Below are 54,997 nucleotides of genomic sequence, written 5' to 3' on the forward strand. Positions count from 1 at the left end.
GCTGACTACTCACATCATCGGGTTGCCCCTAGTGAGCGATATGCTACGGTCCGCGTCGATCTCGACCAAACCGCCCGCATATCTCTTCAGATATCTATCAATTTCAAAGAGCACGGAAATAAAATCAACCAGTTGCGCCCCATCTTCGTGGCGCCGCTAGCCAACCCATCTCCAAATTTCGTCTTGCTTTCCAGTGCCTTGCGGCGCCTTCCGGCGACCGGCGCGGTGTGTTCCGCTTCGGTGAGGCGCTGTTTACGGATCACCGACAAACTCCGCAAGAGACTTTTTCACAAAAAACACATCTCCCGCCAAAAAATCACTCAAGTCATTGTTATTGAATGTTTTTCTTTTCTAGAAATCGGCGGCCCAGGGCGCACTTTCGGCATCAAGCAAGAATGTTTCGCAAATCACCCGATTCAACGAAATCATTCGCCGACCCGGGCCCGGCAGGGGGCGTGGACCATCGAACGGCTCCCCAGAGAATAGGAATAAACGCGCGCGCACGTGTACGAGAGCCGGGCGCCGTAGCTGTTGCCGCGCTCCCGCCGGGCGCGTAAACAGGAACCAGATTTCGCAGGAGGCTCCGATGACCCGTCCGAAACCCGTTGTGCTGTGCATTCTGGATGGCTGGGGCGAACGCCCCGAGACCGAGGGCAACGCGCCTGCGCTCGCCAACACCCCGAACCTCGACAAGGTCTGGGCGACCTGCCCGAAGTCGACGCTGATCACCTTCGGCCCCGATGTCGGCCTGCCGACCGGGCAGATGGGCAACTCGGAGGTCGGGCACACCAACATCGGTGCCGGCCGCGTGGTGGCGATGGACCTCGGCCAGATCGACCTCGCCATCGAGGATGGCAGCTTCTTCAGGAACGAGGCGATCCTCGCCTTCATCGCCAAGGTGAAGGCGGCCGGGGGCCGGGCCCATCTGATGGGCGTCGTCTCGGACGGCGGCGTGCACGGCCATATCGAGCACCTGCTTGCCGCCTGCCGGATGATTGCCGGGGCAGGGGTGCCGGTCGTCGTGCATGCGATCACCGACGGCCGCGACGTCGCCCCCGACAGCGCCGCGCGCTTCATTGATGAGCTGGTGGCGCGCCTGCCCGAAGGCTGCACCGTCGCCACGGTGATCGGCCGCTACTGGGCGATGGACCGCGACAACCGCTGGGAGCGGGTGGGCCTTGCCTATGACGCGATGGTCAAGGCCGAGGGGCTGCAGGCCGCGACGCCCGCCGAGGCGGTGGCGCAAAGCTATGCCAAGAAGGAGATGGACGAATTCATCAAGCCCACGGTGATCGGCGAGTATGCCGGCACCAGGGATGGCGACGGCTTCTTCTGCCTGAACTTCCGTGCCGACCGCGCCCGCGAGATCCTGCGCGCGCTGGCCGAGCCGGGCTTTGCCGAGATCGACGTCTCGGCCCGGCCGGTGTGGTCGGCGCTGCTCGGCATGGTCGAGTATTCGGCGTCCCACAACGCCTACATGGCCACCGCCTATCCGAAGCGCGACCTGGTCAACACGCTCGGCGAATGGGTGTCGAAGCAGGGGATGACGCAGTTCCACTGCGCCGAGACCGAGAAATATCCGCATGTCACCTTCTTCCTGAACGGCGGCAAGGAATCGCCCTGGCAGGGCGAGGACCGCTTCATGCCGAAGTCGCCGAAGGTCGCCACCTATGACCTGCAGCCGGAAATGAGCGCCCCCGAAGTGACCGAGCATTTCATCGGCGCGATCGAGAAGGGCTATGACCTGATCGTGGTGAACTATGCCAACCCCGACATGGTCGGCCATACCGGCAGCCTGCCCGCGGCGATCAAGGCCTGCGAGGAAATCGACCGCGACATGGGCAAGGTGATCGCGGCGCTGAAGAAGGCGGGCGGGGCGATGATCGTCACCGCCGACCACGGCAATTGCGAGACGATGATCGACCCGGTGACCGGCAAGCCGCACACGGCGCATACCACGAACCCGGTGCCGGTCGCGCTGATCGGCGGGCCCGAAGGGGTGAAGCTGCGCGACGGTGGCCGGCTTGCCGACCTCGCGCCGACGCTGCTCGAGCTGATGCAGCTGCCGGTGCCGCCCGAGATGACCGGCAAGACGCTGATCGTCCGTTGATGCGGGCTGCGATCGTTGCGCTGTTGCTGGGCGCCGGGGCGGCTTCGGCCAGCACCGCGACCGATTCTGCGCTGAAGGCGGCGGACGATCTGCGCGCCTCGATCGGCGCGCTCGATGCGGCGCAGACCAAGGCCGACCGGGTCGCCGCGCTGACCGCGACGATCACCGCCTATGAGCAGGGACTTGGCGCGCTGCGCGACGGGTTGCGCCGCGCCGCGGTGCGCGAGCGCGAGATCAGGCAGGGGTTCGATGCGAAGCGCGAGAACATCGGCCGGCTTCTGGGCGTGATGAGCACGATGGAACGCTCGGAAGGGCCGCTGCTTTTGCTGCACCCGGCCGGACCGCTCGGCTCGGCGCGCTCGGGCATGGTGCTGGGCGCGGTCACCCCGGCGCTGCAGGCCGAGGCCGAGAAGATGCGCAGCGACCTCGAGGAGATCAAGGCGCTGCGGGCGGTGCAAGGCAATGCCGAGAAGGTGCTCGAGGGCGGGCTCGCCTCGGTCCAGGCCGCGCGCACCGCGCTGAGCGAGGCGGTGTCGGAACGCACCAAGCTGCCGAAGCGCTATCTCGAGGAGCCGGAGGAGCTGCGCCAGCTGGTCGAAAGCGCCGACACGCTCGAGGGGTTTGCCACCGGCGTTGCCGATCTCGACAGCGACATCGGTGCACCGATGGAGGATTTCGCCTCGGCCAAGGGCAGCCTGCCGATGCCGGTGATCGGCTCGGTGCTGCGCCGCTTCAACGAGGCGGATGCCGCCGGCATCCGCCGGCCCGGTCTGGTCGTGGCGACGGCGCCGGCCTCGCTGGTCACCGCGCCCTGGCCGGCGACGATCCGCTATCGCGGACCGCTGCTCGACTACGGAAATGTGATGATTCTCGAACCGGCCAAGGGCTATCTTCTGGTTCTGGCCGGGCTGGGCACCGTCTATGGTGAAACCGGCGATGTGCTGGCCGCCGGGGCGCCGGTGGGGCTGATGGGCGGCACGGAACCGGGCGCAGAGGAATTCGGTGCCGATTTCGTGCAGGCCGCGCAGAAGGGCGGCAGTGCGGGCCGCTCCGAAACGCTGTATTTGGAATTGAGGAAGGGCAAGACGCCCGTGGACCCCGCCGCGTGGTTCACCCAGACGAAAGACCAGGGGTAGAGTATGAAGAAGTTCGTCATGGCCGCACTCGGCGGCACGGTTGCCGGGGTGCTGATCTCGACGCAGGTTGCCCCGCTGCTGGCACAGGAGGCCGGCAAGCCCGCCTCGGTCTATGAACAGCTTGACCTGTTCGGCGACATCTTCGAGCGGATCCGGTCGGATTACGTCGAACCCGTCGACGACAAGAAGCTGATCGAAGCGGCGATCAACGGCATGCTCAGCTCGCTCGACCCGCATTCGAGCTATCTGCCGCCCGATGATTACGCCGACATGAAGGTGCAGACCCGCGGCTCCTTCGGCGGCCTCGGCATCGAGGTGACGCAGGAGGACGGCTTCGTGAAGGTCGTCTCGCCGATGGACGGCACGCCGGCCGCCGAGGCCGGCATCCAGTCGGGCGATTACATCACCCATGTGAACGGCGAGAGCCTGATGGGCCTGACCCTCGATCAGGCGGTGGACAAGATGCGCGGCCCGGTCGGCAGCGAGATCACCATCACCGTCGCGCGCCAGGGCCAGGCCGATCCGTTCGATGTGACGATGACCCGCGACACGATCAAGCTGACCGCGGTCAAGGGCCGGCTCGAGGGCAATACCGTCGTGCTGCGGATCACCACCTTCAACGATCAGACTTTCCCGAACCTTCAGGAAAGTCTGAAAAAGGCGGTCGAGGATGCCGGCGGCATGGACAAGGTCGACGGTATCGTGATCGACCTGCGCAACAACCCGGGCGGATTGCTGACCCAGGCGATCTCGGTTTCCGACGCCTTCCTCGACAAGGGCGAGATCGTCTCGACCCGCGGCCGCAAGCCCGAGGACAGCGAACGCTGGAACGCGACGCCCGGCGATCTTGCGCAGGGCAAGCCGGTCGTGGTGCTGATCAACGGCGGCTCGGCCTCGGCCTCGGAGATCGTCACCGGCGCATTGCAGGACCATCACCGCGCGATCGTCGTCGGCACCAAGAGCTTCGGCAAGGGCTCGGTGCAGACGGTGATGCCGATCCGCGGCGAGGGCGCGATGCGGCTGACCACGGCGCGCTATTACACACCCTCGGGCCGCTCGATCCAGGCGCTCGGCATTCAGCCCGACATCGTCGTGCCGCAGCCCGACGCCGTTCCGGCCGACGATCAGGCAAGCGAGGACAAACCGGCGGCGAAGACCCGGTCGGAGGCGGATCTGCAGGGGATCCTGTCGAACGACTCGATGACCGAGGACGAGAAGAAGCAGGCCGAGGAAGAACGCGCCAAGGCCGAGGAGGCCGCAAAGCTGCGCCTGCAGGACTTCCAGCTCGCCTATGCCATCGACATCATCAAGGGCATGAAGGTGATGGCGCAGGACACCGACGCCGATCCTTCGACGCCCGCGGCGGCACCCGCGGCTCCGGCCGGGGCCGCGCCGGAAAAGGCGCCGGAGAAGGCGCCGGTGAAACCCGCGCCGAAGCCCGCGAACTGAGATCCCGGGGGGCCGATCGGCCCCCCTTTTTCGCCAGGAAGAAGACCATGACCCCCGAAGAAATCGCCGCCCTCCCGTATCGCCGCAATGTCGGCGTGGTGCTGATGAACCCGCAGGGCCTGGTCTTCACCGGCCAGCGCATCGACAGCCCGGTTCCCGCCTGGCAGATGCCGCAAGGCGGCATCGACGAGGGCGAGAAGCCGAAGGAAGCGGCGCTGCGCGAGCTGTGGGAGGAAACCGGCGTGCGCCCGGATCTGGTCGAGAAGATCGCCAAGACGCGCGACTGGATCACCTATGACCTGCCCTCGGATCTTGTCGGCAACATCTGGAAGGGCCGCTACCGCGGGCAGAAGCAGAAATGGTTCCTGCTGCGCTTCCTCGGCCACGACAGCGACGTGAACATCGCGACCGAGCATCCCGAATTCTCGGTCTGGGCCTGGAAGCCCCATACCGAGGTGCTTGAGGGCATCGTGCCCTTCAAGCGCGCGGTCTACGAGGCGGTCTTTGCCGAATTCCGCGACTATTTCGCCTGAGCCTCAGAAATCGAGACCAAGGTCGAGCGTGCGCGCCGAATGGGTGAGCGCGCCCGACGAGATATAGTCGACACCCGTCGCCGCAACCTCGGCGATGCGGGAAAGCTGCATGTTTCCAGAGGCTTCCAGAACCACACGGCCGGCGGCAATGGCCACGGCGCGGCGCAGGGTCGGGGTGTCCATGTTGTCGAGAAGGATCACATCGGCACCGCCCACGGCCAGCGCTTCTTCCAGCTGATCGAGGCGGTCGACCTCCAGCTCGACGCGCATCATGTGGCTGCGCGCGGCCTTCGCCGCCTCGAGCACGGCACGGATGCCACCCGCCGCGGCAACGTGATTGTCCTTGATGAGAATCGCGTCCGACAGACCGAAGCGATGGTTCGAGCCGCCGCCATGCGCGACCGCCATCTTCTCCACCACCCGCAGGCCCGGGGTGGTCTTGCGGGTGCAGGTGATGCGGGTTTTCGTGCCGCGGGTCTCGGCGACAAAGGCCGATGTCAGGGTGGCGATGCCGCTCAGCCGGCCGGCGAAATTCAGCGCGACCCGCTCGCCCATCAGGATCGAGGCGGCCTCGCCCTCGATCTGCATCAGCGTGTCGCCGGGCGCGATCGGGCTGCCGTCGGTGACCTGTGTTTCCACGGTCAGCGTCGGGTCGACCAGACGGAAGGCGAGGGCGGCGATCTGCATCCCCGAGACCACGCCCGCCTCGCGCGCATTCAGCCGCGCGGCATAGCGGACGCCCGCCGGCACCACGGCGCGGGTGGTGACATCGCCCATCGGCGACAGGTCTTCGGTCAGCGCCGCGCGCACCAGCGGTTCAAGCAGGAAATCGGGCAGGGGAGCGGTCATGGTTCCTCCGTCGCGCGGGCGCGGATCGCGCGCGCCTCGTCAAGCGTGATGCGGGTGCGGCAGGCCCGGGCCGGGTCCGCCTGCGGAAAATCGGCGCGGAAATGGCCGCCGCGGCTTTCCTCGCGCGCCAGCGCCGCCGCGGCGATCAGCGTTGCCGTGGCGGTCATGTTGCGCAGCGAGTCGCCGGTGGCCGCGGCCTCGATCCCGGCGATGGTGCGCAGCGCGGCTTTCAACCCGGCAGCGGTGCGCACCACGCCGACGCCATTGGTCATCGCCGCGCGCAGCCGGGTGACCGCGGCCTCGTCGGTGACCTCATCCCCCTCGGGGATTTCAAGAGGCACCTCGGGCGCAGGCGCCATCGGCACGGCTTCGGAAATCCCCTCGGCACAGATCCGGGCAAAGACCAGCGCCTCGAGCAGCCCGTTCGAGGCAAGCCGGTTCGCCCCGTGCAGCCCGGTCGACGAGGCCTCGCCGCAAACCCACAGATGGTCAAGCGAGGCGCGGCCATCCTCGGTCACGTCGATGCCGCCCATATGGTAATGCGCGGCGGCGGCAACCGGGATCGGCTGCGACACCGGGTCTATGCCGGCCCGTTTGCAGGCCTGTGCCACGGCCGGGAATCGGGTCAGAATCTCGGCCCCCAGACAGGCGCGGGTATCAAGCGCCGGGGCACGGCCGGCCTGACGCTCGAGATAGACGGCGCGGGCGACGATGTCGCGCGGCGCAAGTTCGGCATCCTTGTGAACGGGCAACATGAAGCGCTCGCCCCGCGAATTCACCAAAACCGCGCCTTCTCCGCGCAATGCCTCGGTCGCAAGCGGGGCAGGGTCCTCGCCACTCGCAATCGCGGTCGGGTGAAACTGCACGAATTCCGGATCGGCGATGCGGGCGCCGGCGCGCGCCGCCATGCCGATCACCTGCCCCCGGATCCGCGGCGGGTTGGTGGTGACGGCAAAAAGCCCGCCCGAACCGCCCCCCGCCAGCAGCACCGCCGGCGTCCGGATCAGGAGCTTGCCCGAAGGCGTGTGCGCCTTCTTCACCCAGACCCCGGTGACCACGCCTTGCGTGACCTCGAGCGAGGTTGCCAGAATCCCTTCGACCACCTGGATCGAGGGGGTGGCACGCACGGCGGCAATCAGCGTCTGCATGATCTCGTGCCCGGCCTGATCTCCCTTCACCCGCACCACGCGGGCGGTGGAATGCGCGGCCTCGCGCGACATCACATAGCCGCCTTCGGGGCTGCGGTCGAAGGGCGTGCCAAGCGCGGTGAGGTCGAGAATGCGGCGCGGCGCCTCGCCGGTCACCAGCCGGGCGATGGCCGGGTCGACGATGCCTGCACCTGCGGTCTCGGTATCGCGGGCATGGGCCGCGGGGCTGTCACTCGACGCCATCGCCGCGGCAACACCGCCCTGCGCCCAGGCGGAGGAGGCGCCTTCGCCCAGAACCTCGGGCGAGATCACCAGAACCGGATGCGGGGAAAGCTTCAGCGCGGCATAAAGCGCGCCGAGCCCGGCCCCGACGATCACGATGCGGGAGGTTTCGATCACTTCGCGATCTTCCGCGACAGCTCGATCATCCGCTCGACCGCGACCCGCGCCTTCGCGGCGATGGCGGGATCGACCGTGACCTCCTCGGTCCCGGTATGCAGCGACCACAGGATTTTCTCGAGTGTGATCTTTTTCATGTAGGGGCACATGTTGCAGGGCCCGACGAAATCCACATCCGGCAGCGCGTCGGCAATGTTCGACGCCATCGAGCATTCGGTGACCAGCATCGCGTGGCTCGGATGCTCGCGGGTGACGTAGTCGATGATTCCCGAGGTCGAGCCGGAGAAATCCGATTCGGCCACCACGTCGGGCGGGCATTCCGGATGGGCGATGATTCGCGTCTCGGGATGCAGCGCGCGGAACTCGCGCAGGTCCTGCGCCGTGTATTGTTCGTGCACGATGCACGAACCCGCCCACCAGACCACACGCTTTGACGGAACCTGTTTCGCCACGTTCTGTGCAAGGTATTGATCTGGCGTCATAATTACCGTGTCTTCCGGCATTGCCGCGACAATTTGCGCTGCGTTGGCAGAGGTGCAGCAAATGTCGGAGGCGGCCTTCACAGCGGCTGTCGTGTTGACATAACTCACGACCGGAGCACCGGGATATTGGGCCCGCATCTGGGCGATTCCCTCCGGCGTGATCGATTCGGCCAGCGAGCAGCCGGCCTCGACATCGGGAATCAGCACCGTCTTCGCCGGGTTCAGGATCTTCGAGGTCTCGGCCATGAAATGCACACCGCATTGCACGATCACCTGCGCCTCGACCTTCGTCGCCTCGATCGCCAGCTGCAGGCTGTCGCCCACGACATCGGCAACGCCGTGATAGATCTCCGGCGTCATGTAGTTATGCGCGAGGATGACGGCGTTCCTCTCGCGCTTCAGCCGGTTGATGGCGCGGATATAGGGCGCGTGGCGGGCGAAGTCGGGCAGGGGGACGACGCGGTCCATCCGGGCGTGGATGTCGCGCATCTCCTCGGCCAGTGTCAGCGACGGCGCAAGGTCATAGGCCTCGGCCAGGGTGGCGCGCATCACGGCAAGGTCCAGCATGTTTCCTCCCGACACATGAGAACGAGCCAGCATGTAAGGGCTCGGACCTCCGGGGGAAACAGCAAAGTTGCCGGAAGTGATGAATTTATGAAACTTTTATCGGATGGTCCGGATCAGCGGTTCCAGATCGCCTTCTCGCCCAGCTTGGTGACGAAGGCGGCATGCGCCTCGGCCTCTTCCGGGGTGATGCACGAGGGCAGGGGGACCGGGCGCGGGCGCGGCCGCCAGTCATCCTCGGCGCTCGCATTTTTCGCGCGCGAGGTGTCCACCGTCAGGCCGAAGACCGGCTGCCGGCCTCCGATCAGCTCGAGATAGACGTCGGCGAGGATTTCCGAGTCGAGCAGCGCCCCGTGCAGGGTGCGCGAGGAGTTGTCGATGTTGAACCGCCGGCACAGCGCATCGAGCGAGGCGGGCGAGCCCGGAAAGCGGCGGCGCGCCATCATCAGCGTGTCGAGCGCGCGGTCATTCGCGATCAGCGGCTTCTTCGCCCAGCCCAGTTCCGCGTTCAGGAATTTCATGTCGAAGGCGGCGTTGTGGATGACGAGCTTTGCTTCCTCGCCGATGAAATCGAGAAAATCCTGAGCGATGGCGGTAAAGACCGGCTTGTCGCGCAGGAAGTCATTCCCCAGCCCATGCACCTCGAAGGCCTCGGTCGGCATGTCGCGCTCGGGATTGATATACTGGTGATAGGTGCGGCCGGTCGGCACGTGGTTGAACAGCTCGATCGCGCCGATCTCGACGATGCGGTGGCCTTCGGTCGGCTCAAAGCCGGTGGTTTCGGTATCGAGGACGATTTCACGCATGGCGGGCCCGGATCTCGGCAATCAACTGGCGCACGGCGGCACGGGTGCCCTCGATCGTGTGGGTCTCGATCACATGATGGGCGCGGGCGCGCTTGTGCGCATCGGGAAGCTGGCGCGCGAGGATCAGATCGAGCTGTGCCTCGGTCATCGTGCCGCGGGCCAGGACCCGGGCACGCTGATGCTCGGCCGGGACCGAGACCACAAGCACCGCATCGCAGATCGTATCGGCGCCGGTTTCGAACAGCAGCGGGATGTCCAGCAAGATCAGATCGGCCTCGGAATGGGCCGTGATGAACTCCATCCGCGACGCGGTGGTCAGCGGATGAACGATCGATTCCAGCCGGGACAGAGCCTGTTTGTCGCCATGCAGCACCTCGCGCAGGCGCGCGCGGTCAACGGCACCGTCGACGACAACGCCCGGAAAGGCCTCGGCGATCGCCGGCACGGCGGCACCGCCCCGGGCGTAAAGCGCATGCACCGTCGCGTCGGCATCCCAGACCGGCACGCCTTCCTCGGCGAACATCTTCGCCGTGGTCGACTTGCCCATGCCGATCGAGCCGGTCAGGCCAAGAAGAAAGGGTCTGTTCATGCCGAAAGCACCGCTTCGCGCAGCTCGGCCGTCACCTCGGGGCGATGGCCGAACCAGCGCTCGAAACCGGGAACAGCCTGATGCAGCAGCATGCCCAGCCCGTCGACCGTGGTGCAGCCCATGGCCGCCGCCTCTTCCAGAAGTTTCGTGCGCAGCGGAGTATAGACGCAATCCGTCACCACGGCGCGGGCATCGAGCGCATCCAGCGGCACGCGGAACTCGGCCTTGCCCTCCATGCCAAGCGAGGAGGTGTTCACCACGGTGCGGGCGTCCTCCATCATGTTGCCGGCCTGAACCCAGTCATAGACGACGACACGGGCGCCGAATTCGGTGCGCAGCACATCGGCCCGCGCCCGGGTGCGGTTCGAGATCCGGATCTCGGGCACGCCGACCTCGAGCAGCGAGGCGACGATGGCACGCGCCGCCCCACCGGCGCCGATCACCGCCGCCGGCCCCTCGGCCGGCGCCCAGCCCGGCGCGCCCTCGCGCAGGTTGGCGATGAAGCCGTAGCCGTCGGTGTTGTCGGCATGGATGCGGCCGTCGGGGCGGAAGATCAGCGTGTTCGCTGCCCCGATCAGCGCGGCGCGGTCCGACACCACATCGGCCAGCGCCAGCACCGTTTCCTTGTGCGGGATGGTGACGTTGCAGCCGACGAAACCCGCCTTCGGCAATGCGCGCAGCACCGTCTCCAGGTCTTCGGCTGCCACATCCATCGGGATGTAATGGCCGCGGATGCCATATTGCTTCAGCCAATAGCCATGCAGCGCCGGCGAACGCGAATGCGCGATCGGCGAGCCGATGACACCGGCCAGCGGAATCCGGGGATGGTCGTTCATGTCGTCAGATCTCCGCGCACATGCAGCCAGTTCAGGAACTCGATCAGCGGGAGCCCCAGAACGGCAAAGTAGTCGCCTTCGACGGCAGAGAAAAGCCGCACGCCCTCTTCCTCGAGCTTGTAGCAGCCGACGGCAGTGCGAATGCTGTCCCAATTGCGCGCGACATACTCCTCGATGAAGGCGTCGGAGAGCGGATGCATCCGCAGCCGGACCTCGGCGACATGGCGCCAGAGCGGGGCCCCGTCGCGCAGCGCCACCAGCGCCGACAGCAGCCGGTGCGTCTGGCCCGAGAGCGCGCGCAGATGCGCAATCGCCTCTTCGGGCGTCTCTGGCTTGGCGAAGATCCGGCCTTTCAGCTCCAGCACCTGATCGGCACCGAGGACCAGGTGCCCCGGCCGCCGCGCCGAGATTTTCGCCGCCTTCATCTCGGCCAGCGCATCGGCGATGTCGCGCGGCGTCGCGCCGTCGGCCTCGAGCGCGGCGCGGATCGCCTCTTCGTCGATGCGGCCGGGCAGGACCTCGACCTCGATGCCGGCGGCGCGCAACAGGCGCGCGCGGATTTCAGAGGAAGAGGCGAGGGTGAGGGCGAAGGTCATGTGGACAACATCCGGGAGAACTGCCGGGGCAAAGCTGTGGAGCCACCGGGGTGTGGAATTTCCTCCACCGTTCTGGCGTGTTTCGGCCTGGAACGAAAGCAGACTCTGCACCTGTGACTCCGCGCCGCGGGCAAATGTGAGCGACTCATGATTCGAAGCGAGTCGCCCCGGGTTTTCCACAGATTCGCCCCGCCCGATGATTTCGTGAATCTCATTGAATATGAAAGAAAATTTCCCCATATCCAGAATCCGAAACGGCGATGCGGCGACTCTTGTCCACCCTGGGGAAAACTGCCCTGAAACCGAGTAATCCCCACTATCCACAGGGCAATCATCATCATCATCTTTTCTTTAAATCTTTTTTTTCTTTATGAAGTGATGCGAACGGAGGGACCGATGACCGACTTTCTGCTGACCGCCTACCCCTGGGTCAAAAGCCTGCACGTCATGTCCGTGCTCGCTTGGATGGCCGGGCTGTTCTACCTGCCACGGCTCTACGTCTATCACGTCGAGGGCCTTCAAAAGCAGGGCGTCACCCGCGGATCGGACATGGAGCTGCTCTTCCGCCATCAGGAACGTCTGTTGATGAAGGCAATCATGGCGCCGGCGATGATCTCGAGCTGGCTGTTCGGGCTGCTCCTCGTCTTCACCCCGGCGGTGATCGACTGGTCCGCCGCCTGGCCCTGGGCCAAGGGCGCCGCGGTGATCGCGATGACCGGCTATCATTTCTTCCTCGAGGTCGCGCGCAAGCGCTTCGTCGCCGGCGAAAACCGGATGACCGGCCGGCAGTGGCGGATGATGAACGAGGTCCCGACGCTTCTGATGATCGTCATCGTGATCGCGGTGATCGTGAAATTCTGAGCATTCGTTGACTCGCAGCGTTTCAGGGCTTATCTGCGGGATCAGCCCCGGCCGTCCGGCCGACAGGTTCTTCTGAAGACGATGATGGACACGCGCTGCCGGGACGCCGGCCGGCGCCCTTTGCGGATGAAATGTCGATGAACACCGAAACCGAACGGCTCAATCTTGCGGATCTGAAGGCGAAAAGCCCGAAGGACCTGCTGGCGATGGCCGAGGACTGGGAAATCGAGAACGCCTCGACCATGCGCAAGGGCGAGATGATGTTCTCGATCCTGAAAGAGCATGCCGAGGAAGGCGTCGAGATCGGCGGTGACGGTGTGCTCGAGGTGCTGCAGGACGGTTTCGGCTTCCTGCGCTCGCCCGAGGCGAACTATCTGCCCGGCCCGGACGACATCTACGTCTCGCCCGACATGATCCGGCAATACAGCCTGCGCACCGGCGACACGGTCGAGGGGATCATCCGCGCACCCGGCGAAAACGAGCGCTATTTCGCGCTGACCTCGGTCGAGCGGATCAACTTCGAGGACCCGGACAAGGCCCGCCACAAGGTCGCCTTCGACAACCTCACGCCGCTCTACCCCGACGAGCGGCTGAAGATGGAAATCGAGGATCCGACGATCAAGGATCGCTCGGCGCGGATCATCGACCTCGTGGCGCCGATCGGGAAGGGGCAGCGCGGCCTGATCGTCGCGCCGCCGCGCACTGGTAAGACGGTTCTGCTGCAGAACATCGCGCATTCGATCGCCACCAATCATCCGGAATGCTACCTGATCGTGCTGCTGATCGACGAGCGGCCGGAAGAAGTGACCGACATGCAGCGCTCGGTGAAGGGCGAGGTGATCTCCTCGACCTTCGACGAGCCGGCGACGCGGCACGTTGCGGTCGCCGAAATGGTGATCGAAAAGGCGAAGCGCCTGGTCGAGCACAAGCGTGACGTGGTGATCCTGCTCGACTCGATCACCCGCCTTGGCCGCGCCTACAACACCGTGGTGCCGAGCTCGGGCAAGGTGCTGACCGGCGGTGTCGATGCGAACGCGCTGCAGCGGCCGAAGCGCTTCTTCGGTGCCGCGCGCAACATCGAGGAGGGCGGCTCGCTGACGATCATCGCGACGGCGCTGATCGACACCGGCTCGCGCATGGACGAGGTGATCTTCGAAGAGTTCAAGGGCACCGGCAACTCGGAAATCGTGCTCGACCGCAAGGTGGCGGACAAGCGCGTCTTCCCGGCGATGGATATCCTGAAGTCGGGCACCCGCAAGGAAGACCTGCTGGTCGACCAGAAGGACCTGCAGAAGACCTATCTGCTGCGCCGCATCCTGAACCCGATGGGCACCACCGATGCGATCGAGTTCCTGATTTCCAAGCTGAAACAGACGAAGTCGAACGCCGAGTTCTTCGATTCGATGAACGGCTGAGGTCGTTCGGCCGATGGACACCATCTTCGCCCTGGCGACAGCCCGCGGAAAGGCGGGCGTCGCGGTCGTCCGCATTTCCGGCCCGCGGGCATGGGCGGCGGCCGAGGTGCTGGCCGGGTCCTTGCCCGCGCCGCGCCAGGCCGGGCTGCGCCGGCTGCGGCTGGAGGGCGAGGAACTCGACGAGGCGGTGGTGCTGTGCTTTGCCGCGGGGGCGAGTTTCACCGGCGAAGAGGTGGCCGAGCTGCATGTGCATGGCGCGGTGGCGACGGTTGCCGCGATTCTGCGGGCGCTTTCCGGCATTGAGGGGCTGCGGCTCGCCGAGCCCGGCGAATTCACCCGCCGTGCGCTGGAGAATGGCCGGCTCGACCTTGCCCAGGTCGAGGGCCTGTCGGACCTGATCGAGGCGGAGACCGAAGCGCAGCGCAAGCAGGCGCTGGCGGTTCTGTCCGGCGCTGTCGGGCTGGTGGTCGAGGACTGGCGCGCACGGCTGATCCGGGCGGCGGCGCTGCTCGAGGCGACGATCGACTTTGCCGACGAGGAGGTGCCCGTCGATGTGCGCCCCGAGGTGACGGCGCTGCTCGATGGCGTCATTGCCGCGCTGCGTGACCAGATCGCGCGGGTGGGGGCGGCCGAGCGCGTGCGCGAGGGGTTCGAGGTGGCGATCGTCGGCCGGCCGAATGCCGGCAAGTCGACGCTGCTGAATGCGCTGGCCGGGCGCGAGGCGGCGATCACCTCGGAAATCGCCGGCACGACGCGCGACGTGATCGAGGTGCGGATGGACCTTGGCGGGCTGGCCGTCACCTTGCTGGACACGGCCGGGCTGCGCGAGACCGGCGACGTGGTCGAGGCGATTGGCGTCGAGCGTGCGCTCGCGCGTGCGGCGCAGGCGGATCTGCGGATCTTCCTGCTGGATGGCGCGGAAGTGCCGCTGCTGGCCCCGGTGCCGGGCGACCTTGTGGTGCAGGGCAAGGCCGATCTTCAGCCGGGCGCGGGGTTTGCGGTTTCCGGCAAGACCGGCGCCGGGCTCGACCGGCTGATCGCGGAGGTCACCGCACGGCTGCAGGATCGGGCCGCGGGAGCCGGGGTGATGACGCGCGAGCGGCATCGGGTGGTGATGGAGCGCGCATTTCAGGCTTTGGAATCGGCGAGAAATGAGGTATTGCGCGGCTCCGACCGGGTCGAGCTTGCTTCCGAAGGGCTGCGCCAGGCAGCACGGGCGCTTGAATCCATGGTCGGGCGGGTGGATGTGGAGCATCTTCTCGACGAGATTTTCGCGAGCTTCTGCATCGGCAAGTGAGGAGTGTTTCACGTGAAACATCTTGACGTCATCGTCGTCGGCGGCGGTCATGCCGGCACCGAGGCAGCCCATGCGGCGGCCCGGGCAGGGGCGCGCACGGCGCTGGTCACGCTGCGGCGCGAGGCGATCGGCGTGATGTCGTGCAACCCGGCGATCGGCGGGCTTGGCAAGGGCCATCTGGTGCGCGAGATCGACGCGCTCGACGGTGTGATGGGCCGTGCGGCCGATTTCGCTGGCATCCAGTTCCGCCTGCTGAACCGGCGCAAGGGGCCGGCCGTGCAGGGCCCGCGAGCGCAGGCTGACCGCAAGCTCTATCGTCTGGCGATGGCGCGGCTGACCGCGGCGCAGGAGAACCTCGAGGTGATCGAGGGCGAGGCCGCCGATCTGATCGTGACCGAAGGCCGCGTCGCCGGGGTGCGGCTGGCCGATGGCAGCGAGATTGGCGCGGCTGCCGTGGTGCTGACCATCGGCACCTTCCTGCACGGCGTCATCCACATCGGCGATCAGCGCCAGCCCGGCGGCCGCATCGGCGACAAGCCGTCGATCGCGCTGGCCGACCGGCTGCGCGATCTGTCCTTGCCGCTTGGCCGGCTGAAGACCGGCACGCCGCCGCGGCTCGACGGGCGCAGCATCGACTGGTCCGTCCTTGACAGCCAGCCGGGTGACGACGATCCGGCGATGTTCAGCTTCCTGCACAAGGCGCCCTTCGTGCGGCAGATCTCCTGCGGCATCACCCATACGAACGAGCGCACGCATGAGGTGATCCGCGAGAACCTTGGCCGCTCAGCGATGTATGGCGGTCATATCGAGGGGGTCGGGCCGCGCTATTGCCCCTCGATCGAGGACAAGGTCGTGCGCTTTGCCGACAAGACCTCGCATCAGGTGTTCCTGGAGCCTGAGGGGCTGGATGACGACACGATCTATCCGAACGGCATTTCCACCTCGCTGCCGGTCGATGTGCAGGAGGTCTATGTCCGCTCGATCCGCGGGCTGGAGGAAGTGCGCATCCTGCAGCCGGGCTATGCGATCGAATACGATTTCGTCGATCCGCGCGCGCTGACCCCGACGCTCGAGCTGCGCGAACAGCCGGGGCTTTATCTTGCCGGGCAGATCAACGGCACCACTGGCTATGAAGAGGCGGCGGCGCAGGGGCTGGTGGCCGGGCTGAACGCGGCGCGTGCCGCGCAGGGGCAGGGGGCCGCCGTCTTCAGCCGCACGAACAGCTATATCGGCGTGATGATCGACGATCTGGTGACGCGCGGTGTGGCCGAGCCCTATCGCATGTTCACCTCGCGCGCCGAGTTCCGCCTGTCGCTGCGCGCCGATAATGCCGACCAGCGGCTGACGCCGATGGGCATCGCGCTTGGCTGTGTGGGGGCGGAACGGCAGGCGGCCTTTGCGCAGAAGATGGAGGCGCTGGAGACCGGCCGGGCACTGCTCGATTCGCTGGTGCTGACGCCGAAGCAGGCGGTTTCCGCCGGGCTGAAGGTGAACCAGGACGGCAGCAAGCGCTCGGCTTTCGAGCTTCTGTCCTTCCCGGACATCGGCCTGACCGAGCTGTCGGGTGTGTTCCCGCAGATTGCCGAACTGCCCGCCGAGATCGCCGATCAGCTTGCCAAGGACGCGCTCTATGCCAGCTATATCGAGCGACAGGAGCGTGACGTGGCCGCAATGAAACGCGACGAGAACTGGGAAATTCCGGCCGATTTCGACTATGCGGCGCTCTCCGGCCTGTCGAACGAGCTGAAGCTGAAACTTGGCCGGGCGCGGCCGCAGACGCTTGCCCAGGCCAGCCGGGTGGACGGTGTGACGCCGGCCGCACTGGCGCTCATCCTTGCCAGCCTGCGTCAGGCCAGCCGGGCGGCCACGGCATGAGCGTCGAAGCCTTTTCCGCCGCCGTCGATGTTTCACGTGAAACACTCGACCGGCTGACCGCCTACGAGGCGCTGCTGCGCAAGTGGAATGCGGCAATCAACCTGGTCTCGCCGCAGACGCTTTCCCAGGTCTGGACGCGGCACTTCCTCGATTCGGCACAGATCTTTGCGCTTGGCCCGGATACGGCGCGGACCTGGGCCGATCTGGGTAGTGGCGGCGGCTTTCCCGGGCTGGTGATCGCGGTTCTGGCGGCGGAAAAGCGCCCCGATCTGGCGGTGACACTGGTCGAGAGCGACCGGCGCAAATCGGCCTTCTTGATCACCGCGGCGCGCGAACTCGGCCTTTCCGTTGCGGTGAAAAGCGAGCGGATCGAGGCGCTTGCGCCTCTTCAGGCCGATATTCTCAGCGCCCGGGCGCTGGCTCCGCTCACCGATCTTCTGGGCTTTGCCGAGCGGCATCTTGCCCCCGGCGGTATCTGCCTGTTCCCGAAAGGGGCCCGCTGGCGTGAAGAGCTTGCGCCGGCGCGCGAAAGGTGGTCCTTTCAGCTCGATCCGCATCCCAGCGAAACCGAGTCCGAAGCCGTCATCCTGCAGATCGATGGAGTGAAACGTGTCTGATCCGACGCGGCCGCCCGGGCCCAGAATCATCGCCGTCGCCAACCAGAAGGGCGGGGTGGGCAAGACCACCACCGCCATCAATCTTGCCGCGGCGCTGGTCGAGGCCGGGCAGCGCGTGCTGCTGGTCGATCTCGACCCGCAGGGCAACGCCTCGACCGGGCTCGGCCTCGAGACCGAGGACCGGAAATCGAGCACCTACGAGCTGATCCTCGAAGATGCGCCGCTTTCCGCGGTGGTGCAGGAAACCCGTATTGCCGGTCTCTGGATCTGCCCGGCGACCACCGATCTGTCCTCGGCCGACATGGAGCTCGTGTCGAACGAAAAGCGCAGCTTCCTGCTGCATGACGCGCTGCGCCAGCCCGATATCGACGTCTTTGCGCTTGATTACGTGCTGATCGACTGCCCGCCGTCGCTCAATCAGCTGACGGTGAACGCGATGGTCGCGGCGCATTCCGTTCTGGTGCCGCTGCAGGCGGAATTTTTCGCGCTCGAAGGCCTGTCGCAGCTGATGCTGACGATCCGCGAGGTGCGGCAGAGCGCCAATCGCGACCTGCGCATCGAGGGCGTGGTGCTGACCATGTATGACGTGCGCAACAACCTGTCGCAGCTGGTCGAGGCGGATGCGCGCAACACGCTGGGCGAGCTCGTGTTCCGCACGATGATTCCGCGCAACGTGCGGGTGTCCGAGGCGCCGTCCTATGCGATGCCGGTGACCAGCTATGATTCCGGCTCGCGCGGGGCGAGTGCCTATCGCGCGCTGGCGAGCGAACTTCTTGCGCGGCATGCCGCGGCGAAAACCAGGGGATAAGGGATGGCGGAAAAGAAACCCGAGCGGCGTGGTCTGGGGCGGGGCCTGTCGGCGCTGATGGCGGATGTCCATCTGGCACCCGCGGCCGAAGCCGCGGCGACGCCGCGCCGGGCGGAAATGTTCGTCCCGATCGAGAATATCGAGCCTAATCCGGACCAGCCGCGCCGCGATTTCGAGCCCGAGGCGCTTGATGAACTTGCCGCCTCGATCCGCGAGAAGGGCGTCATCCAGCCGCTGATCGTGCGTCGCCATCCGCGCAAGGAGGGGCAATACGAGATCGTCGCCGGCGAACGCCGCTGGCGTGCCTCGCAGCTTGCCCAGCTGCACGAGCTGCCGGTGATTCTGCGCGAGTTCACCGATAACGAGGTGCTCGAGGTCGCGATCATCGAAAACATCCAGCGCGCCGATCTGAACCCGCTGGAAGAGGCGCTCAGCTATCGGTCGTTGATGGATCGTTTCGGCCATACCCAGGAAAAGGTGGCCGAGGCGCTGTCGAAAAGCCGCAGCCATATCGCGAACCTGCTGCGTCTGCTGAACCTGCCCGACGAGGTGCAGGGGATGCTGCGCGCCGGCAAGCTGAGCGCAGGCCATGCGCGCGCGATGATCACCGCGCCCGATCCGGTCAAGCTGGCACGCGATACCGTGGCCAAGGGGCTCTCGGTGCGCGATGTCGAACGACTGGCGAAAAAGTCGGTGACGCCGCCGGGCGAGGGGGCACCGAAGCCGCGCCGCCCGTCCGAGAAGGATGCCGATACCCGGGCGCTGGAAGGCGATCTGAGCGCTAGCGTTGGTATGAAGGTGGTAATCGACCACAAGGGGTCGGAAGGTGGCCTCGTCACCATCGCCTATCGCGACCTCGACGAGCTCGACCGGATCTGCTCGCTGCTCAGCGCCGGGCGCTGAGGCTCAGGGCATCAATTCGCGGATCACGCCATTGAGCACCGCGCGGCCCTCACGGGTGGCGCGGATCCGGCCATCGACGGTTTCCACCAGACCCAGCTCGCCCAGATCGGCGAGCTTTTCGGCGGGAAGGTCGGTGCCCGACAGCGCGCGATAGCGCGCCGGATCGATCCCCTCGTTCAGCCGCAGCCCGAACAGCAGGAATTCGACCGCCTGATCCTCGAGCGGCAACGGCTCGCGCGGGAGTTCCCCCGAGCCACGCTGTTCCACGGCTTGCAGCCACAGGGCAGGGGCCTTGGGCGTCACCGTCGCTTGGCGGCTGCCGCCAAGGGTCAGCCGGCCATGCGCGCCGGGGCCGATGCCGGCGTAATCGCCATAGCGCCAATAGATCAGATTGTGCCGGCTTTCCGCGCCCTCTCGGGCGTGGTTCGACACTTCATAGGCCGGAAGCCCCGCCGCCTCGCAGATTTCCTGCGTGCGCAGATACATGTCGGCGGCCAGTTCCTCGTCGGGCAGGCCGGTCAGCTTGCCGGCCGCGGCGCGGCGGCCAAAGGCGGTGCCTTCCTCGATCGTCAGCTGATAAAGCGAAAAGTGATCCACGGCCATCGCCAGCGCCTCGCGCAGCTCGGCCTCCCAGGCGGTCAGGTCCTGATCCTGGCGGGCATAGATCAGATCGAAGCTGACGCGGTCGAAATGGCTGCGGGCGATGTCGAAGGCGACGCGGCCCTCGGCGGCGCTGTGCATCCGGCCAAGCCGCGCCAGATCGGTGTCGTTCAGTGCCTGCATCCCCATCGAGACGCGGTTCACCCCGCCTTCGGAATAGGCTCTGAACCGGCTGGATTCGATGCTGGTGGGGTTCGCCTCGAGGGTGATCTCGATGTCATTTGCCTGCCGCCAGGTGCGCCGCACCCGCTCGAGGATCGCCGCCACAAGGTCGGGGTCCATCAGCGAGGGGGTGCCGCCGCCGAAGAAGACCGAGTTCAGCACCCGGTCCTGCGTTTCGGCGCCCAGACGGTCGATCTCGGCAAGATAGGCGCGCTGCCAGCGCGCCTGATCGATGTCCGCCGCCACATGGCTGTTGAAATCGCAATAGGGGCATTTGGCGGCACAGAAGGGCCAGTGCAGGTAAAGGCCGAACCCGCCGTGCCGCCAGTCGTCGCTCATCCCTTGAACGCCGTCACTTCGATCTCGATCTTCATCGCCGGGTTCACCAGCCCCGCGACGATCATCATCGCGGCCGGGCGGATCTCGCCGAAGGTCTTGGACAGGGCGGGGATGATTTCCTCGACATAGGCCGCATCGGTGATGACGTAATTCGCCCGCACCACATCGGCCATCGAGAAGCCCGCGCCTTCGAGAACCGCCTTGATCGTGGCAAGCGTGTTGCGCGCCTGATCCAGAACGCTGTCCGGGAAGGCCTTGCTCACCGGATCGGCGCCGGTGGTGCCGGCGACGAAGCACCAACCGCCCTGCACCACGGCGCGCGAATAGCCAAGCTTCGGTTCATAGGGCGAGCCGCCCGAGATGTTCTGTCGTGCCATCTTCGCCTCGAAACATTGCACCAGCTTGCGGAAGGCATCCGCGCGGTGGCTGATCTGGTTCTTCTTCGCCGGGTCCATCTCGGCGAAGGTGATGTCATAGCCCTCGGGCTGGAACATCGGGTCGTAGCCATGGCCGTGCGCGCCGCGCATCGGCCAGACCAGCTGGCCCTCGGCCTTGCCCTCGAAGACCTCGTCGTGGCCATCGGGCCAGGCGAGCACGAGGGTGGAGCGGAAGCGCGCGCGGCGCGGCAGCGGCGCGGCGATCTTCTCGCAGGCGTCCCAGGTGCGGGTCATCGCGAGGGTGAAGTCGCGCCCGGTCGGGGTTTCGGCCCAGTCGGCGGTATAGACACCGGGCGCGCCATCCAGCGCGTCCACCTCGATGCCGCTGTCGTCGGACAGCGCCGGCAGGCCGGTGGCCTTCGCCGCCGCATGCGCCTTGATCCGGGCATTGCCGACGAAGGTGGTCTCGGTTTCCTCGGGCTCGGGCAGGCCGAAATCGTCGTTCGACAGCACGGTGATGCCGAAGGGAGCGAGCAGCGCCCGCATCTCCTCCAGCTTGCCCTTGTTGTGGGTGGCGAACAGCAGCCTGTCGCCGGTGAATTTCCTCATGCCAGCGCCGCCTTCTGCGCCGTGACCAGCTGCGCCACGCCCGCCTCGGCAAGATCGAGCAGCCGGGTCATCTCGTCGCGCGAGAAGGTCGCGCCCTCGGCCGACATCTGCACTTCGATCAGCTTGCCGGCGCCGGTCATGATGAAGTTGCCATCGGTGCCCGCCTCGCTGTCCTCGGCATAGTCGAGGTCGCACACCGGCTGGCCGGCGTAGATGCCGCAGGAGATCGCAGCGACATGGTCGAGCAGCGGATCCGAGGCGATCAGACCCGATTTCAGCAGCTTGTTGACCGCAAGGCGCAGCGCCACCCAGCCCCCGGTGATCGAGGCGCAGCGGGTGCCGCCATCGGCCTGGATCACGTCGCAGTCGATGACGATCTGGCGCTCACCAAGCGCCGAGCGGTCGACGCCGGCACGCAGCGCGCGGCCGATCAGGCGCTGGATCTCCTGGGTGCGGCCCGACTGCTTGCCCGCCGCCGCCTCGCGCCGGGTGCGCGAATTGGTGGCGCGCGGCAGCATGCCGTATTCCGCCGTCACCCAGCCAAGCCCGGTGCCCTTGAGGAACGACGGCGCCCGATCCTCGATCGTCGCGGTGCACAGAACGTGGGTGTCGCCGACCTTGATCAGGCACGAGCCCTCTGCATGTTTGGTCACGCCGGTTTCGATTGAAATCGGGCGGCATTCACTTAGATTCCTGCCAGAGGGGCGCATGATCAGTCCTTTCGAAGAGTTTGCCTCATTTGAGGCCGCCCGCGCCGTGATGCAACCCCGAAGCAGGGCCCAGGCCTGATTGACGGGGGCGACAGGGCGGCTTTAATGCGGGGATGAGCCACGCCATGCACGACCAGACACAACTTCTGACGGAACTCAATGATCGCTCGCGCGAGGTTTTCCGGCGGGTGGTCGAGGGCTACCTCGACACCGGCGATCCGGTGGGCTCGCGCAGCCTGACCCGACAGATGAGCGAGAAGCTTTCTGCCGCGACGATCCGCAACGTGATGCAGGATCTCGAATACATGGGGCTTCTGGGCAGCCCGCATGTCTCGGCCGGGCGGGTGCCGACGCAGCTCGGGCTGCGGATGTTCGTCGACGGCTTCATGGAGGTCGGCGAGGTTCACGTGACCGATCGGCAGGCGCTCGACGCGACGCTGGGCGCAAACGAGCCCGGCGTGGGCTCGCTGCTCGACCGGGTCGGCGCGGCGCTGTCGGGCATCACCCATGGCGCGAGCCTGGTTCTGGCGCCGAAGCACGAGGCGCCGATCCGCCACATCGAATTCGTCTCGCTCGGGCCCGACCGGGCGCTGGTCGTGCTCGTCTTCGCCGACGGGCAGGTCGAGAACCGCGTCTTTACCCCGCCGCCCGGTCAGACCCCCTCGTCGATGCGCGAGGCGGCGAATTTCCTCAATGCGCTGGCCGAGGGGCGCACGCTGAGCGAGCTGCGCGCCGATATCCGCGAAGAGATCGCCGCGCGCCGGCAGGAGCTTGACACGCTCGCCGCGGAACTGGTCGAAAGCGGGCTCGCGCAATGGGCCGATCAGGGCGCACCCTATGAGCGGCTGATCGTGCGCGGGCGCTCGAACCTGCTCGACGGCGAGGAGGATCTCGACCGGATCCGCTCGCTTTTCGACGATCTCGAGCGCAAGCGCGACATCGCCGAGTTCCTCGACCTGACCGAGGAAGGCGATGGTGTGCGCATTTTTATCGGCTCGGAGAACAAGCTTTTCTCACTTTCGGGTTCCTCTCTGGTCGTCTCTCCCTATATGAACGCAGATCGGAAGATCATCGGTGCGGTCGGCGTGATCGGGCCCACGCGGCTGAATTACGGCCGGATCGTGCCGATTGTCGATTATACGGCGCAGCTGGTCGGGCGGGTTCTGTCCGGCCGCGGCAAGGGGTAGGACCATGACCGAGAAGAAAGACGAGATCCTGGAGGACCAGGAGCAGCTGAACGAGCCGCTGAACGAGGCGGCGGCAGGCTTTGACGAGCTCGAAGCCCTGCGCGTCGAGCGCGACGAGTTCAGGGACCGCTTCATGCGTGCGCTGGCCGATGCCGAGAATGCCCGCAAGCGCGCCGATCGCGACCGTCGCGAGGCCGAGAACTATGGTGGCTCGAAACTCGCGCGCGACATGCTGCCGGTGTTCGACGCGCTGAAACGCGCGCTCGATGCGGCGGGCGACGAGGTGCGGGCGGCGGCGCCGGCGCTGATCGAGGGCGTGGAACTGACGCAGCGCGAGCTGTTGAACGTGTTCAAGCGCCACGGCATTCAGGCGATCACGCCGCAGGTCGGCGACAAGTTCGACCCGCAGCAGCACGAGGCGATGTTCGAGGCGCCGGTGCCGGGCACCAGGGCGGGCGACATCATCCAGGTGATGGACAGCGGCTTCCTGCTGCATGACCGCCTGCTGCGCCCGGCCAAGGTCGGTGTCAGCTCGATGCCGAAGAGCTGAGTCCCGGTGGGGACCCCGGGGGCTTTGCCCGTTCGGCGAAACGGCCTTCCATCGGAAGGCCGTTTTTTTTCGCCTTACCCCCCAGGATATTTAAGGCAATTGGAAGATCAGGGCTTGAGCAGGGCCCGGAGGCCATAGAGAGCCTCCATCGCCTGTTTCGGCGTCATCTCGTCGGGGTTGATGTCGCGCAGCGCCGCCTCGATGGCCGCGCTTTCGGGGGCCGCGGGTGCGGGCGCCGGATGCGCCGCGGCCGAGAAGAGCGGCAGGTCGTCGATGACCATCTGCTTCTTGCCGCCGCCCTCGCGGTCGCCCTGTTCGAGCGCCTCGAGCACGACACGGGCGCGCGCCACCACGCTTTCGGGCAGGCCCGCAAGCCGCGCCACCTGCACGCCATAGCTGCGATCGGCCGCGCCCTTCTTCACCTCGTGCAGGAAGATCACCTCGCCCTGCCATTCCTTGACCGAGACGGTGGCGTTCTCGACCCCGTCGAGCTTCGCCGAAAGCGCCGTCATCTCGTGGTAATGGGTGGCGAAGAGCGCGCGGCAGCGGTTCACCCCGTGCAGGTGTTCGAGCACCGCCCAGGCGATCGACAGCCCGTCATAGGTCGCGGTGCCGCGGCCGATCTCGTCCAGGATGACAAGGGCGCGGTCGTCGGCCTGATTGAGGATCGCCGCGGTCTCGACCATCTCGACCATGAAGGTCGACCGCCCGCGGGCAAGGTCATCGGCGGCGCCGACGCGCGAGAACAGTTGGCTCACAAGGCCGATATGGGCGCGGCGTGCGGGCACGAAGCTGCCGGCCTGCGCCAGCAGCGCGATCAGCGCGTTTTGCCGCAGGAAGGTCGATTTGCCGGCCATGTTCGGGCCGGTCAGCAGCCAGATCGCCGGCGTCTCGCCCGAGGTCAGGGCGCAGTCGTTGGCGATGAAGGGCTCACCCGAGCGTTTCAGCGCGGCCTCGACCACCGGGTGGCGGCCGCCCTCGATCTCGAAGGCGCGGCTCGCGTCCACCGTCGGCTCGACCCAGTCCTCGCCCGCGGCCAGGTCGGCGAAGGCGGCGGCGAGGTCGATCTCGGCAAGCGCGCGCGAGGCCTCGCCGATCGGCCCGGCATGGGCAAGAATGGCCTGCTTCAGGCTGTCATAGAGCCGTTTCTCGATCTCGAGAGCATGGTTGCCGGCGTTCAGGATCCGGGTTTCCAGCTCGCTCAGCTCGAGCGTGGTGAAGCGCACCTGGTTCGCCGTGGTCTGGCGGTGGATGAAGCGCTCGTTCAACGGCGCCGAAAGCATCCTCTCGGCATGGGTGGCGGTGGTCTCGATGAAATAACCGAGCACGTTGTTGTGCTTGATCTTCAGCGAGGCGATGCCGCTTTCCTCGACATATTGCGCCTGCATCCGGGCGATGACGCCGCGGCCCTCGTCGCGCAGCTGCCGGGTCTGATCGAGCTCGGCGTCATAGCCCGGCGCGATGAAGCCGCCGTCACGGGCCAGAAGCGGCGGTTCGGCGACGAGCGCGGCGTCAAGAAGGGCGGCGAGGGCATCATGGCCCACCAGCACCGCGGCCGCTTCGGCCAGAAGCGCCGGCGGTTCCACCGGGGCAAGGCTTTCGGCGATGCGCCCGGCCTGGTCGAGCCCGTTGCGGATCGCCGCCATGTCGCGCGGACCGCCGCGGTCGAGCGAGAGCCGGCTCAGCGCGCGGTCGATGTCGGGGCAGCGCCGCAGATCGGCGCGCAGATCCTCGGAAAATCGACCCTGTTCCAGCAGAAAACGCACTGCATCATGGCGCGCATGGATCTGGTTCAGGTCGCGCGAGGGGGCCGAGATGCGCCGTTCCAGCAGCCGCGCCCCGGCGGCGGTCACGGTGCGGTCGAGGGTGGTCAGCAGCGAGCCCTCGCGCCCGCCCGACAGCGCCTGCGTCAGCTCGAGGTTGCGCCTTGTGGCGGCGTCGATCTGCATCAGGCTGCCTGCCTCTTCGCGCAGCGGCCGGCGCAGCAGCGGCAGCTTGCCGCGCTGCGTCAGCTCGAGATAGTCGACGATCGCCCCCATGGCCGAGATCTCGGCGCGCGAGAAGCTGCCGAAGGCATCGAGCGAGCCGACCGAGAACAGGCCCAGCAACCGCCGCTCGGCGCCCTGGCTGTCAAAGCTTGCGCGTCCGAGCGGGGTCAGCGCCGCCTTCAGATCAGAGACGATCTCGGCGCAATCGGCCTCGCGCGCTTCGCTCACCAGCACCTCGCGCGGGGCAAGGCGGGCAAGTTCGGGTGCCAGCCGGGTCAGCGGGCAGGGCATCACCCGGAACTCGCCGGTCGAGATGTCGACCCAGGCCAGCGCGCCGTCGCCGTGCATCTCGCTCCAGGCGGCCAGGAAGTTGTGGCGCCGCGCCTCGAGCAGGCTTTCCTCGGTCAGCGTGCCGGGGGTGACAAGGCGCACCACGTCGCGCTTCACCACCGATTTCGCGCCGCGCTTCTTCGCCTCGGCGGGGTCTTCGAGCTGTTCGGCGATGGCGACGCGGAAGCCCTTGCGAATGAGCGTCAGCAGATAGCCCTCGGCGGCATGGATCGGCACGCCGCACATCGGGATATCCTCGCCCAGATGCAGCCCGCGTTTCGTCAGCGCGATGTCGAGCGCGGCGGCCGCGGCGACGGCATCGTCGAAGAACATTTCGTAGAAGTCGCCCATCCGGTAGAACAGCAGTGCCCCCGGGTTCGCTTCCTTGATTGCGAGATATTGCGCCATCATCGGCGTGATTGTCGGCTCTGCCATGCTTTCCCCCGTTTGGCGCGACCCTACAAAAGGCGGAATCCGGGTGCAAATCCATTGAGACGCTCGGAAGGGAACGCTATGAGGAAGCGCCTATCGGAGGAGTTCGGCCCCATGTCCAGCAAGAACCGCATCACGCCCGAAGAGGCGCTGGCGTATCATCTCGACCCGAAGCCCGGGAAATACGAGATCACGGCGACGAAGCCGATGACGACGCAGCGCGATCTGAGCCTTGCCTACAGCCCGGGCGTCGCGGTTCCGGTCGAGGCGATCGCCGAGCGGCCGGAGACCGCCTATGACTATACCGTCAAGGGTAACATGGTGGCGATCATCTCGAACGGCACCGCCATCCTCGGCCTCGGCAATCTGGGCGCGCTTGCCTCGAAGCCGGTGATGGAAGGCAAGGCGGTGCTGTTCAAGCGCTTTGCCGACGTCAACGCCATCGACATCGAGCTTGATACCGAGGACCCGGACGAGATCATCAAGGCGGTGAGCCTGATGGGCCCGACCTTCGGCGGCATCAACCTCGAGGACATCAAGGCGCCGGAGTGCTTCATCATCGAGCAGCGGCTGAAGGAGATCATGGACATTCCGGTGTTCCATGACGATCAGCACGGCACGGCGGTGATCTGCGCGGCCGGCCTGATCAACGCGCTCGAGCTGAGCGGCAAGAAGATCGAGGATTGCAAGATCGTGCTGAACGGCGCGGGGGCGGCCGGCATCGCCTGCCTCGAGCTGATCAAGGCCATGGGCGCACAGCACGACAACTGCATCATGTGCGACACCAAGGGCGTGATCTGGCAGGGCCGCACCGAGGGCATGAACCAGTGGAAATCGGCGCATGCGGCGAAGACCGACGCGCGCACGCTGGAAGAGGCGATGGTGGGCGCCGACGTCTTCCTCGGCGTTTCGGCCAAGGGTGCGGTGACGCCCGAGATGGTGGCGAAGATGGCCGACAACCCGGTGATCTTCGCGATGGCGAACCCCGATCCCGAGATCACCCCGGAAGAGGCGCATGGCGTGCGCCCCGATGCGATCGTGGCGACCGGCCGGTCGGATTATCCGAACCAGGTGAACAACGTTCTGGGCTTCCCCTATCTCTTCCGCGGCGCGCTCGACATCCATGCCCGCGCGATCAACGACGAGATGAAGATCGCCTGCGCCAAGGCCCTGGCCGAGCTGGCCCGCGAGGACGTGCCCGACGAGGTGGCGATCGCCTATGGCCGCAAGCTGACCTTCGGGCGCGACTACATCATCCCGACGCCCTTCGACCCGCGGCTGATCCATGTGATCCCGCCCGCGGTCGCCAGGGCCGGGATGGACACCGGCGTCGCGCGCCGGCCGATCATCGACATGGAGGCCTATGTTCTGGGGCTGAAGACGCGGATGGACCCGACGGCGTCGATCCTGCAGGGCATCCAGGCGCGGGCGCGGCAGGCGCAGGCGACGATGATCTTCGCCGAGGGCGACGATCCGCGCGTGCTGCGCGCCGCGGTGGCCTATCAGCGCAACGGCATGGGCCGGGCGCTGGTCGTCGGCCGCGAGAGCGACGTGCGCGAGAAGCTCGACGCGGCAGGGCTCGGCGATGCCTATCGCGAGCTGACCGTGGTGAACTCGGCCAATTCGAAGCATATCGAGACCTACAAGGACTTCCTCTACACCCGGCTGCAGCGCCAAGGCGTGGACCGCGAGGATGCGCACAAGCTGGCCAACCGCGACCGCCACGTCTTCGCTGCGCTGATGCTGGCGCATGGCCATGGCGACGGCATGGTCACCGGCGCGACGCGCAAGTCCGGCCATGTGATGGAGCTGATCAACAAGGTCTTCGACGCGCGTCCCTCGGACGGGGCGGTGGGGATCACCGCGCTGCTGCACAAGGGGCGTGTGGTGCTGATCGGCGACACGCTGGTGCACGAATGGCCCGACGAGCATGACCTTGCCGACATCGCCACCTCGGGGGCGCAGATCGCGCGGGCGCTCGGGCTCGAGCCGCGGGTGGCCTTCTGCTCGTTCTCGACCTTCGGCTATCCGGTGTCGGAACGGGCGACGAAGATGCACATCGCACCGCAGGTTCTGGATGAGCGCGGCGTCGATTTCGAGTATGATGGCGAAATGACCGTCGATGTTGCGCTGAACATGGAGCAGATGAAGAACTATCCGTTCTGCCGTCTGACCGGGCCGGCGAACGTGCTGGTGGTGCCGGCGCGGCATTCGGCTTCGATCTCGGTCAAGCTGATGCAGGAGATGGCCGGGGCGACGGTGATCGGTCCGATCCTGACCGGCGTGTCCGCGCCGATCCAGATCTGCTCGACGGTGTCGACGGTGAACGACATCCTGAACATGGCCGCGATCGCCGCCTGCAAGCTCGGCCAGCGGCGCTGAGCCCGGCCCCGGGGGCCGCGCGCCCCCGGACCCCCGCGAGGTATTTCGGGCAAGATGAAAGGCAGCCGGATGACGGTCTACACCTTGGGCTCGATCAATGCCGATCATCTCTACCGGTTGCCGCATCTGCCGGCGCCGGGCGAGACGCTGGCGGCGCTGTCCTATTCCGTCGGGCTCGGCGGCAAGGGCGCGAACCAGTCGGTGGCGCTGGCCCGGGCCGGGGCGGATGTGCGCCACATCGGTGCCGTCGGCGCCGACGGGCTGTGGATGGTGGCGCGGCTGACCGAGGCGGGGGTCGATTGCGCGGCGGTGTCCGAGGTCGAGGGCGCCTCGGGCCATGCGATCATCGCGGTCGATGCGGCGGGCGAGAACGCCATTCTGCTGCATCCGGGCGCGAATCGGATGATCGGTGCGGAGATGGTGCGCGCGGCGCTGGAAGGCGCCCGCCCGGGCGACACGCTGGTATTGCAGAACGAGACCTCGGCCCAGGTCGAGGCGGCGCGGATCGGGCAGGAACAGGGTCTGTTCGTCGTCTATTCCGCCGCCCCTTTCGAGGCCGAGGCGGTCGCGGCGGTGCTGCCCTATCTGTCGCTTCTGATCATGAACGAGGTCGAGGCGGCGCAGCTGTGCTCGGCGCTGTCGGTGACCTTCGAGGCGCTGACGGTGCCGCATGTGGTGGTCACCCGGGGCGCGCGCGGGGCCGAGTGGCACGACCGTGCGGGTGCCGTGGTGCACCATGCGCCGGCCTTTGCAGTGACGCCGGTCGACACCACCGCGGCGGGCGACACCTTTGCGGGCTATCTGGTCGCCGGGCTGGCCGGGGGGCTTGGCCCCGAGGCCGCGATGCGGCTTGCCTCGGGCGCCGCGGCGCTGAAGGTGACACGGGCGGGAACGGCCGATGCCATCCCCGCCCGCGATGAGGTCATGCGCTTTCTTGCGGCTCAGCCGAGCGAATAGCCGGTGCCGCGCACGGTGCGCACCGGATCCGCCCCGCCATTCGTCATCAGCGCCTTGCGCAGCCGCCCGACATGCACGTCGATGGTGCGGGTGTCGACGTAGATGTCGCGGCCCCAGACCCGGTCGAGCAGCTGATCGCGGGTCCAGACCCGGCCGGGCTTCTCCATCAGGGTCGAGAGCAGCCGGAACTCGGTCGGGCCGAGTTTCAGCGGCGCACCGTTGCGGAAGACGCGGTGCTCGGCGGCGTCGAGGATGATGTCCTCGAACTGCAGCCGCTCGCCCATCGTCGCCGGGCGGGTGCGGCGCAGCTGGGTGCGCAGCCGCGCCATCAGCTCCACCACCGAATAGGGCTTTACCACGTAGTCGTCGGCGCCGGTCTCGAGGCCGCGCACGCGGTCGGCCTCTTCGGAGCGGGCCGAAAGCATGATGATCGGGATCGAACGGGTCTCGGGGCTGGCCTTCACGCGCCGGCAGATCTCGATTCCCGAGACATTGGGCAGCATCCAGTCGAGCACGATCAGGTCAGGTTTTTCCTCCTTGACCATCAGCAGCGCCTCGTCGCCATTCACTGCCATGGCGACGCGGAATCCCTCGGCCTCGAGGTTGTATTGCAAAACCTCACGCTGGGCCGATTCATCCTCGACCACCAGCACGCAGGGCTGTTGGGCGGGGCTCATGCGTCAGTCCTCCACCTTGTCCAGGGTCACGCTGTCCGACTTCGGCCGGTCCTCGTCGGGCATCTCGCCGGTGACGAGATAGATCACCTGCTCGGCGATGCCGGTGGCAAGGTCGCCCATCCGCTCGATGTTCTTCGCGATGAAATGCAGGTGCATGCAGGCGGTGATGTTGCGCGGATCTTCCAGCATGTAGGTCAGGAATTCACGAAACAGCGCGTTGTACATCTGGTCGACCTCGATGTCGCGCGAGCGGACATCGGCGGCAAGATTCTCGTCGCGCTGTATATAGCTGTCGATGGCGTCCTTCAGCATCGCCTCGACCGCCTGCGCCATGCGCCGGATCGCGCCGGCCGAGCCGCTGATCGTCGGCATCTGCGACAGCACCTGGGTGCGCTTGGCGATGTTCTTCGAATAATCCCCGACGCGCTCGAGGCTGCCCGAGATCTTGATCACCGAAAGCGCGACGCGCAGGTCGGAGGCGGCGGGCGAGCGCAGCGCGATCAGCCGCGCGGCCTCCTCGTTGATCTGCTCCTCGAGCTTGTCCACCGCCTTGTCACGGCCGCGGACGGTCTCGGCGAGCTCTTCATCGCGGGTTTCGAGGGCCTGGGCGGCGTCGAGAAGCTGGGCCTCGACGAGGCCGCCCATCTTCACGACCATCGCCTGAACGGCCTCGAGGTCGCGGTCGAAAGAGGAAACGATATGCTGGCTCATGTGTCTCTCCGTCAGCCGATCCGGCCGGTGATGTAGCTCTCGGTGCGGGGATCCTTCGGGTTGGTGAAGATCTGCCCGGTCTCGCCGTATTCGACGAGATTGCCGAGGTGGAAGAAGGCGGTGCGCTGGCTGACGCGGGCGGCCTGCTGCATCGAGTGGGTGACGATCACCACCGAGAAGTTCTCGCGCAGCTCGTCGATCAGCTCCTCGACCTGCGCCGTGGCGATCGGGTCGAGGGCCGAGCAGGGCTCGTCCATCAAGAGCACCTCGGGCGAGGTGGCGACGGCGCGGGCGATGCACAGGCGCTGTTGCTGACCACCCGAGAGGCCGGTGCCCGGCGCGTCGAGACGGTCCTTGACCTCGTTCCACAGCGCCGCCTTGCGCAGCGAGCCTTCGACGACTTCGTCGAGCTCGGCCTTGTTCTTGACGAGGCCATGGATCTTCGGGCCGTAGGCGACGTTGTCATAGATGGATTTCGGGAAGGGGTTCGGTTTCTGGAACACCATCCCCACCCGGGCACGCAGCTGCACCGGGTCGACCTTCTTGTCATAGATGTCCTCGCCGTCGAGCAGGATCTCGCCCTCGACCCGGCAGATGTCGATGGTGTCGTTCATCCGGTTCAGGCAGCGCAGGAAGGTCGACTTGCCGCAGCCCGACGGGCCGATGAAGGCGGTCACCGTCTTGTCGAGGATGTCGATGTGCACATCCTTGATCGCGTGCGAGGCGCCATAATAGACCTGCACGTCATGTGCGGCGATCTTGATGTCCTTGGTCTCCACGGCTCTCTCCGTCAGTCGCATGTCGTTCATGGTGGTCACTCCTCACCAGCGCCGCTCGAACTTGCGGCGCAGAACGACCGCGAGCGAGTTCATCACGAGAAGGAAGACGAGCAGCACGATGATCGCCCCCGAGGCACGCTCGGTAAAGGCGGGATCGGCCCGCTGCGTCCAGCTGTAGATCTGCACCGGAATGGCCGAGGCAGGGTCGAAGAAGCCCTCGGGCGGGGCCGCGGGATAGTCGCGCACGAAGGCCACCATGCCGATCAGCAAGAGCGGCGCGGTCTCGCCGAGCGCCTGCGCCAGACCGATGATCGCGCCGGTCAGGATGCCCGGCATGGCGAGCGGCAGCACGTGGTGGAAGATCGTCTGCGTCTTCGAGGCGCCGACGCCGAGCGCGGCGTCCTTGATCGAGGGCGGCACCGATTTCAGCGCCGCGCGGGCCGGGATGATGATCCGCGGCAGCGTCATCAGCGTCAGCACGAGGCCACCGACCACCGAGGAGGACTGCGGCAGCCCGCCGAAGTTGATGAAGGCGGCGAGGCCGAGAATGCCGAAGACGATCGAGGGCACGGCGGCGAGGTTGGCGATGTTCACCTCGATCAGATCGGTGAAGCGGTTCTTCGGCGCGAATTCCTCGAGGTAGATCGAGGCGGCGACGCCGATCGGCAGCGACAGCACCAGCACGATCAGCATCATGTAGAGCGAGCCGAGGATCGCAACGCCAAGGCCGGCGGCCTCCGGGCGCAGTTCCGAGGCATCGGGGCTGAAGATGAAGCCCGGGTTGAACTTCAGCGCGATCAGCCCGGCGTCGCGCATCGCCTGGGCGACCTGCAGCTGCTCCGGCGAGATGTTGCTGTCGAGCTTGGCGCTCGCCATCGTCACGCGGCCCTTGAAGAAGCCGTCGATGCGGCCGTTCGCCAGCGCGTCGAAGCTGACGGTGGTGCCGATCAGATCGGGGTTTGCCAGCACCAGATTGCGCAGCTGGGCGGGGGCTTCCTTCGAGATCAGGCCGCCGACGTCCTTCGCCTTCATCCCGGCGGGGAGCAGGGCCTTTTCGGACAGCTCGGCGGTCAGCGCGTCCTGCAGCAGTTTGCCATAGGCGATCGTCGTCACCTTGGCGATCGCGGCGGGGTCGCGGTTGCCTTCCTTGTCGAGCACGGCGGCATCGAGCGGCACCTGCATCGTCAGAACGCTCTGCCGGAAGGCGCCAAGACCCGAGCCGAGCACCGAGCTCAGCAGCACGACGAGCGCGAGCAGGCCGAAGCCGACAGCGGCGATGCCGTAAAGGCGAAAGCGCTTTTCGGAGGCATTGCGGCGCTTCGTGCGGGGGTCGATGGTGTAAAGCGAAGAGCGGGTCTTCGCGGGGGTATTCGTGGCCTCGGCGGTCATTCGTATTGCTCCCGGTATTTGCGCACGATGACGAGCGCCAGGATGTTGAGCCCGAGCGTGAAGACGAACAGCGTCAGGCCGAGCGCGAAGGAGACGAGGGTCTCGGGGCTGGCGAATTCGGTGTCGCCGGTCAGCTGGCTGACGATCTTCACGGTGACGGTGGTCATCGCCTCGAACGGGTTGAGCGACATTTTCGCCGCGGCGCCGGCGCCGAGCACCACGATCATCGTCTCGCCGATCGCGCGCGAGGCGGCGAGCAGGATCGCGCCGACGATGCCGGGAAGCGCGGCGGGCAGGATCACCTGCTTCACCGTCTCCGACTGCGTCGCGCCAAGCCCGTAGGAACCGTCCCGCAGCGCCTGCGGCACGGCATTGATGATGTCGTCGGAGAGCGACGAGACGAAGGGGATCAGCATGATGCCCATGACGAGGCCGGCGGTCATCACCGAGCTCGAGGAGGTGCCAAGGCCGAGCGGCTGGGCGAACCAGTCGCGCAGCACCGGGCCCACGGTGATCAGGGCGAAGAGACCGTAGACGATGGTCGGGATGCCGGCGAGCACCTCGAGCAGCGGCTTCGTCATCGCGCGCACCCGCTTGCTGGCGTATTCGGCCAGGAAGATCGCGGCGAAGATGCCGACCGGCACCGCGACGACGAGCGCGATCACCGAGATGTAGAGCGTGCCCCAGATCAGCGGCCAGATGCCGAGGTCGGAGCCACCGCCGAATTTCGGGTTCCAGGTGGTGGAGAGGAAGAACTTGCTGGCCGGATAGAGCCGGAAGAAGTGGATCGTCTCGAACACCAGCGACAGCACGATGCCGACGGTGGTCAGGATCGCGACGAGCGAGGCGGCGATCAGCAGCACGCGCACGAAGCCTTCGGAGACGTTGCGGGCGCGGAACTCGGGGCGGATCCGGGCGAGCGCATAGCCAAAGCCCGCGAGCGCGAGCGCCAGCACCGCGATGGCCATCGCCAGATGGCCGCTGTGCGACAGGTCGCGATAGGCCTTGGCGGCCTCGAACACGCCGGGGCGGACGTTGCTGCCGACGGCGACGCCGACTTCGGCCAGGCGGCTGCGCACGTCGGCGAGATCGGCGCGCATCGCGGTGATCTCGGCTTCGCCGAGCTTGCCCTGGGCGAGGATCAGGTCGATGCCCTCGGCGATGCGGCGCACGTCGGTCATCACCAGATTGGCCGAGCTGCCGTCGGGGATGTCAGCCGCGGGGATCATCGAGGTCACGCGGGTCTCGATCAGCAGCGGCTGCACCAGCAGCCACAGCAGCATCAGCACAAGCGCGGGAACGGCCGTGAAAAGGAAGACGGTCTGGCCATAATAGCCGGGAAGGGAATGCAGGCGCCGGATGTCACCCCCGGCCTTCGACAGCGCCAGCTGCCTGCCGATGACGTAGCCGGCGGCGGCAAGGGCGATCACGATCAGGGAAAGAAGGCCGATGCTCATGGGAAAATCCAACTGAGAAGGGAAAGGTGGCGCCCGAAGGCGCCACCGGAGTTCCTTGCGAGGATCAGTTCAGCGGCCCCATCGCCACGTCGTTCTTCACCATCTCCTGGGTCTTGGCCAGTTCCGGATCGGGAACCAGACCATAGGCCGCCAGCGGGCCGTTCGGGCCGGCCATGTCGTCCGAGACGAAGAAGTCGATGTATTCCTGCAGGCCCGGGACCACGCCGATATGCGCCTTCTTCACGTAGAAGTAGAGCGGACGCGAGACCGGGTATTCGCCCTTGGCGATGCTGTCGACCGAGGGCATCACGCCGTCCATCGTGGCGACGCGCAGCTTGTCGGTGTTGTTCTGGTAGAACGACAGGCCGAAGACGCCGATGGCGTTCTTGTTCGCGTCGATGCGCGACAGGGTCTCGGTGTAGTCGCCGTCGATGTCGACCGACACGCCGTCGGTGCGCAGCGTGTTGCACTGGGCGACAGCGGCCTTTTCCTTCGCCTTGTCGTCGCCTTCGGCGGCGGCGAGGAACAGGTCATAGGCGCCGCTGGCCTTGCAGCCGGCCTCGATCACCTTGGTGTCGAAGACTTCGCGGGTGCCGTGCTTGGTGCCCGGGATGAACATCAGGATGTCCTGCGCCGGGAAGTCGGCCTTGACGTCGGCCCAGGTCTTCGCGGTGTTGGCGACGACCTTGCCGTCCTTCGCCACGTTCGCACCGATCGCGCCGTAGATGTCGGCCGGGGTGAAGGCGAATTCCGCACCGTTGATGTCGCTGGCGAAGACGATGCCGTCATAGCCGAAGCGGACTTCCATGATCTCGTTGACGCCGTTCGCCTTGCAGGTGTCGATGTCCGACTGCTTGATGCGGCTCGACGAGTTGGCGATGTCGATGGTGTTTTCGCCCACGCCTTCGCACAGCTTCTTGCGGCCGGCGCCCGAACCACCCGATTCCACGACCGGGGTCGGGAAGCTGAAGTTCTCGCCGAAGGCTTCGGCAACGATGGTCGCGTAGGGCAGCACGGTCGAGGAACCGGCCGACTGGATCTGGTCACGGGCGAGGGCACCCGAGGCCGAGGCAGCCACGATGGCCACGGCCGAGACGGTGAGTTTCACGGACTTCATGGAACGCTCCTGAGTTCACTTGCGGGGCCGGTCGCGGCCTCGGGCTTCTCCTAGGATCTGCCCGTGACGCTTATGCAAAACATATATGACAGTTGCGTGACAAAGCCCGTCAGGCAAGGCTCATCGCATCAGCGAGCGGGCGATCAGGGCTGCCGCCTCGGGGTGTTCGCCGATCGCGGGAAGACGCGGGCCGGTGAAGCCGGCGGCCGCCAGAGCCGCGGGAATATCCTCCGCCACATGGCCCGCACGCTGGGCGAAGAACGGCAGGCACAGGCCCGACAGGCTTTCGGCGGCGACATCGGCAAGGAAGGGCGCCTCTTCGATGAAGGCGGTGCGGATGCGCCAGAAGCGGGTGAGCGGGCGCAGCCGGCAGGCCATCGCCTCGGCCGTGTCTTTCGAGCGCTGCGCCACCTGCGAGCCGTGCGCGACCAGGATCAGATCCGCGCGTTCAGGCTCGATTCCGGCGGATTTTGCCGCGTCCGTGACGGTTTTCGCAATCAGGTCGGGCAGCTCCGGTTCGGTGCCGAAGGGCGGCAGGGTCCGTGCCGTCACCCCGGCGCGCGCCAGCCGGCGCGGCAGCTCGCGCCGGGTGAACCAGCCCTCGGCCATGAAGAACGGATAGATCTCGGGCGCGTCGAACCCGCTCAGCGCCGCCTCGAGCGCGCCGGGCAGCGCGAGCGTCGCGGCCCGGATCTGGTGCTCCGGGCACAGCGCCTGCACCCGCGCGGCAATCGCCTTCAGCCCGGCATCGAGCGGGGCCGGGTCGGAGGGGGAACCATGGGAGACGAGAACGATCTGACGCATGAAACGCAAGTTAGGGGCGGGCTTTGAAACGGCAACCGGAAGCGCGCTGTCCGGGGCTGGCGCGGCAAGATTGAGTCAAATTGGAACTGTTACGCCGTTGAGGCGAATCGCCCGCTGGCATACCCGGAAGGCAATCGGCTGACAGGGCCGGTGGTCCGGACCGGGCCGGCAGGAGCAGACCTCCGGCCCGGGTCTTTCGCGGGCAAGAGCGGGGTGAAGGAAGGGCCGGCAGCCCCGGCCTTCACTTCGCGGCCGCGCTCAGGGCTCGACGCCGCCAAGGGCGCAGACGATCCGCCATTCCTCCGCGGTCACCGGCTGCACCGAGAGCCGCATCGAGGTGACGAGCGACATCTCGGTCAGTCGCGGATCGGCCTTCACCTCGGCCAGCGTCACCGGCCGGGCAAGCGGCGTCACCGCGCGGATGTCGACACAGTCCCACCGCGGGTCCTCGGTGGTGCTGTCGTGATGCGCCTCGGCGCAGACCTCGGCGATGCCGACGATCTCCTTGCCGATGTTGGAATGGTAGAAGAAGCCGCGATCGCCGACCTTCATCTCCCGCATGTTGTTGCGGGCAAGGTAGTTGCGCACCCCGTCCCATTCCTCGCCGGCTGCGCCCTTCGCCACCAGCATCTCCCAGGAGAACTTGTTCGGCTCGGACTTGAACAGCCAATACGCCATCAGCCGACGACCTTCTTCCATTCGGTGACGGTGACGCTGTCGAACAGGCCGGCCTTCGCATAGGGGTCGTTCGCCGCCCAGTCCTGCGCCGCGGCCAGGCTGTCGGCGTTCAGGATCACCAGCGAGCCGACCATCTGGCCCGCTTCGAGGAAGGGGCCGGCGACGAAGACGATGCCGGTTTCCTCGATATAGGCGAGGTGGGCGGCGCGGTTGTCGAGGCGGGTCTGCAGGGCGCCGGGCTTGTCGCGGCAGATCACGGCATAGGGCATTTCATTCCTCCTTCAGGGGGCGGGACAGCAACGCCTGCGCGGCGTCGGAAACGGTGATGCGGTGCTCGCTCAGCGCCGCGACCATGGTCGCGATCGGCATCTCGACACCGCGCCTTTGGGCCAGAACAGAGACGGCTTTCGCGGTGGCGACGCCCTCGACCGTGGTGGTCGGGTCGAAGTCCTCGCCGGCACCGAGCGCCTGGCCAAAGCGGAAGTTGCGCGATTGCGCCGAGGTGCAGGTGAGCACCAGATCGCCAAAGCCGGACAGGCCCGCGAGCGTCTCGGCCCGGGCCCCAAGGCGCAGCGCCAGCCGGCTCATCTCGGCAAAGCCGCGGGTCATCAGCGCGGCGCGGGCGGAATCGCCAAGCCCCGCGCCGATCACCACGCCGGCGGCGATGGCGATCACGTTCTTCAGCGCCCCGCCCAGTTCCGCGCCGAGCGGGTCGGTGCTGCGGTAAAGCCGCAGCGTCGGGGTCGACAGCTGCGTCTGCAGCGCCTCGCAGTCCTCGGCGCAGGCAAGGGTGAGGGCCGTGGGCAGGCCGCGGGCGATGTCGGCGGCAAAGCTCGGCCCGGTCAGGATCGCGGCACGGGCATCGGGGCAGGCGGCGGCGATCAGCTCGGTCGGGCCACGACCCGTCGTCAGGTCGATCCCCTTCGAGCAGGCGACGAGGGTCTTGCCGGCAAGGCGCGCGGCATGGGCCGTCAGAAAGCCGCCCATCTGCTGCATCGGCATCGCCAGAAGCAGCACCGGCGCCTGCGTCGCAGCCTCGATTTCCGCCGTGACAGAGACGTTTTCGGGCAGAACGGTCATCGGCAGGCGGCGGTCGTTGCGCCGGCTGGACTGCATCTCGGCGACATGGGCGGCATCGCGGGCCCAGAGCGTGACCGGGCCGTTCTGCGCCAGCGTCACCGCCAGCGCCGTGCCGAAAGCCCCTGCGCCCAGCACCGCAACCGTCATGCCTTCGCCCCCTTCTTGCCCGAGCCGAGCATCGCCGGGGCGGAACGGTCAAGCGGCCAGCGCGGTCGGGCCGACAGGTCCATCCCGTCCTGGGCGCCGGCCTCGAACCGCGCGATCCCGGCATAGGCGATCATCGCCGCATTGTCGGTGCAGAGTTTCAGCGGCGGTGCGGCGAAGGTCGCGCCGACTTCGGTCGCCACCTGCTCGAGCCGTGCGCGGATGGCCGCATTCGCCGCCACGCCGCCCGCCACGGCAAAGGCCGGGTGTTCGGGGGCATGCGCCAGATACTCGCGCAGGGCGCGGCGCGATTTTTCCGCCAGCACGTCGGTCACCGCCGCCTGGAACCCGGCGCACAGGTCGCGCCGTGCCTGCCGGCGCAGACCGCCGTGTTCGGCCACCTCGGCATCGCGGGCGCGCAGAAGGGCGGTCTTCAGCCCGGAAAACGACATGTCGCAGCCCGGCCGGTCCAGCAATGGGCGCGGGAAGTGGACGGCCTTGGGATCGCCCGTCATCGCCTCGGCCTCGACCGCCGGGCCGCCCGGCTGCGGCAGGCCCAGAAGCTTTGCCGTCTTGTCGAAGGCCTCGCCCGGGGCATCGTCGATCGTGCCGCCAAGGCGGGTGAAGTCTTCGGGCCCGTGCGCGATCAGGAACTGGCAATGCCCGCCCGAGACGAGCAGCAGCAGATAGGGGAAGGCGAGCCCCTCGGTCAGCTGCGGCGTCAGCGCATGGCCCGCGAGGTGGTTCACACCGACAAGCGGCAGGCCCGCGCCCGCGGCGATGCCCTTCGCGCACATCACCCCCGACATCACCCCGCCAATGAGCCCGGGCCCGGCGGTCACCGCCACCCCGTCGAGATCGGCGAGCGTCACGCCGGCCTCGGCCAGCGCCTCCTCGACGCAGAGGTCGAGTTTCTCGGCATGGGCGCGGGCGGCGATCTCGGGCACGACGCCGCCATAGGGGGCGTGCAGCGCGGTTTGCCCGGCGACCACCGAGGCAAGGATGCGCGGCCCGGTCTCCTCCATCCGCACCACGGCGGCGGCGGTGTCGTCGCAGCTCGACTCAAGTCCGAGGAAGGTGAGGGTGCGGGTCATGGCGCCTCGGTTGCACGGTGCTTTCTTCGCAGGTAACACCGGGGCACAGACCCTGCAATCCCGGGACGTGCCGTGACCGAGGCCAATTTCCCCTGTCCGCCCCTGCTGCTGACCCGCCCGCGTGCGGGATCGGAGCGTTTTGCGGCGCAGTTCCGCACCCGTTTCGGGGCGGACTGGCTGGTGCTGATCTCGCCCCTGACCGAGACCCGGCCGACCGGCGCCGAGATCCCCGCGGCCGAGGCGCTGATCTTCACCTCGGAACAGGCGGTGGCGCCGGTCATTGCGGCCGGGCCCGCGGCGGGTCGGCGCGCCTATTGCGTCGGCGCGCGCACGGCCGAGGTGGCGCGGGCGGCGGGCTTCGAGGTGATCGAGGGGCCGGGCGAGGCGCGGGGCCTTGCCGCGCTGATCGCGGCGCAGCACCGCGGCGGGCGCCTGCTGCATGCGCGCGGCCGCGAAGTGGTCGCGCCGCTGGCCGACTGGCTGAATTCCGCCGGAACAGAGACGGTCGAGGCCGTGGTCTATGCGCAGGAGGCGTTGCCCCTGTCGGACGCCGCGCGCGATCTTCTGGCCCGGGCGCCGGTGGTGCTGGTGCCGGTGTTCTCGCCGCGCAGCGGTCGCCTTCTGGCGCAGGCGGTTTCGGGGGCGCGGGCGGCGCTGTGGCTGGCACCGATTTCGGCTGCGGCGGCCGAGGGCTGTGCCGGGATCGCCGCGCGGATCGAGGTTGCGCCGACCCCGGACGCCGCGGGCGTGCTGAGTGCACTTGCGCGGCTTCTTGGCGCGGAGACGGCCGGGGCGGACAAGGCGGGTTGAGCCATGCCGACCGGGCCACTAGACTGCCGCTGACAAACGTTGGCCGCGCATCGTCGCGCCGGGACTGGAGGAGCTGCCGTGGCACATACCGAACACGAGAAATCCGAAACGGCCGAGGCCAGCGTGGCACAGGACACCCCCGAGACGGTGGCACCTGTCGAAGAGGCCGAGGTCGTCGAGGCGACGGTGGAAGAGCCCGTCGCGCCCGCCGCGAGCGCGGCGAAATTCGAGCCCGAGCCCGAGCCCGAGCCCACGCCTGCGCGTGTGGCACCGACACCGCGCCGGGGCGGCTTCGTGCCGCTGTTCCTCGGCGGTGTGATCGCCGCGGCGCTGGGCGCCGGTGCGACGGTCTGGGCGCTGCCGAACCTGCCGCCGCAGCTCGCCGCGATGATCCCGATGGGGACCGACCGCACCGCCGCGCTCGAGGCCGAGATCGCCGCCTCGAATGCCAAGCTCGACACCCTGACGGCCGAGCTGAAGACGCTGAAATCGGCCACCCCGCCGCCGCCGGACCTGTCGGGCGTGCAGGCGGCGCTGGACGAGACGGGCTCGGCCACGCGGGCGATGCAGGAGACGCTGAGCGCGCTCGAGACGCGGGTGACGGCGCTGGAAAACCGCCCTGCGGCGGCCGTTGCGGGGGGCAGTGCGCCGGTCGATCTGAGCGGGATCCAGGCGCAGATCGACACCTTGCGCGCCGAGATGGCGACGGGCGGTCCGGCCGAGGCGGCGGCACGCGAGCAGATCGCGGCGGCGGTGGCCGCGGCGCAGGCGCAGATCGGTGCCGTGCGCGACGAGGCCGGCAAGCTGAGCGCCGGGGCCGAGGCTGCGGCACAGCGTGCCGTCGCGCAGGCCGCCGTCGCCCGCGTTGCCGCGGCCTTCGAAAGCGGTGCGCCGATGGCGCCGGCGCTGGCCGATGCGCAGGCCGCCGGTCTGACCGTTCCGGCCGTTCTGGCGGCCGATGTGCCGACGCTTTCGGCGCTGCAATCGGCCTTCCCCGAGGCCGCGCGGGCGGGGCTTGCCGCGTCGCGCAAGGCGGCGCCGGGGCAGACGCTGGGCGCGCGCTTCAAGGCTTTCTTCATGGCGCAGACCGGGGCGCGCTCGCTTGCGCCGCGGGCGGGCGAGGATGCCGATGCGGTGCTGTCGCGGGCCCAGGCCGCGGTCGATGCCGGCGATCTGGTGACCGCGATGACCGAGATTTCGGCACTGCCGCAGGCGGGGCAGGCGGTGATGACCGGCTGGCTGACGCAGGCGCAAAAGCGGCTCGACGCGGCCCAGGCGGTGACCGAGCTTGCGCAGTCGGTGAAGTGAGGAGGGGGCGATGATCAGATCCTTTGTGAAAGTCGCACTCTTCCTTGTGGTGGTGGCGGCGGTGGCTCTTGGCGCCGCGCATCTGTCCGACAGCGGCGAGGGCGTGCGGGTGATCCTGATGGGCACCGAATACAGCCTCGGCCCGCTGCAGGCGGCGATCGGCCTTGTCGTGGGGCTGGCGGTGCTGTGGCTGGTGCTGAAGGTGGTCGGGCTGCTGATTGCCTTCCTGCGCTTCCTGAACGGCGACGAGACCGCGATCAGCCGCTATTTCGACCGCAACCGCGAGCGCAAGGGCTACCGCGCGCTGGCCGAGGGGATGCTGGCCGTCGCCTCGGGCGAGGGGCGGCTGGCGCTTGCCAAGGCGACGAAGGCACAACGCCTGCTGCAGCGGCCCGAACTCACCAACCTGCTCGCCGCGCAGGCGGCCGAGGTCGCGGGCGACCGGGTGAAGGCGACGCGCGCCTACAAGAAGCTGCTCGAGGACGAGCGTACCCGGTTCGTCGGCATCCGCGGGCTGATGCGGCAGAAGCTGGCCGAGGGCGACACCGGGACGGCGCTGAAGCTGGCGCAGAAGGCCTATGCGCTGAAGCCCGCCCATGAGGAGGTGCAGGACACGCTGCTGAAGCTGCAGGCGGAGAAGGGCGACTGGAAGGGCGCGCGCGAGGTGCTGAGCGCGAAGCGCGCGCAGGGCCAGCTGCCGAAGGATGTGCACCGCCGTCGCGACGCGGTGATGGCGCTGCAGGAGGCGAAGGGCGTGCTGGAAGACGGCGCGACCGTCGAGGCGCGCGAGGCGGCGATTGCGGCGAACAAAGAATCGCCCGATCTGATCCCGGCCGCGGTGATGGCCGCGCGCGCCTATATCGAAAGCGGCAGCCCGAAGAATGCGGCGCGCGTGCTGCAAAAGGCCTGGGAGGCGCAGCCGCACCCGGACCTTGCCGCCGCCTATGCCGAGATCGCCCCCGACGAGACGCCGGCCGACCGGCTGCGCCGCTTCGAGAAGTTGCTCTCGCTGCGCCCCGATCACGAGGAAACGCGGCTTCTGCGCGCCGAACTTCTGATCGCGGCCGAGGATTTCCCGGCGGCGCGGCGCGCGCTCGGCGATCTGGTCACGACCCATCCGACGGCGCGCGTGCTGACCATCATGGCGGCGATCGAGCGGGGCGAGGGGGCCGAGGATGCCGTCGTGCGCGGCTGGCTGACGCGGGCGCTGACCGCGCCGCGCGGGCCGCAATGGTGCTGCGACAAGTGCCAGAACATCCAGGCGGAATGGACGCCGATCTGCGACAATTGCGGCGGTTTCGACACGCTGAGCTGGCGCGAGCCGGCGCAGGCCGAGATGCCGTTGCCGCATGGGGCCGAGATGCTGCCGGTGATCGTCGGCAAACCGCAGGCGAGACCGGGCGATAGTCCCGAGGCCGATCCGGCGCAGGCTTCTGGCGCGAAAGACGAAAATTAGGGCTACACATCGGCGCGCGGGCATGCTAGGTGCGCGCCACCCACCGTGCCGGTGTAGCTCAGCTGGTAGAGCACGTCATTCGTAATGATGGGGTCGGGGGTTCGAGTCCCTTCACCGGCACCACCATCCTTCCCGGGATGGTGGTTTTTTCTTTCCCGATCCCTGTCGACGATCTGCCGCCCTTGCGCCAGAAGCTGTGCCCTTGCCCGGGGCGCGGGATGCGATGTCCCCGGCATCGTGATGTGCATCCGCGGATTTTCATCGTAAGATCAAGCGAATCACATTTTCCCGCGGTCGGTTGCGGTCGGGCGCGGGGTCGACAAAAGGGAACCGACGATGGCGGGCATTTCCCCTTTCTTGCGAGATCTCCGGCCGGCGCGGGGCACGCGATGAGCCATGCGGTGGTCACGGCGGTGCGCGGCCCGGTGCTCGACCTGCGGGTCGAGGGCGAGCTGCCCGCAATCAACGATATCCTCGAGATCCCCGGTCCGGCCGGCACGGTGGTGGCCGAGGTGCAGGCCCATCTCGACGCCCAGCACGTGCGGGCGATCGCGCTGCAATCGACGCAGGGCGTGGCGCGGGGGGGCACGGCGCGGATCCCGGGCGGGCCGCTCTCGGTGCCGGTGGGCGAGGCGGTGCTCGGCCGGCTGCTGAACGTGCTCGGCGCCACCGGCGACAACGGCCCGGCGCTGCCCGCGGACGCGCCGCGCGCGCCCATTCACCGCGCCGCGCCCTCGCTGGCCTCGCAGACGGCGCAGACGAAGGTATTTTCCACCGGCATCAAGGTGCTTGACCTGCTGGCGCCGCTTGCCCAGGGCGGCAAGTCGGCGATGTTCGGCGGCGCGGGGGTGGGCAAGACCGTGCTGGTGATGGAGCTGATCCGCGCCATGGTCTCGGGCTATGACGGGATCTCGGTCTTCGCCGGCGTCGGCGAGCGGTCGCGCGAGGGGCACGAGATGCTGAACGAGATGCGCGATTCCGGCGTGCTCGATCAGACCGTGCTGGTCTATGGCCAGATGAACGAGCCGCCGGGCGCGCGCTGGCGGGTGCCGCTGACGGCGCTCAGCATCGCCGAGCATTTCCGTGACGTCGAGGCGAAGAACGTCCTGCTGTTGATGGACAATGTCTTCCGCTTCGTTCAGGCGGGCTCGGAAGTGTCGGGGCTTCTGGGCCGGATGCCGTCGCGCGTGGGCTATCAGCCGACGCTCGAGACCGAGGTGGCCGAGCTGCAGGAGCGCATCGCCTCGGTCGGCCAGGCCTCGGTCACCGCGATCGAGGCGGTCTATGTGCCTGCCGACGATTTCACCGACCCCGCCGTCGCCGCGATCTCGGCCCATGTCGACAGCACCGTGGTGCTGTCGCGGCAGCTCGCCTCAGAAGGCATCTACCCCGCGATCGACCCGATCCTGACCACCTCGGTGCTGCTCGACCCGGGGGTGGTCGGGGTGGAGCATGCCACCGTCGCCGGCCGGCTGCGCGAGGTGATCGAGCATTATCAGGAGCTGCGCGACGTCATCGCGCTTCTGGGCGTCGAGGAGCTGGGCCGCGAGGAACGCCTGCTCGTCGGTCGGGCACGGCGGCTGCAGCGCTTCCTGACCCAGCCGTTCTTCGTCGCCTCCGCCTATACCGGGATGGAGGGGCGCTCGGTGCCGATCGCCGAGACGGTGAAGGGCTGCAAGGCGATCCTCGACGGCGACTGCGACGACTGGGACGAGGGCTCGCTTTACATGATCGGCACGCTCGACGAGGCCCGCACGCGCGAGGAGGCGCGCCGCGCCAAGGGGAAGGCGGCATGAGCGCGCTCCACCTCACCGTGACCACGCCGCTGGCGGTGGTGCTGGACGAAGGGGATGTCGCCTCGATCCGGGCCGAGGACGAGAGCGGCGGCTTCGGCCTGATGCCCGGGCACGCCGATCTGCTCACCGTGCTGCGCCCCTCGGTGTTGCACTGGCGGCGGGCGGATGGCGGCTGGCATCACGTCGCGCTGCGCGGCGGGGTGATGCGGGTTGCGGGCGATGCCGTGCGGGTGGCCTGCCGCGAGGCGGTGGCGGGCGACGATCTCGACCGGCTCGAGGCGCTGGTGGTCGAACAGGCCGCTGCGCAGGAAGATGCCGCCCGGCGCGCGCGCGGCGAGCAGCTGCGCCTGCACACCGCGGCGATCCGCAACCTGATGCGCCGGCTCGGCCCCGGTGGCGGGCCCGAGCCCGAGTTCGACGAGATCGGGGAGGCGTTCCGATGACGGAGGATGCCGCCGATCCGAAACTGCGCCATGCCGTCAAGGAGGCGCGCAGCCGGGTCGAGGCCGGCCAGAAGGATCCGGAACCGCCGCTGGCCCGCCGTTTCGGCCAGATCGGCGTGCTGGGCTGGGTGATCGTCGGGCCGACGCTGGCGGGGCTGGCGCTCGGCCATTGGGTCGACGGGGCGCTGAACTCCGGCATCACGGTGAGCGCGGCGCTCACCATGCTGGGCGCGGGGCTTGGTCTTTATCTCGCCTTCAGATGGATGCATCAGCAATGAGCCAGAGCACGCAGATCCTTCTCTCTCTCGCGGCGCTCGGGCTTGGCACCGGCGCGGGCTGGCTGCATTTCCGCACGCTGCGCGCGGTGTCGGACCGGCTCTTGGCGGGTGACCTGACCGCCGTTGCGCTGCAGGTCGGCCGGTTTGCGGTGCTCGGCCTCTTCCTCTTCCTGTGCGCGAGGGCGGGCGCCGCGCCGCTCGTCACCGGGGCGGTGGGGGTGCTGATCGGGCGCCGCGTCGCGCTGAAGCGGATGGAGGCCGCGGCATGATCCAGTCACCGCTTTCCGGCGATATCCTGTTCTCGATCGGCCCGCTCGGTGTCGACAAGGCGGTGGTCACCACCTGGGTGCTGATCGGCGCGCTCGGCTTCGGCTCCTGGGCGATGACGCGGCGGCTGACGCTGCGGCCGGGCAAGGTGCAGGCGGTGGTCGAGCTGGTCGTCGCCACCATCGACGCGCAGATCCGCGCCACCATCGCCGGCGATCCCGCCCGTTTCCGGCCACTGATTGGCACGCTTCTGCTCTACATCCTGACCGCGAACTGGTCCTCGCTGATCCCCGGGGTCGAGCCGCCGACGGCGCGGCTGGAAACCGACGCGGCGCTGGCCCTGATCGTCTTCGTCGCCACCATCGGCTATGGCATCCGCGCGCAGGGCTTGGGCGGCTATCTTGCCAGTTTCGCGCGGCCGAGCTGGGTGATGATTCCGCTCAATCTGGTCGAGCAGGTGACCCGCAACTTCTCGCTGATGGTGCGCCTGTTCGGCAATGTGATGAGCGGGGTCTTCGTCATCGGCATCGTGCTGACGCTTGCCGGCCTGCTGGTGCCGATCCCGCTGATGGCGCTCGATCTGCTAACCGGCGCCGTGCAGGCCTATATCTTCGCCATCCTCGCCCTCGTCTTCATCGGCTCCGCCGTCGAGGGCGAAGGCGAGAAGAAACCGCCCTCGAAACAGGAGAAAGACGCATGAACTGGGTCGAAATCGTCAGCATTCTCGGCGCCGCGCTTGCGGTGTCCTTCGGCGCGATCGGGCCGGCGCTGGGCGAGGGGCGCGCCGTCGCCGCCGCGATGGAGGCGATCGCGCGCCAGCCCGAGGCGGCGGGCACGATCTCGCGCACGCTTTTCGTCGGCCTCGCGATGATCGAGACGATGGCGATCTATTGCCTCGTCATCGCGCTGCTTCTGCTCTTCGCCAACCCCTTCGTTCACTGACATGAGCTTCGACTGGGTCACATTCGGCTTCCAGCTGGTGAACGTGCTCGTGCTGCTGGCGATCTTGCAGCACTTCCTGTTCCGTCCGGTGGCCGACATCATCGCCAAGCGCCAGGCGGAAACACAGGAGGCGCTGCGCCGCGCCGAGGCGGCCGAGCTGGATGCGGAGGCGGCCGAACGCGCCGCCGAGGCGGCCAAGCACCAGACCGAGGCGGCGCGTCACGACGTGCTGACCGCGGCGCAGGACGAGGCCGAGGCACAGCGCAAGGCGATCCTCGATGCGGCGCGGACCGAGGCGGCGTCGCTTGCGCAAAAGGCGGCAGAGCAGGCACAGGCGGTGGTCACCGGCGCGGCGGCGGAAACCCTCGCCCGGGCGCGGGATCTGGCCGAGGTGATCGCGCGGCGCGCAGTTTCGGCGCAGCCGGTGCCGCCCGATGGCGCGGGCTATGCGGCGCGGCTGGCACAGGCGCTGGCCGCCTTGCCCGATGATCAATGTGCGGCGATCCTTGCCGGCGCGAACCTGCGGCTGGCCGCTCCGGCGCCGTTGAGTGCTGCCGAGCAGACGGCAGTGCGCGCTGCACTTGGCCTTGAAAAGGCCGGTTTCGAGCTGGATCAGAGCCTGATTGCGGGGCTCGAGCTGCGCTCGGACACCGGTCTCGTGCACAATTCGCTCGCGCATGACCTCGATCAGATCGCGCGGGCCCTGACGGCGGAGGCGGCGGCATGAGCGACGCTCCCCTCGACGGGCTGAAGGCAAGGGTGGCGGCGGCCGAGCTTGGCCCCGAGGCGGAGGAGATCGGCACCGTCACCCATATCGCCGACGGGCTGGCCGATATCGCGGGCCTGCCCGACGCGCAATTCGGCGAGATCCTGGTCTTCGACTCCGGCGCGCGCGGCTTCGTGCAGATGCTCGACACCGATCGGGTCAAGGCCGCCTTCCTCGACCCGATGACCGGGGTCGAGGCGGGCTCGGTGGTGCGCCGCACGGGCCAGCTTCTGTCGGTGCCGGTGGGCAAGGGCCTTCTGGGCCGCGTCGTCGATCCGCTCGGCCGGCCGCTCGACGGGCTCGGCCCGATCGTGGCCGAAGCGATGATGGAGACCGAGCGTCCCGCCCCCGAGATCATCGAGCGCGATTTCGTCGCCGAGCCGGTCGAGACCGGCATCCTCGTCGTCGATGCGCTGTTCGCCGTCGGCCGCGGCCAGCGCGAGCTTATCATCGGCGAGCGGCAGACCGGCAAGACCTCGATCGCCGTCGATGCCATCGTGAACCAGAAGCGTTCCGACATCATCTCGGTCTATGTCGCGATCGGACAGCGCACCACCGCGGTGCGCCGGGTGATCGAGGCGGTGCGCGCGAAGGGCGCCTTCGAGCGCACGATCTTCGTGGTCGCCCCGGCCACGGCCGAGCCCGGGCTGCGCTGGCTTGCGCCCTTTGCCGCGACGACGATGGCGGAATGGGTGCGCGACCGGGGCGGGCATGCGCTGATCGTCTATGACGACCTGACGAAACATGCCGCGGTGCACCGCGAGCTTGCGCTGCTGTCGCGCCAGCCGCCGGGGCGCGAGGCCTATCCGGGCGACATCTTCTATCTGCATTCGCGGCTTCTTGAACGGTCGGCGAAGCTGTCGAAGGCGAAGGGATCGGGCTCGCTCACCGCGCTGCCGATCGCCGAGATCGAGGCGGGGAACCTCTCGGCCTATATCCCGACCAACCTGATCTCGATCGCCGACGGGCAGATCGTCACCTCGGCGGCGCTGTTTGCCGGCAACCAGCGCCCGGCGGTCGATATCGGGCTGTCGGTCAGCCGGGTCGGCAGCAAGGCGCAATGGGGCGCGCTGAAGGCCGTTTCGGGCCGGGTCCGGCTCGATTACGCGCAATATCTCGAGATGAAGATGTTCTCGCGTTTCGGCGGTTTCGGCGATGCGGCGATGAAGGCGCGGCTGGCGCGGGGCGAGCGCATCAGCGCGCTGCTGACCCAGCCGCGATTCGAGCCGCTGTCGACGCCGGCGCAGGTGGCGTTGCTTGCGGCGCTGGACGCCGGGGGCCTCGACCCGGTCGAACCGGGGCAGATCGCCGCGGTGAAACAGGCGCTCGAGCCGCTGCTTGCGGCGGAACCGAAACTTGCCGCCTTCCGCGCGGCCCCGGCGGCGCTCAGCGACGATCTGCGCGCGGTCCTGGTCGCCTGCGTGAAATCGGCGGTCGGGCGGATCACCGGGGGGGCGACATGAGCCGGCCCGAAGAGATCCGCGACCGGCTGGTGAATGTGCACCAGATCGGTTCGATCGTATCGACCTTGCGGGCGACGGCCTCGGCACATCAGACCGAGGCGAAGGCGCATCTGCAGGCGATCCGCGCGCAGGAGGCCGCCGTGGCCGAGGCGCTGTCGGTCGCGCTGGCGCTTGGTGGAACGGCGGCGCCCGCGGCGCCGGGCACCGGGATCACCCTTGTCATCGGCGCGGCGCAGGGGTTTTCCGGCAGCTATGGCGAGCGCATGGCCGAGGCCGCCCATGCCGCGGCCCAGGCGGGCGACCGGCTGATGGTGGTGGGCAGCCGCACCCTCGGGGCGCTGGCCGACATCGGCCTTGTTCCCGACTGGAGCGCCGAGATGGCGCCGCATGCCCCCGAGGTGCCGCCACTGGCGATCCGCATGGCCGACGCGCTGTTCGAGCGGCTGGCGGCGGCGCCCGAGGCCGAGGTGCGGATGATCCATGCCGACCCGGACGACATCGCCGCCGGGCCGCAGCACCGCAGCCTCTTTCCCCTCGACACCGCCCGCTTTCCGCCCGATGCACGGCCCACGCCGATGCTGAACCTGCCGGCACAGGGTCTGATTGCGGCGCTGATCGAGGAATATGTCTTCACCGAGATCTGCGAGGGGCTGATGCTTGGTTTCGCCGCCGAGAACGCCGCCCGGGCCGAGGCGATGGGGCGCGCGCAGACCGCGGTGAAGCGCATCGCTGGCGACTTGCGGCAGGAATTCCAGCGCTCCCGCCAGGAGCAGATGACGACCGAGATTGTCGAACTTGCCACCGCGGCCGAGGCCGTGACGGAGAGCTGACGCGACGGGCCCCCGCGGCGGGTCTCGTCGGCTCAGACCGGCGGCTGGCCACGCAGCGCCCGCACCAGCATCGCGACGACGAACAGGATCAGGAAGATCACGAACAGGATCTGCGCGATCCCGGCGGCGGTGCCGGCGATGCCGCCGAAGCCAAGCGCCGCGGCAATCAGCGCGATGATCAGAAAGGTCAGTGCCCAGCCAAGCATGGGGGTCTCCTTGTCAGTGGGATCGGGGTGGCGGCGCCTGCCGCTGATCGGGAAAACGCCCGGGGCCGGGTCGGGTTCCGGGCGAAATTTTCCGCGCCCCCGGGAACTCCGGCGGCGGGACGCGCGTTCCCGCCACGGATTGCGAGCGAGGAAAAATGCGATGGCCGCGGCGAACATGATGCATCTGAACGGATTTTGGGGGCTGGTGATCCTGGCGCTCGACCTCTGGGCGCTGGTCTCCGTCGTCAGCTCCGACCGCAGCACCGGATCCAAGGTCCTCTGGGCGCTGCTGGTGATCCTGCTGCCGGTTCTCGGTTTCCTCGTCTGGCTGGTGGCCGGGCCGCGCGCCGCCGCGCGCCACGGCTGACCCGGCCGGGGCTCTGCCCCCCCGCAAACCGGCCCCGCCGTTTCCGATGCGGGCCCTTTGCCCGTGCCGTGCATTCAGCCGCGGAGGCGGGGGCCTGGCAGCAGGCTGCGCGGCCCGCTTGCGCCGCTGCGGGCGTTTTCCTGCGCCAGGTCGCGCCAGGCGGAAACTGCCCGAACAGGGTCGAAAAAGTTCTCGCCCGCGGCTTCGGGCAGCCAGTGCCGCATCAGCGCGGCGCGCAGCCCGGCGATGTCGTCGCTGCGGCGCAGATAGAGCCCGGCATGGGTGTCGGCGCGCAAGGCGCGGCGGCCAAGATCGGCCGAGCCGGCGACGGCCGCCTCCGCGTCGAAGAGCGTGACATTGGCGCAGCCACCGGGGGCAAGGCCGATGAACAGCCGCGCCCCGAAGGCCCGGGTCAGGAGCGCGAGCGCCTGGCGCTGGCGCAGCCGGTCGAACCAGGTGCGGCCCGGGGGGGCGGTCGCGGGCAGGATCAGGATCAGGCCGAGCTGCGGTGCGGCCGCGGCGCGTTGCGCGAAATGGCGGGCAAGGCCGAGGCAGTCGAAGCTCTGCGTCTCGACATAGACGAGGCGCTGCGCGCGGCGCAGCAGCATGGAATGCGCGGTCTCGACCTCGTTGGCGAGCCGGTGCGGTGTGATCCGCCCGGCAAGGCCCGGGCGCGGGCAGCACAGCGTGCGCAGCAGCCGTTGCGCCGGGGGCACGGGGCGCACGCCCGCGGTGAAGGCGGCGAAGCCGTCGAGATGGCGGCGCGCCTCGGTCACCACCGGGCCCTCGGCGCTCAGGAACAGGCTGCGCCCTGTCCGCGCCCCGGTCGGGGCGGCCGACAGGAACAGTTGCCGGTCGTCGACCAGCGCCAGGGCCTGGCGGTGGCCGCGCGGGAAGAGGCCGAAGGGCCAGCCGCCGCCTTCGGCGCGCGCGGCGGGGTGGGACAGGCGCGTCACCGTCAGCCGGCCGGCCAGACCGCCCGCCTCGGCCGCCTGCGCGATCGCGGCAAGGGCGGTTGCGGCCTCGGCCCCCGCGGTCGCATCGAGTGCGATCGAGACCGAGACCCCGCGGCGCAGCAGGTGGCGCAGCAGATCCGCCCAGCTCGCGCCAAACAGGCGTGCCCGGGCCGAGAGCAGCGGGCACGCCGGATCAATGCTCGCGAAGCTGGCGGCAAGGCTGTGGCGGGCATCAAGCACCGCGGCCTCGAAGGCGAGGCGCGCCCTGGTGCCGTCCGTCTCCCAGCCGATCCGCCCACGGGCGTTGATACCTGCCTGTCTGAGCCGTTCCATGCTTCTTCCCGATCCGCAGCCGCGGAGTCCTGCGTGATGAACCGGGATCCCGCCGCCCGGTTCCCGGAAAATCAGCCTCGCGCCCGCTCCTCGTGGCGCAGCTCGGCCTCGTCGAGCGGGCGCAGGTCGAACTGCACGGTGAGCGCATAGCTGCCGGGCAACGCGTCGACCTGCATCTGCCCGCCGAGCTGCTGCACAAAGGCGCCGACGAGCTGCGAGCCGAGCCCCGTGCCCTCGGCCGCTTCCGGCGGGATCGGCTCGGCGGCGGCGGTGGCCACGGTGTTGCGCACGACCAGCTCGGCACGCCCGGGGGCCGGTGTTTGCAGCGTCACGCTGAGCTTCGGCATGCCGGTGTCGGCCGAGGCGTATTTCATCGCGTTCGTCATCGCCTCGGTCACCAGCAGTGACAGCGGCACCGCCTGATCGGGGGTCAGGCGGATCGGCGCGATTCTGGTCGTCACCTCGATGCGCCGGCCCGGGCCGGTGGCGAGGCGGGTGATCTGGCGCACGATGTCGGGGATCAGTTCGTTCGCGCTGATGTCCGACAGGCCCGAGGTCTGGTAAAGACCACGGTGGATGGTGGCGAGGCTGATCACCCGCTCCTGCAGCGAGCGCATCAGCCCCTTCGCCTCGGGGGAATGCGCCTTGCGCATCTGCATGTTGATGATCGAGGCGATGAGCTGCAGGTTGTTCTTCACCCGGTGATGCACCTCGCGCAGCAGCACCTCCTTGTGATGGATCATGTCCTCGAGCTCGGCCTCGTCATGCAGGATCGTCTCGGTCATCTTCTCGTAGGTCTCGGCGAGATTGCGGATCTCCTGCGGCGCGCCCTCGACCTCGAGATTGCCGACGATGCGGCTGCCCGAGGCAAAGCTTGCGAGCGCCCGCGACAGTCTCTGCACATGCCCGATCACCAGTTTCTGCATCGCGAAATAGGCGACGAAGAGCGAAGCCGCCCACATCAGCGCCGGAAACAGCACCGGCGGGAAGCGGGTGACGGAGCCGAAGGCCGCATCGGCGGGCCAGGAGCCGAGCGCATAGAGCAGGTCGGGCACCAGCTCGACCACGGAATAGACCCGCGCATTGCCGCGCCGCGATTCGGCGGTGAAGGTGGTGGCGCGGTTGCGGGCGAGCTGCTGCAGCGAATGGCCGACGGGCAGGCGGCTCGGCGCCTCCTCGATCCCGGCCGAGGAGGTCAGGATGTTGCCGGCGCTGTCGAAGGTCATGATCACCAGCGGCCGTTCGCTTGCAGGGGCCTGGGCGTCCTCGGCCGAGGCGAGCTCGGTATGCGGCAGCGACAGCGAGATCACGCCGAGCCGGTTGCCGGCGCTGTCGGTGACCGGCTGGGCGATGCGCAGGATCGACGCCTTCGAGATCGGCCCGTCGGGATAGACCGCGAAGGAGGGCTCCGGCTCGGCGATCATCCGGTCAAACAGCGGGTTGCCGGAAAAGTCGAAGCTCCGGCCGGTGGAGGCGCAGCTCATGTGCCCGTCGAGCGGAATGAAGGCGGCAAGCGAGAGGTGGCCGTCGGCCTTGGCCACCCGGCGCATCAGCGCCGAACAGGCGGCCGGGTCGGCGATCAGCGGCGGCACCAGATCGCTCAGCAACCGTGCCTCGGCCTGTGCCTGCTGGATCAGCCGGGTCTCGCCCGACACCGCGCGCAGCGTCTCGCCCATCAGCGCCGCCTCGGAGCGCGCCCGGGCCTCGCGCATCATCGACAGCGACTGCACGATCGCGATCAGCAGCAGCGGCGACAGCGCGATGGCGAGCAGGAGCGCGAGCCGGACCCCGAGCCGGCCAAAGGCATTGCGGCCCCCGGGGGCGCCGTCACCGTCGCCGTCGCTCATGCGGCCGCAATCCCCGATTGCCCGAGCACGCCGAGCGCCGCCTTGTCGGCCGCGACGAGGATGTCCTCGCCCTTTTCGAGGTGCAGCAGCTCGGCCAGCCGGGCGCGGGCCCGGTTGGCGCGGCTTTTCACCGTGCCGACGGCGACGCCCATCATCTGTGCCGCCTCCTCATAGGCAAAGCCCGAGGCGCCGACGAGCACCAGCACCTCGCGGTGTTCGGGCGAGAGCTGGTCGAAGGCGCGCAGGAAGTCGTTCATCGCGAGGCGGCCGTCATGCGCGGGTTTCTCGCACAGGCGGGCCGCATGCAGGCCATCGGGGTCGGGCAGCTCGCGCCGGCGCTTGCGCAGGTCGGAATAGAAGGTGTTGCGCAGGATGGTGAAGAGCCAGGCGCGCAGATTGCTGCCGGGCTGGAACTTGTCGATATTGCTCCAGGCCTTGACGATCGTATCCTGGACAAGGTCGTCGGCACTGGCGGAATTGCGGGTCAGCGACATCGCGAAGGCGCGCAGCGCCGGCAGGTGCCCGGGCAGCTCGTCGCGCGGATCTCCCGGCGGGGTGGAGGGTGCCGTCATGTGCCGCCCGCCTTTTCCCTGAGTTGTGCCAGCAGGATCTTGAACCGGTCGGGCACCTCTTCCTTCAGCGCGTCCTCGTAGACCCGCTTCAGGTTTTCGTTGATCTGATCCCGGATGCTGGCCTTCGACGTGTCGTCAGCCATGTCTTTGTACATTTTCTTCGGATCCCCGTAGCGTCTCATGGAACCGAACCCGGTGCCAGACGTTCGGTTCCCGAAAAAACGGAAAGAGGGAGCTTTTCATGCCCACCGATCTTGCGGGGACCATCGGCGCGAACCTGCCCTACCTGCGCCGCTATGCGCGGGCCCTCACCGGCAGCCAGGATACGGGCGACCGCTTCGCCGCCGCAACGCTCGAGGCGATTCTCGCCGATCCGGCGCCCCTCGACGGCGTGGGCGATCCGAAGCTGGCGCTGTTTCACGCCTTTCACCTCGTCTGGGCCTCGGCCGGGGCGCCACTGGGCGAGCCCGA

Annotated in this window: 57 protein-coding genes, 1 tRNA gene and 1 pseudogene (1 of these 59 cut by a window edge); 31 read left to right on the plus strand and 28 right to left on the minus strand. The window is 68.1% G+C overall.

Going from position 1 to position 54,997, the window contains the following annotated elements:
• The 5 genes from EOW66_RS20490 to EOW66_RS07575 form a co-directional block, all read left to right on the plus strand.
• A partial coding sequence (locus EOW66_RS20490) for a hypothetical protein (RefSeq protein ID WP_206363675.1) occupies positions 1-486 on the plus strand: 486 nt, incomplete at its 5' end.
• A 100-nt stretch (positions 487-586) separates the two neighbouring features.
• Positions 587-2,110: a 2,3-bisphosphoglycerate-independent phosphoglycerate mutase gene (gene gpmI / locus EOW66_RS07560; RefSeq protein ID WP_128155820.1), complete on the plus strand. Its 1,524-nt coding sequence runs from the start codon at positions 587-589 to the stop codon at positions 2,108-2,110.
• Positions 2,107-3,246 carry a murein hydrolase activator EnvC family protein gene (locus tag EOW66_RS07565; protein ID WP_128155821.1) on the plus strand — a complete coding sequence of 380 codons (1,140 nt, stop codon included), beginning with the start codon at positions 2,107-2,109 and terminating at the stop codon, positions 3,244-3,246. Before gpmI ends, EOW66_RS07565 begins: the two co-directional genes overlap by 4 nt.
• 3 nt (positions 3,247-3,249) lie before the next feature.
• Positions 3,250-4,695 (plus strand): S41 family peptidase, encoded by a 1,446-nt coding sequence (locus EOW66_RS07570; RefSeq protein ID WP_128155822.1) that lies wholly within the window; start codon positions 3,250-3,252, stop codon positions 4,693-4,695.
• Positions 4,696-4,742: 47 nt separating this feature from the next.
• On the plus strand, positions 4,743-5,228 hold the full coding sequence (locus EOW66_RS07575; RefSeq protein WP_113898318.1) for an RNA pyrophosphohydrolase: 486 nt from the start codon (positions 4,743-4,745) through the stop codon (positions 5,226-5,228).
• Positions 5,229-5,231: 3 nt separating this feature from the next.
• Here the strand turns inward: EOW66_RS07575 and nadC are convergent, their stop codons facing one another.
• The 7 genes from nadC to EOW66_RS07610 all read right to left on the minus strand — a co-directional run bounded on the left by nadC (position 5,232) and on the right by EOW66_RS07610 (position 11,497).
• A complete protein-coding gene (gene nadC / locus EOW66_RS07580) occupies positions 5,232-6,077 on the minus strand; it encodes a carboxylating nicotinate-nucleotide diphosphorylase (RefSeq protein WP_128155823.1) in 846 nt (281 codons plus the stop codon).
• Positions 6,074-7,624 (minus strand): L-aspartate oxidase, encoded by a 1,551-nt coding sequence (locus EOW66_RS07585; protein ID WP_128155824.1) that lies wholly within the window; start codon positions 7,622-7,624, stop codon positions 6,074-6,076. Before EOW66_RS07585 ends, nadC begins: the two co-directional genes overlap by 4 nt.
• A complete protein-coding gene (gene nadA, locus EOW66_RS07590) occupies positions 7,621-8,673 on the minus strand; it encodes a quinolinate synthase NadA (protein WP_128155825.1) in 1,053 nt (350 codons plus the stop codon). The genes EOW66_RS07585 and nadA overlap by 4 nt, the downstream gene beginning before the upstream one ends.
• A gap of 113 nt (positions 8,674-8,786) precedes the next feature.
• A complete protein-coding gene (gene dnaQ / locus EOW66_RS07595; protein ID WP_128155826.1) occupies positions 8,787-9,476 on the minus strand; it encodes a DNA polymerase III subunit epsilon in 690 nt (229 codons plus the stop codon).
• Positions 9,469-10,065 (minus strand): dephospho-CoA kinase, encoded by a 597-nt coding sequence (gene coaE / locus EOW66_RS07600; RefSeq protein WP_128155827.1) that lies wholly within the window; start codon positions 10,063-10,065, stop codon positions 9,469-9,471. Before coaE ends, dnaQ begins: the two co-directional genes overlap by 8 nt.
• Positions 10,062-10,901 carry a shikimate dehydrogenase gene (locus EOW66_RS07605; protein WP_128155828.1) on the minus strand — a complete coding sequence of 280 codons (840 nt, stop codon included), beginning with the start codon at positions 10,899-10,901 and terminating at the stop codon, positions 10,062-10,064. The genes coaE and EOW66_RS07605 overlap by 4 nt, the downstream gene beginning before the upstream one ends.
• The gene (locus tag EOW66_RS07610) at positions 10,898-11,497 is read right to left on the minus strand and encodes a Maf family protein (RefSeq protein ID WP_128155829.1); all 600 of its coding nucleotides are present in this window, start codon (positions 11,495-11,497) and stop codon (positions 10,898-10,900) included. Before EOW66_RS07610 ends, EOW66_RS07605 begins: the two co-directional genes overlap by 4 nt.
• 396 nt (positions 11,498-11,893) lie before the next feature.
• Between EOW66_RS07610 and EOW66_RS07615 the strand changes: the two genes are divergently transcribed.
• The 7 genes from EOW66_RS07615 (at position 11,894) to EOW66_RS07645 (ending at position 19,273) form a co-directional block, all read left to right on the plus strand.
• A complete protein-coding gene (locus EOW66_RS07615) occupies positions 11,894-12,358 on the plus strand; it encodes a CopD family protein (RefSeq protein ID WP_128155830.1) in 465 nt (154 codons plus the stop codon).
• A gap of 131 nt (positions 12,359-12,489) precedes the next feature.
• Positions 12,490-13,773, plus strand: a complete 1,284-nt coding sequence (rho, locus tag EOW66_RS07620) for a transcription termination factor Rho (protein WP_206363676.1) — start codon at positions 12,490-12,492, stop codon at positions 13,771-13,773.
• Between the two features lie 13 nt (positions 13,774-13,786).
• Positions 13,787-15,070: a tRNA uridine-5-carboxymethylaminomethyl(34) synthesis GTPase MnmE gene (gene mnmE, locus EOW66_RS07625; RefSeq protein ID WP_128155832.1), complete on the plus strand. Its 1,284-nt coding sequence runs from the start codon at positions 13,787-13,789 to the stop codon at positions 15,068-15,070.
• Between the two features lie 12 nt (positions 15,071-15,082).
• Positions 15,083-16,945: a tRNA uridine-5-carboxymethylaminomethyl(34) synthesis enzyme MnmG gene (mnmG, locus tag EOW66_RS07630; protein WP_128155833.1), complete on the plus strand. Its 1,863-nt coding sequence runs from the start codon at positions 15,083-15,085 to the stop codon at positions 16,943-16,945.
• Positions 16,942-17,562 carry a 16S rRNA (guanine(527)-N(7))-methyltransferase RsmG gene (gene rsmG, locus EOW66_RS07635; protein WP_128155834.1) on the plus strand — a complete coding sequence of 207 codons (621 nt, stop codon included), beginning with the start codon at positions 16,942-16,944 and terminating at the stop codon, positions 17,560-17,562. Before mnmG ends, rsmG begins: the two co-directional genes overlap by 4 nt.
• Positions 17,555-18,370, plus strand: coding sequence for a ParA family protein (locus EOW66_RS07640; RefSeq protein ID WP_128155835.1), 816 nt, complete (start codon positions 17,555-17,557; stop codon positions 18,368-18,370). The genes rsmG and EOW66_RS07640 overlap by 8 nt, the downstream gene beginning before the upstream one ends.
• A 3-nt stretch (positions 18,371-18,373) precedes the next feature.
• The gene (locus tag EOW66_RS07645) at positions 18,374-19,273 is read left to right on the plus strand and encodes a ParB/RepB/Spo0J family partition protein (RefSeq protein ID WP_128155836.1); all 900 of its coding nucleotides are present in this window, start codon (positions 18,374-18,376) and stop codon (positions 19,271-19,273) included.
• Between the two features lie 3 nt (positions 19,274-19,276).
• On the opposite strand, the gene hemW is transcribed toward EOW66_RS07645, so the two are convergent.
• The 4 genes and pseudogenes from hemW to rph form a co-directional block, all read right to left on the minus strand.
• Positions 19,277-20,434, minus strand: a complete 1,158-nt coding sequence (hemW, locus tag EOW66_RS07650; RefSeq protein ID WP_128155837.1) for a radical SAM family heme chaperone HemW — start codon at positions 20,432-20,434, stop codon at positions 19,277-19,279.
• Positions 20,431-20,811 carry a RidA family protein gene (locus EOW66_RS20495; protein ID WP_206363679.1) on the minus strand — a complete coding sequence of 127 codons (381 nt, stop codon included), beginning with the start codon at positions 20,809-20,811 and terminating at the stop codon, positions 20,431-20,433. Before EOW66_RS20495 ends, hemW begins: the two co-directional genes overlap by 4 nt.
• Positions 20,812-20,820: 9 nt before the next feature.
• Positions 20,821-21,420, minus strand: a pseudogene (gene rdgB, locus EOW66_RS20500) (RdgB/HAM1 family non-canonical purine NTP pyrophosphatase); the annotation flags it as partial.
• Positions 21,417-22,130: a ribonuclease PH gene (rph, locus tag EOW66_RS07660; protein ID WP_128155839.1), complete on the minus strand. Its 714-nt coding sequence runs from the start codon at positions 22,128-22,130 to the stop codon at positions 21,417-21,419. The pseudogene rdgB and the gene rph, both read right to left, overlap by 4 nt.
• A gap of 125 nt (positions 22,131-22,255) precedes the next feature.
• Here rph and hrcA point away from each other — a divergent pair, with 125 nt between their 5' ends.
• Together hrcA and EOW66_RS07670 are read left to right on the plus strand one after the other, a co-directional pair.
• Positions 22,256-23,317, plus strand: coding sequence for a heat-inducible transcriptional repressor HrcA (gene hrcA / locus EOW66_RS07665; RefSeq protein WP_113898335.1), 1,062 nt, complete (start codon positions 22,256-22,258; stop codon positions 23,315-23,317).
• A gap of 4 nt (positions 23,318-23,321) precedes the next feature.
• Positions 23,322-23,867, plus strand: coding sequence for a nucleotide exchange factor GrpE (locus EOW66_RS07670; protein ID WP_128155840.1), 546 nt, complete (start codon positions 23,322-23,324; stop codon positions 23,865-23,867).
• A gap of 107 nt (positions 23,868-23,974) precedes the next feature.
• Here the strand turns inward: EOW66_RS07670 and mutS are convergent, their stop codons facing one another.
• A complete protein-coding gene (gene mutS / locus EOW66_RS07675; protein WP_128155841.1) occupies positions 23,975-26,620 on the minus strand; it encodes a DNA mismatch repair protein MutS in 2,646 nt (881 codons plus the stop codon).
• A gap of 111 nt (positions 26,621-26,731) precedes the next feature.
• On the opposite strand from mutS, the gene EOW66_RS07680 reads away from it, so the two are divergent.
• Both EOW66_RS07680 and EOW66_RS07685 read left to right on the plus strand, forming a co-directional pair.
• Positions 26,732-28,999, plus strand: coding sequence for an NADP-dependent malic enzyme (locus EOW66_RS07680; RefSeq protein WP_128155842.1), 2,268 nt, complete (start codon positions 26,732-26,734; stop codon positions 28,997-28,999).
• A 69-nt stretch (positions 29,000-29,068) separates the two neighbouring features.
• The gene (locus EOW66_RS07685; RefSeq protein ID WP_128156125.1) at positions 29,069-29,956 is read left to right on the plus strand and encodes a ribokinase; all 888 of its coding nucleotides are present in this window, start codon (positions 29,069-29,071) and stop codon (positions 29,954-29,956) included.
• Here EOW66_RS07685 and phoB read toward each other — a convergent pair.
• From phoB to tsaD, 11 genes are all read right to left on the minus strand, one after another.
• Positions 29,941-30,633 (minus strand): phosphate regulon transcriptional regulator PhoB, encoded by a 693-nt coding sequence (gene phoB / locus EOW66_RS07690; protein ID WP_128155843.1) that lies wholly within the window; start codon positions 30,631-30,633, stop codon positions 29,941-29,943. The genes EOW66_RS07685 and phoB overlap by 16 nt on opposite strands.
• Positions 30,634-30,636: 3 nt before the next feature.
• Positions 30,637-31,344, minus strand: coding sequence for a phosphate signaling complex protein PhoU (gene phoU, locus EOW66_RS07695; protein ID WP_128155844.1), 708 nt, complete (start codon positions 31,342-31,344; stop codon positions 30,637-30,639).
• An 11-nt stretch (positions 31,345-31,355) separates the two neighbouring features.
• Positions 31,356-32,153 carry a phosphate ABC transporter ATP-binding protein PstB gene (pstB, locus tag EOW66_RS07700; RefSeq protein WP_128155845.1) on the minus strand — a complete coding sequence of 266 codons (798 nt, stop codon included), beginning with the start codon at positions 32,151-32,153 and terminating at the stop codon, positions 31,356-31,358.
• Positions 32,154-32,165: 12 nt separating this feature from the next.
• Positions 32,166-33,512 (minus strand): phosphate ABC transporter permease PstA, encoded by a 1,347-nt coding sequence (gene pstA, locus EOW66_RS07705; RefSeq protein ID WP_128155846.1) that lies wholly within the window; start codon positions 33,510-33,512, stop codon positions 32,166-32,168.
• Positions 33,509-34,969, minus strand: a complete 1,461-nt coding sequence (gene pstC, locus EOW66_RS07710) for a phosphate ABC transporter permease subunit PstC (RefSeq protein WP_128155847.1) — start codon at positions 34,967-34,969, stop codon at positions 33,509-33,511. Before pstC ends, pstA begins: the two co-directional genes overlap by 4 nt.
• A 64-nt stretch (positions 34,970-35,033) precedes the next feature.
• Positions 35,034-36,086 carry a PstS family phosphate ABC transporter substrate-binding protein gene (locus EOW66_RS07715; protein ID WP_128155848.1) on the minus strand — a complete coding sequence of 351 codons (1,053 nt, stop codon included), beginning with the start codon at positions 36,084-36,086 and terminating at the stop codon, positions 35,034-35,036.
• 120 nt (positions 36,087-36,206) lie between these two features.
• Positions 36,207-36,890: a CbiX/SirB N-terminal domain-containing protein gene (locus EOW66_RS07720; RefSeq protein WP_128155849.1), complete on the minus strand. Its 684-nt coding sequence runs from the start codon at positions 36,888-36,890 to the stop codon at positions 36,207-36,209.
• Positions 36,891-37,148: 258 nt separating this feature from the next.
• Positions 37,149-37,568 carry an EVE domain-containing protein gene (locus EOW66_RS07725; RefSeq protein WP_128155850.1) on the minus strand — a complete coding sequence of 140 codons (420 nt, stop codon included), beginning with the start codon at positions 37,566-37,568 and terminating at the stop codon, positions 37,149-37,151.
• A complete protein-coding gene (locus tag EOW66_RS07730) occupies positions 37,568-37,837 on the minus strand; it encodes a YciI family protein (protein ID WP_128155851.1) in 270 nt (89 codons plus the stop codon). Before EOW66_RS07730 ends, EOW66_RS07725 begins: the two co-directional genes overlap by 1 nt.
• 1 nt (position 37,838) lies before the next feature.
• Complete coding sequence (locus EOW66_RS07735; protein ID WP_128155852.1) at positions 37,839-38,795, minus strand: NAD(P)H-dependent glycerol-3-phosphate dehydrogenase; 957 nt, start codon at positions 38,793-38,795, stop codon at positions 37,839-37,841.
• Positions 38,792-39,886, minus strand: coding sequence for a tRNA (adenosine(37)-N6)-threonylcarbamoyltransferase complex transferase subunit TsaD (tsaD, locus tag EOW66_RS07740; protein ID WP_128155853.1), 1,095 nt, complete (start codon positions 39,884-39,886; stop codon positions 38,792-38,794). Before tsaD ends, EOW66_RS07735 begins: the two co-directional genes overlap by 4 nt.
• A 72-nt stretch (positions 39,887-39,958) precedes the next feature.
• Here tsaD and EOW66_RS07745 point away from each other — a divergent pair, with 72 nt between their 5' ends.
• From EOW66_RS07745 to EOW66_RS07805, 13 genes are all read left to right on the plus strand, one after another.
• Positions 39,959-40,696, plus strand: coding sequence for a uroporphyrinogen-III synthase (locus tag EOW66_RS07745; protein ID WP_128155854.1), 738 nt, complete (start codon positions 39,959-39,961; stop codon positions 40,694-40,696).
• Positions 40,697-40,774: 78 nt separating this feature from the next.
• Entirely contained in the window at positions 40,775-42,004 is a 1,230-nt protein-coding gene (locus EOW66_RS07750) for a COG4223 family protein (protein WP_128155855.1), read from the plus strand.
• A 10-nt stretch (positions 42,005-42,014) separates the two neighbouring features.
• A complete protein-coding gene (locus EOW66_RS07755; protein WP_128155856.1) occupies positions 42,015-43,460 on the plus strand; it encodes a heme biosynthesis protein HemY in 1,446 nt (481 codons plus the stop codon).
• Positions 43,461-43,507: 47 nt separating this feature from the next.
• Positions 43,508-43,583: transfer RNA gene (locus EOW66_RS07760), tRNA-Thr, on the plus strand.
• A 266-nt stretch (positions 43,584-43,849) separates the two neighbouring features.
• Complete coding sequence (atpD, locus tag EOW66_RS07765; protein WP_164881065.1) at positions 43,850-45,256, plus strand: F0F1 ATP synthase subunit beta; 1,407 nt, start codon at positions 43,850-43,852, stop codon at positions 45,254-45,256.
• Positions 45,253-45,699 (plus strand): F0F1 ATP synthase subunit epsilon, encoded by a 447-nt coding sequence (locus EOW66_RS07770; RefSeq protein ID WP_128155858.1) that lies wholly within the window; start codon positions 45,253-45,255, stop codon positions 45,697-45,699. The genes atpD and EOW66_RS07770 overlap by 4 nt, the downstream gene beginning before the upstream one ends.
• Positions 45,696-45,977 (plus strand): AtpZ/AtpI family protein, encoded by a 282-nt coding sequence (locus EOW66_RS07775; RefSeq protein WP_128155859.1) that lies wholly within the window; start codon positions 45,696-45,698, stop codon positions 45,975-45,977. The genes EOW66_RS07770 and EOW66_RS07775 overlap by 4 nt, the downstream gene beginning before the upstream one ends.
• Positions 45,974-46,246: an N-ATPase subunit AtpR gene (locus EOW66_RS07780; protein WP_128155860.1), complete on the plus strand. Its 273-nt coding sequence runs from the start codon at positions 45,974-45,976 to the stop codon at positions 46,244-46,246. Before EOW66_RS07775 ends, EOW66_RS07780 begins: the two co-directional genes overlap by 4 nt.
• Positions 46,243-46,944, plus strand: coding sequence for a F0F1 ATP synthase subunit A (locus EOW66_RS07785; RefSeq protein WP_128155861.1), 702 nt, complete (start codon positions 46,243-46,245; stop codon positions 46,942-46,944). The genes EOW66_RS07780 and EOW66_RS07785 overlap by 4 nt, the downstream gene beginning before the upstream one ends.
• Positions 46,941-47,186: a F0F1 ATP synthase subunit C gene (locus tag EOW66_RS07790; protein ID WP_113898359.1), complete on the plus strand. Its 246-nt coding sequence runs from the start codon at positions 46,941-46,943 to the stop codon at positions 47,184-47,186. Before EOW66_RS07785 ends, EOW66_RS07790 begins: the two co-directional genes overlap by 4 nt.
• Position 47,187: 1 nt before the next feature.
• Positions 47,188-47,913 carry a F0F1 ATP synthase subunit B family protein gene (locus EOW66_RS07795; RefSeq protein ID WP_128155862.1) on the plus strand — a complete coding sequence of 242 codons (726 nt, stop codon included), beginning with the start codon at positions 47,188-47,190 and terminating at the stop codon, positions 47,911-47,913.
• Positions 47,910-49,415 carry a F0F1 ATP synthase subunit alpha gene (locus EOW66_RS07800; RefSeq protein ID WP_128155863.1) on the plus strand — a complete coding sequence of 502 codons (1,506 nt, stop codon included), beginning with the start codon at positions 47,910-47,912 and terminating at the stop codon, positions 49,413-49,415. The genes EOW66_RS07795 and EOW66_RS07800 overlap by 4 nt, the downstream gene beginning before the upstream one ends.
• Positions 49,412-50,245 (plus strand): F0F1 ATP synthase subunit gamma, encoded by an 834-nt coding sequence (locus EOW66_RS07805; protein WP_128155864.1) that lies wholly within the window; start codon positions 49,412-49,414, stop codon positions 50,243-50,245. The genes EOW66_RS07800 and EOW66_RS07805 overlap by 4 nt, the downstream gene beginning before the upstream one ends.
• 32 nt (positions 50,246-50,277) lie before the next feature.
• On the opposite strand, the gene EOW66_RS07810 is transcribed toward EOW66_RS07805, so the two are convergent.
• Entirely contained in the window at positions 50,278-50,451 is a 174-nt protein-coding gene (locus tag EOW66_RS07810) for a DUF1328 domain-containing protein (protein ID WP_128155865.1), read from the minus strand.
• 160 nt (positions 50,452-50,611) lie between these two features.
• Here EOW66_RS07810 and EOW66_RS07815 point away from each other — a divergent pair, with 160 nt between their 5' ends.
• Entirely contained in the window at positions 50,612-50,818 is a 207-nt protein-coding gene (locus EOW66_RS07815) for a PLD nuclease N-terminal domain-containing protein (RefSeq protein ID WP_239017534.1), read from the plus strand.
• A gap of 74 nt (positions 50,819-50,892) precedes the next feature.
• Here EOW66_RS07815 and EOW66_RS07820 read toward each other — a convergent pair whose 3' ends face one another.
• The 4 genes from EOW66_RS07820 to EOW66_RS07835 form a co-directional block, all read right to left on the minus strand.
• Positions 50,893-52,107 (minus strand): hypothetical protein, encoded by a 1,215-nt coding sequence (locus EOW66_RS07820; protein WP_128155867.1) that lies wholly within the window; start codon positions 52,105-52,107, stop codon positions 50,893-50,895.
• A gap of 71 nt (positions 52,108-52,178) precedes the next feature.
• The gene (locus EOW66_RS07825) at positions 52,179-53,954 is read right to left on the minus strand and encodes a sensor histidine kinase (protein ID WP_128155868.1); all 1,776 of its coding nucleotides are present in this window, start codon (positions 53,952-53,954) and stop codon (positions 52,179-52,181) included.
• Positions 53,951-54,526, minus strand: a complete 576-nt coding sequence (locus EOW66_RS07830; RefSeq protein WP_128155869.1) for an RNA polymerase sigma factor — start codon at positions 54,524-54,526, stop codon at positions 53,951-53,953. The genes EOW66_RS07825 and EOW66_RS07830 overlap by 4 nt, the downstream gene beginning before the upstream one ends.
• On the minus strand, positions 54,523-54,669 hold the full coding sequence (locus EOW66_RS07835) for a NepR family anti-sigma factor (protein ID WP_113898661.1): 147 nt from the start codon (positions 54,667-54,669) through the stop codon (positions 54,523-54,525). Before EOW66_RS07835 ends, EOW66_RS07830 begins: the two co-directional genes overlap by 4 nt.
• 98 nt (positions 54,670-54,767) lie before the next feature.
• Here EOW66_RS07835 and EOW66_RS07840 point away from each other — a divergent pair, with 98 nt between their 5' ends.
• Positions 54,768-54,997: the start of a response regulator gene (locus EOW66_RS07840; protein ID WP_128155870.1), read on the plus strand. 568 nt of this gene lie beyond the right edge of the window; the window shows 230 of its 798 coding nt (coding positions 1-230); it begins with the start codon at positions 54,768-54,770; its stop codon lies beyond the right edge, outside the window.

The organism is Paenirhodobacter huangdaonensis (assembly GCF_004022465.1).
GTDB classification, from domain to species: domain Bacteria; phylum Pseudomonadota; class Alphaproteobacteria; order Rhodobacterales; family Rhodobacteraceae; genus Rhodobacter; species Rhodobacter huangdaonensis.

Coding starts and splice junctions, on each gene's coding strand:
- gpmI (WP_128155820.1), top strand. CDS start 587: ATGACCCGTCCGAAACCCGTTGTGCTGTGCATTCTGGATGGCTGGGGC.
- EOW66_RS07570 (WP_128155822.1), top strand. CDS start 3,250: ATGAAGAAGTTCGTCATGGCCGCACTCGGCGGCACGGTTGCCGGGGTG.
- EOW66_RS07575 (WP_113898318.1), top strand. CDS start 4,743: ATGACCCCCGAAGAAATCGCCGCCCTCCCGTATCGCCGCAATGTCGGC.
- nadC (WP_128155823.1), bottom strand. CDS start 6,077: ATGACCGCTCCCCTGCCCGATTTCCTGCTTGAACCGCTGGTGCGCGCG.
- nadA (WP_128155825.1), bottom strand. CDS start 8,673: ATGCTGGACCTTGCCGTGATGCGCGCCACCCTGGCCGAGGCCTATGAC.
- dnaQ (WP_128155826.1), bottom strand. CDS start 9,476: ATGCGTGAAATCGTCCTCGATACCGAAACCACCGGCTTTGAGCCGACC.
- coaE (WP_128155827.1), bottom strand. CDS start 10,065: ATGAACAGACCCTTTCTTCTTGGCCTGACCGGCTCGATCGGCATGGGC.
- EOW66_RS07605 (WP_128155828.1), bottom strand. CDS start 10,901: ATGAACGACCATCCCCGGATTCCGCTGGCCGGTGTCATCGGCTCGCCG.
- EOW66_RS07610 (WP_128155829.1), bottom strand. CDS start 11,497: ATGACCTTCGCCCTCACCCTCGCCTCTTCCTCTGAAATCCGCGCGCGC.
- EOW66_RS07615 (WP_128155830.1), top strand. CDS start 11,894: ATGACCGACTTTCTGCTGACCGCCTACCCCTGGGTCAAAAGCCTGCAC.
- rho (WP_206363676.1), top strand. CDS start 12,490: ATGTCGATGAACACCGAAACCGAACGGCTCAATCTTGCGGATCTGAAG.
- mnmE (WP_128155832.1), top strand. CDS start 13,787: ATGGACACCATCTTCGCCCTGGCGACAGCCCGCGGAAAGGCGGGCGTC.
- rsmG (WP_128155834.1), top strand. CDS start 16,942: ATGAGCGTCGAAGCCTTTTCCGCCGCCGTCGATGTTTCACGTGAAACA.
- EOW66_RS07645 (WP_128155836.1), top strand. CDS start 18,374: ATGGCGGAAAAGAAACCCGAGCGGCGTGGTCTGGGGCGGGGCCTGTCG.
- hemW (WP_128155837.1), bottom strand. CDS start 20,434: ATGAGCGACGACTGGCGGCACGGCGGGTTCGGCCTTTACCTGCACTGG.
- EOW66_RS20495 (WP_206363679.1), bottom strand. CDS start 20,811: ATGGCACGACAGAACATCTCGGGCGGCTCGCCCTATGAACCGAAGCTT.
- rph (WP_128155839.1), bottom strand. CDS start 22,130: ATGCGCCCCTCTGGCAGGAATCTAAGTGAATGCCGCCCGATTTCAATC.
- hrcA (WP_113898335.1), top strand. CDS start 22,256: ATGCACGACCAGACACAACTTCTGACGGAACTCAATGATCGCTCGCGC.
- EOW66_RS07670 (WP_128155840.1), top strand. CDS start 23,322: ATGACCGAGAAGAAAGACGAGATCCTGGAGGACCAGGAGCAGCTGAAC.
- mutS (WP_128155841.1), bottom strand. CDS start 26,620: ATGGCAGAGCCGACAATCACGCCGATGATGGCGCAATATCTCGCAATC.
- EOW66_RS07680 (WP_128155842.1), top strand. CDS start 26,732: ATGTCCAGCAAGAACCGCATCACGCCCGAAGAGGCGCTGGCGTATCAT.
- EOW66_RS07685 (WP_128156125.1), top strand. CDS start 29,069: ATGACGGTCTACACCTTGGGCTCGATCAATGCCGATCATCTCTACCGG.
- phoB (WP_128155843.1), bottom strand. CDS start 30,633: ATGAGCCCCGCCCAACAGCCCTGCGTGCTGGTGGTCGAGGATGAATCG.
- phoU (WP_128155844.1), bottom strand. CDS start 31,344: ATGAGCCAGCATATCGTTTCCTCTTTCGACCGCGACCTCGAGGCCGTT.
- pstB (WP_128155845.1), bottom strand. CDS start 32,153: ATGAACGACATGCGACTGACGGAGAGAGCCGTGGAGACCAAGGACATC.
- pstA (WP_128155846.1), bottom strand. CDS start 33,512: ATGACCGCCGAGGCCACGAATACCCCCGCGAAGACCCGCTCTTCGCTT.
- pstC (WP_128155847.1), bottom strand. CDS start 34,969: ATGAGCATCGGCCTTCTTTCCCTGATCGTGATCGCCCTTGCCGCCGCC.
- EOW66_RS07715 (WP_128155848.1), bottom strand. CDS start 36,086: ATGAAGTCCGTGAAACTCACCGTCTCGGCCGTGGCCATCGTGGCTGCC.
- EOW66_RS07720 (WP_128155849.1), bottom strand. CDS start 36,890: ATGCGTCAGATCGTTCTCGTCTCCCATGGTTCCCCCTCCGACCCGGCC.
- EOW66_RS07725 (WP_128155850.1), bottom strand. CDS start 37,568: ATGGCGTATTGGCTGTTCAAGTCCGAGCCGAACAAGTTCTCCTGGGAG.
- EOW66_RS07730 (WP_128155851.1), bottom strand. CDS start 37,837: ATGCCCTATGCCGTGATCTGCCGCGACAAGCCCGGCGCCCTGCAGACC.
- EOW66_RS07735 (WP_128155852.1), bottom strand. CDS start 38,795: ATGACGGTTGCGGTGCTGGGCGCAGGGGCTTTCGGCACGGCGCTGGCG.
- tsaD (WP_128155853.1), bottom strand. CDS start 39,886: ATGACCCGCACCCTCACCTTCCTCGGACTTGAGTCGAGCTGCGACGAC.
- EOW66_RS07755 (WP_128155856.1), top strand. CDS start 42,015: ATGATCAGATCCTTTGTGAAAGTCGCACTCTTCCTTGTGGTGGTGGCG.
- atpD (WP_164881065.1), top strand. CDS start 43,850: ATGAGCCATGCGGTGGTCACGGCGGTGCGCGGCCCGGTGCTCGACCTG.
- EOW66_RS07770 (WP_128155858.1), top strand. CDS start 45,253: ATGAGCGCGCTCCACCTCACCGTGACCACGCCGCTGGCGGTGGTGCTG.
- EOW66_RS07775 (WP_128155859.1), top strand. CDS start 45,696: ATGACGGAGGATGCCGCCGATCCGAAACTGCGCCATGCCGTCAAGGAG.
- EOW66_RS07780 (WP_128155860.1), top strand. CDS start 45,974: ATGAGCCAGAGCACGCAGATCCTTCTCTCTCTCGCGGCGCTCGGGCTT.
- EOW66_RS07785 (WP_128155861.1), top strand. CDS start 46,243: ATGATCCAGTCACCGCTTTCCGGCGATATCCTGTTCTCGATCGGCCCG.
- EOW66_RS07790 (WP_113898359.1), top strand. CDS start 46,941: ATGAACTGGGTCGAAATCGTCAGCATTCTCGGCGCCGCGCTTGCGGTG.
- EOW66_RS07795 (WP_128155862.1), top strand. CDS start 47,188: ATGAGCTTCGACTGGGTCACATTCGGCTTCCAGCTGGTGAACGTGCTC.
- EOW66_RS07800 (WP_128155863.1), top strand. CDS start 47,910: ATGAGCGACGCTCCCCTCGACGGGCTGAAGGCAAGGGTGGCGGCGGCC.
- EOW66_RS07805 (WP_128155864.1), top strand. CDS start 49,412: ATGAGCCGGCCCGAAGAGATCCGCGACCGGCTGGTGAATGTGCACCAG.
- EOW66_RS07810 (WP_128155865.1), bottom strand. CDS start 50,451: ATGCTTGGCTGGGCACTGACCTTTCTGATCATCGCGCTGATTGCCGCG.
- EOW66_RS07815 (WP_239017534.1), top strand. CDS start 50,612: ATGGCCGCGGCGAACATGATGCATCTGAACGGATTTTGGGGGCTGGTG.
- EOW66_RS07820 (WP_128155867.1), bottom strand. CDS start 52,107: ATGGAACGGCTCAGACAGGCAGGTATCAACGCCCGTGGGCGGATCGGC.
- EOW66_RS07825 (WP_128155868.1), bottom strand. CDS start 53,954: ATGAGCGACGGCGACGGTGACGGCGCCCCCGGGGGCCGCAATGCCTTT.
- EOW66_RS07830 (WP_128155869.1), bottom strand. CDS start 54,526: ATGACGGCACCCTCCACCCCGCCGGGAGATCCGCGCGACGAGCTGCCC.
- EOW66_RS07835 (WP_113898661.1), bottom strand. CDS start 54,669: ATGGCTGACGACACGTCGAAGGCCAGCATCCGGGATCAGATCAACGAA.